This window comes from Psychrobacter sp. TWR1-1-1, assembly GCF_049895865.1.
GTDB lineage: Bacteria > Pseudomonadota > Gammaproteobacteria > Pseudomonadales > Moraxellaceae > Psychrobacter > Psychrobacter immobilis_A.
Genome location: NZ_JAFCTE010000003.1, coordinates 1 through 57,671, shown reverse-complemented (window position 1 = coordinate 57,671; position 57,671 = coordinate 1). Strand labels below are relative to the sequence as shown.

Annotated in this window: 49 protein-coding genes and 4 tRNA genes; 29 read left to right on the top strand and 24 right to left on the bottom strand. The window is 43.2% G+C overall.

What is annotated here, in order from left to right:
- Nucleotides 1–140 precede the first annotated feature (140 nt).
- Nucleotides 141–398, top strand: a complete 258-nt coding sequence (locus ACP69U_RS04020) for a hypothetical protein (protein WP_426137883.1) — start codon at nt 141–143, stop codon at nt 396–398.
- Here ACP69U_RS04020 and ACP69U_RS04015 read toward each other — a convergent pair.
- On the bottom strand, nt 395–1,159 hold the full coding sequence (locus ACP69U_RS04015) for a DpnI domain-containing protein (protein ID WP_426137882.1): 765 nt from the start codon (nt 1,157–1,159) through the stop codon (nt 395–397). The genes ACP69U_RS04020 and ACP69U_RS04015 overlap by 4 nt on opposite strands.
- A gap of 167 nt (nt 1,160–1,326) precedes the next feature.
- On the opposite strand from ACP69U_RS04015, the gene mltG reads away from it, so the two are divergent.
- Together mltG and tmk are read left to right on the top strand one after the other, a co-directional pair.
- The gene (mltG, locus tag ACP69U_RS04010; RefSeq protein ID WP_426137881.1) at nt 1,327–2,619 is read left to right on the top strand and encodes an endolytic transglycosylase MltG; all 1,293 of its coding nucleotides are present in this window, start codon (nt 1,327–1,329) and stop codon (nt 2,617–2,619) included.
- 106 nt (nt 2,620–2,725) lie between these two features.
- The gene (gene tmk / locus ACP69U_RS04005) at nt 2,726–3,466 is read left to right on the top strand and encodes a dTMP kinase (RefSeq protein WP_426137880.1); all 741 of its coding nucleotides are present in this window, start codon (nt 2,726–2,728) and stop codon (nt 3,464–3,466) included.
- A 150-nt stretch (nt 3,467–3,616) separates the two neighbouring features.
- Here the strand turns inward: tmk and ACP69U_RS04000 are convergent, their stop codons facing one another.
- Nucleotides 3,617–6,004: a cation:proton antiporter gene (locus ACP69U_RS04000; protein ID WP_426137879.1), complete on the bottom strand. Its 2,388-nt coding sequence runs from the start codon at nt 6,002–6,004 to the stop codon at nt 3,617–3,619.
- 972 nt (nt 6,005–6,976) lie between these two features.
- Between ACP69U_RS04000 and ACP69U_RS03995 the strand changes: the two genes are divergently transcribed.
- The 7 genes from ACP69U_RS03995 (at nt 6,977) to ACP69U_RS03965 (ending at nt 13,531) form a co-directional block, all read left to right on the top strand.
- Entirely contained in the window at nt 6,977–8,341 is a 1,365-nt protein-coding gene (locus ACP69U_RS03995) for a Do family serine endopeptidase (protein WP_372859934.1), read from the top strand.
- A gap of 259 nt (nt 8,342–8,600) precedes the next feature.
- Nucleotides 8,601–9,809 (top strand): hypothetical protein, encoded by a 1,209-nt coding sequence (locus tag ACP69U_RS03990; protein ID WP_198330898.1) that lies wholly within the window; start codon nt 8,601–8,603, stop codon nt 9,807–9,809.
- 438 nt (nt 9,810–10,247) lie between these two features.
- Complete coding sequence (dapA, locus tag ACP69U_RS03985; protein ID WP_060490249.1) at nt 10,248–11,153, top strand: 4-hydroxy-tetrahydrodipicolinate synthase; 906 nt, start codon at nt 10,248–10,250, stop codon at nt 11,151–11,153.
- Between the two features lie 35 nt (nt 11,154–11,188).
- The gene (locus ACP69U_RS03980) at nt 11,189–11,503 is read left to right on the top strand and encodes a hypothetical protein (RefSeq protein WP_227685480.1); all 315 of its coding nucleotides are present in this window, start codon (nt 11,189–11,191) and stop codon (nt 11,501–11,503) included.
- A 130-nt stretch (nt 11,504–11,633) separates the two neighbouring features.
- Nucleotides 11,634–12,347, top strand: a complete 714-nt coding sequence (gene purC, locus ACP69U_RS03975) for a phosphoribosylaminoimidazolesuccinocarboxamide synthase (protein WP_198330896.1) — start codon at nt 11,634–11,636, stop codon at nt 12,345–12,347.
- Between the two features lie 165 nt (nt 12,348–12,512).
- Nucleotides 12,513–13,166 (top strand): DNA-3-methyladenine glycosylase, encoded by a 654-nt coding sequence (locus tag ACP69U_RS03970; RefSeq protein ID WP_426137878.1) that lies wholly within the window; start codon nt 12,513–12,515, stop codon nt 13,164–13,166.
- 53 nt (nt 13,167–13,219) lie between these two features.
- Entirely contained in the window at nt 13,220–13,531 is a 312-nt protein-coding gene (locus tag ACP69U_RS03965) for a YqfO family protein (protein ID WP_238035622.1), read from the top strand.
- Between the two features lie 9 nt (nt 13,532–13,540).
- Here the strand turns inward: ACP69U_RS03965 and ACP69U_RS03960 are convergent, their stop codons facing one another.
- From ACP69U_RS03960 to ACP69U_RS03950, 3 genes are all read right to left on the bottom strand, one after another.
- Nucleotides 13,541–13,903 (bottom strand): hypothetical protein, encoded by a 363-nt coding sequence (locus tag ACP69U_RS03960; protein WP_426137877.1) that lies wholly within the window; start codon nt 13,901–13,903, stop codon nt 13,541–13,543.
- 295 nt (nt 13,904–14,198) lie between these two features.
- Nucleotides 14,199–14,861 (bottom strand): PepSY domain-containing protein, encoded by a 663-nt coding sequence (locus ACP69U_RS03955; RefSeq protein WP_426137876.1) that lies wholly within the window; start codon nt 14,859–14,861, stop codon nt 14,199–14,201.
- Between the two features lie 758 nt (nt 14,862–15,619).
- Entirely contained in the window at nt 15,620–15,823 is a 204-nt protein-coding gene (locus tag ACP69U_RS03950) for a CsbD family protein (protein ID WP_045443240.1), read from the bottom strand.
- 503 nt (nt 15,824–16,326) lie between these two features.
- Between ACP69U_RS03950 and ACP69U_RS03945 the strand changes: the two genes are divergently transcribed.
- Together ACP69U_RS03945 and ACP69U_RS03940 are read left to right on the top strand one after the other, a co-directional pair.
- Nucleotides 16,327–17,016: a TetR/AcrR family transcriptional regulator gene (locus ACP69U_RS03945; protein ID WP_426137875.1), complete on the top strand. Its 690-nt coding sequence runs from the start codon at nt 16,327–16,329 to the stop codon at nt 17,014–17,016.
- 241 nt (nt 17,017–17,257) lie between these two features.
- Nucleotides 17,258–19,471 carry a molybdopterin oxidoreductase family protein gene (locus ACP69U_RS03940; protein WP_426137874.1) on the top strand — a complete coding sequence of 738 codons (2,214 nt, stop codon included), beginning with the start codon at nt 17,258–17,260 and terminating at the stop codon, nt 19,469–19,471.
- 98 nt (nt 19,472–19,569) lie between these two features.
- On the opposite strand, the gene ACP69U_RS03935 is transcribed toward ACP69U_RS03940, so the two are convergent.
- Nucleotides 19,570–20,895: a D-amino acid dehydrogenase gene (locus tag ACP69U_RS03935; RefSeq protein WP_426137873.1), complete on the bottom strand. Its 1,326-nt coding sequence runs from the start codon at nt 20,893–20,895 to the stop codon at nt 19,570–19,572.
- Between the two features lie 74 nt (nt 20,896–20,969).
- Nucleotides 20,970–21,743 (bottom strand): YgfZ/GcvT domain-containing protein, encoded by a 774-nt coding sequence (locus ACP69U_RS03930; RefSeq protein ID WP_426137872.1) that lies wholly within the window; start codon nt 21,741–21,743, stop codon nt 20,970–20,972.
- A gap of 326 nt (nt 21,744–22,069) precedes the next feature.
- Here ACP69U_RS03930 and ACP69U_RS03925 point away from each other — a divergent pair, with 326 nt between their 5' ends.
- The 3 genes from ACP69U_RS03925 (at nt 22,070) to ACP69U_RS03915 (ending at nt 25,842) form a co-directional block, all read left to right on the top strand.
- Nucleotides 22,070–22,423 carry a zinc ribbon domain-containing protein YjdM gene (locus ACP69U_RS03925; RefSeq protein WP_226914243.1) on the top strand — a complete coding sequence of 118 codons (354 nt, stop codon included), beginning with the start codon at nt 22,070–22,072 and terminating at the stop codon, nt 22,421–22,423.
- 111 nt (nt 22,424–22,534) lie between these two features.
- Nucleotides 22,535–23,836, top strand: coding sequence for a glutamate-1-semialdehyde 2,1-aminomutase (hemL, locus tag ACP69U_RS03920; RefSeq protein WP_426137871.1), 1,302 nt, complete (start codon nt 22,535–22,537; stop codon nt 23,834–23,836).
- A 266-nt stretch (nt 23,837–24,102) separates the two neighbouring features.
- Nucleotides 24,103–25,842: an AMP-binding protein gene (locus tag ACP69U_RS03915; RefSeq protein WP_426137870.1), complete on the top strand. Its 1,740-nt coding sequence runs from the start codon at nt 24,103–24,105 to the stop codon at nt 25,840–25,842.
- A gap of 16 nt (nt 25,843–25,858) precedes the next feature.
- Here the strand turns inward: ACP69U_RS03915 and ACP69U_RS03910 are convergent, their stop codons facing one another.
- Nucleotides 25,859–26,200: a DUF962 domain-containing protein gene (locus tag ACP69U_RS03910; RefSeq protein ID WP_270896729.1), complete on the bottom strand. Its 342-nt coding sequence runs from the start codon at nt 26,198–26,200 to the stop codon at nt 25,859–25,861.
- Between the two features lie 472 nt (nt 26,201–26,672).
- Between ACP69U_RS03910 and ppx the strand changes: the two genes are divergently transcribed.
- From ppx to tilS, 3 genes are all read left to right on the top strand, one after another.
- Nucleotides 26,673–28,199 (top strand): exopolyphosphatase, encoded by a 1,527-nt coding sequence (ppx, locus tag ACP69U_RS03905; RefSeq protein WP_426137869.1) that lies wholly within the window; start codon nt 26,673–26,675, stop codon nt 28,197–28,199.
- 226 nt (nt 28,200–28,425) lie between these two features.
- Nucleotides 28,426–29,229, top strand: coding sequence for an acetyl-CoA carboxylase carboxyltransferase subunit alpha (locus ACP69U_RS03900; protein ID WP_426137868.1), 804 nt, complete (start codon nt 28,426–28,428; stop codon nt 29,227–29,229).
- A gap of 230 nt (nt 29,230–29,459) precedes the next feature.
- On the top strand, nt 29,460–31,019 hold the full coding sequence (gene tilS, locus ACP69U_RS03895) for a tRNA lysidine(34) synthetase TilS (RefSeq protein WP_426137867.1): 1,560 nt from the start codon (nt 29,460–29,462) through the stop codon (nt 31,017–31,019).
- Nucleotides 31,020–31,055: 36 nt separating this feature from the next.
- Here the strand turns inward: tilS and ACP69U_RS03890 are convergent, their stop codons facing one another.
- A complete protein-coding gene (locus tag ACP69U_RS03890) occupies nt 31,056–31,568 on the bottom strand; it encodes a GNAT family N-acetyltransferase (protein WP_198330755.1) in 513 nt (170 codons plus the stop codon).
- Between the two features lie 218 nt (nt 31,569–31,786).
- Between ACP69U_RS03890 and proC the strand changes: the two genes are divergently transcribed.
- Nucleotides 31,787–32,620: a pyrroline-5-carboxylate reductase gene (gene proC / locus ACP69U_RS03885; protein ID WP_426137866.1), complete on the top strand. Its 834-nt coding sequence runs from the start codon at nt 31,787–31,789 to the stop codon at nt 32,618–32,620.
- 139 nt (nt 32,621–32,759) lie between these two features.
- Nucleotides 32,760–33,329 carry a YggT family protein gene (locus ACP69U_RS03880; protein ID WP_060490268.1) on the top strand — a complete coding sequence of 190 codons (570 nt, stop codon included), beginning with the start codon at nt 32,760–32,762 and terminating at the stop codon, nt 33,327–33,329.
- 102 nt (nt 33,330–33,431) lie between these two features.
- On the opposite strand, the gene ACP69U_RS03875 is transcribed toward ACP69U_RS03880, so the two are convergent.
- Nucleotides 33,432–34,238, bottom strand: a complete 807-nt coding sequence (locus ACP69U_RS03875) for a hydroxymethylpyrimidine/phosphomethylpyrimidine kinase (protein ID WP_314885179.1) — start codon at nt 34,236–34,238, stop codon at nt 33,432–33,434.
- A 356-nt stretch (nt 34,239–34,594) separates the two neighbouring features.
- Here ACP69U_RS03875 and ACP69U_RS03870 point away from each other — a divergent pair.
- The 3 genes from ACP69U_RS03870 (at nt 34,595) to ACP69U_RS03860 (ending at nt 35,843) form a co-directional block, all read left to right on the top strand.
- A tRNA-Ser gene (locus tag ACP69U_RS03870) sits at nt 34,595–34,684 on the top strand.
- Between the two features lie 187 nt (nt 34,685–34,871).
- Nucleotides 34,872–34,948, top strand: a tRNA-Arg gene (locus ACP69U_RS03865).
- 241 nt (nt 34,949–35,189) lie between these two features.
- The gene (locus tag ACP69U_RS03860; RefSeq protein WP_314885181.1) at nt 35,190–35,843 is read left to right on the top strand and encodes an RDD family protein; all 654 of its coding nucleotides are present in this window, start codon (nt 35,190–35,192) and stop codon (nt 35,841–35,843) included.
- Nucleotides 35,844–35,905: 62 nt separating this feature from the next.
- On the opposite strand, the gene ACP69U_RS03855 is transcribed toward ACP69U_RS03860, so the two are convergent.
- From ACP69U_RS03855 to ACP69U_RS03810, 10 genes are all read right to left on the bottom strand, one after another.
- Nucleotides 35,906–36,886, bottom strand: a complete 981-nt coding sequence (locus ACP69U_RS03855) for a calcium/sodium antiporter (protein ID WP_060490271.1) — start codon at nt 36,884–36,886, stop codon at nt 35,906–35,908.
- Nucleotides 36,887–37,181: 295 nt separating this feature from the next.
- The gene (gene panD / locus ACP69U_RS03850; protein ID WP_045443274.1) at nt 37,182–37,562 is read right to left on the bottom strand and encodes an aspartate 1-decarboxylase; all 381 of its coding nucleotides are present in this window, start codon (nt 37,560–37,562) and stop codon (nt 37,182–37,184) included.
- A gap of 99 nt (nt 37,563–37,661) precedes the next feature.
- Nucleotides 37,662–38,243: an aminoacyl-tRNA hydrolase gene (pth, locus tag ACP69U_RS03845; RefSeq protein WP_198330760.1), complete on the bottom strand. Its 582-nt coding sequence runs from the start codon at nt 38,241–38,243 to the stop codon at nt 37,662–37,664.
- Nucleotides 38,244–38,439: 196 nt separating this feature from the next.
- Complete coding sequence (locus ACP69U_RS03840; protein ID WP_238049645.1) at nt 38,440–39,114, bottom strand: 50S ribosomal protein L25/general stress protein Ctc; 675 nt, start codon at nt 39,112–39,114, stop codon at nt 38,440–38,442.
- Between the two features lie 422 nt (nt 39,115–39,536).
- On the bottom strand, nt 39,537–40,484 hold the full coding sequence (locus ACP69U_RS03835; protein ID WP_045452669.1) for a ribose-phosphate pyrophosphokinase: 948 nt from the start codon (nt 40,482–40,484) through the stop codon (nt 39,537–39,539).
- A gap of 110 nt (nt 40,485–40,594) precedes the next feature.
- A tRNA-Gln gene (locus tag ACP69U_RS03830) sits at nt 40,595–40,670 on the bottom strand.
- Nucleotides 40,671–40,914: 244 nt separating this feature from the next.
- Nucleotides 40,915–40,990: transfer RNA gene (locus tag ACP69U_RS03825), tRNA-Gln, on the bottom strand.
- Between the two features lie 165 nt (nt 40,991–41,155).
- Complete coding sequence (gene ispE / locus ACP69U_RS03820) at nt 41,156–42,112, bottom strand: 4-(cytidine 5'-diphospho)-2-C-methyl-D-erythritol kinase (RefSeq protein ID WP_426137865.1); 957 nt, start codon at nt 42,110–42,112, stop codon at nt 41,156–41,158.
- A gap of 66 nt (nt 42,113–42,178) precedes the next feature.
- Nucleotides 42,179–42,811 (bottom strand): lipoprotein insertase outer membrane protein LolB, encoded by a 633-nt coding sequence (gene lolB, locus ACP69U_RS03815; protein WP_426137864.1) that lies wholly within the window; start codon nt 42,809–42,811, stop codon nt 42,179–42,181.
- A 156-nt stretch (nt 42,812–42,967) separates the two neighbouring features.
- Nucleotides 42,968–44,917 (bottom strand): tetratricopeptide repeat protein, encoded by a 1,950-nt coding sequence (locus ACP69U_RS03810; protein ID WP_426137863.1) that lies wholly within the window; start codon nt 44,915–44,917, stop codon nt 42,968–42,970.
- A 551-nt stretch (nt 44,918–45,468) separates the two neighbouring features.
- Between ACP69U_RS03810 and hemA the strand changes: the two genes are divergently transcribed.
- The 4 genes from hemA (at nt 45,469) to ACP69U_RS03790 (ending at nt 49,716) form a co-directional block, all read left to right on the top strand.
- Nucleotides 45,469–46,824, top strand: a complete 1,356-nt coding sequence (hemA, locus tag ACP69U_RS03805) for a glutamyl-tRNA reductase (RefSeq protein ID WP_201580773.1) — start codon at nt 45,469–45,471, stop codon at nt 46,822–46,824.
- A gap of 665 nt (nt 46,825–47,489) precedes the next feature.
- Complete coding sequence (locus tag ACP69U_RS03800; RefSeq protein ID WP_060490277.1) at nt 47,490–48,623, top strand: aminotransferase class V-fold PLP-dependent enzyme; 1,134 nt, start codon at nt 47,490–47,492, stop codon at nt 48,621–48,623.
- Between the two features lie 161 nt (nt 48,624–48,784).
- A complete protein-coding gene (locus ACP69U_RS03795) occupies nt 48,785–49,222 on the top strand; it encodes a YeeE/YedE family protein (RefSeq protein WP_426137862.1) in 438 nt (145 codons plus the stop codon).
- Between the two features lie 74 nt (nt 49,223–49,296).
- Complete coding sequence (locus ACP69U_RS03790) at nt 49,297–49,716, top strand: DUF6691 family protein (RefSeq protein WP_426137861.1); 420 nt, start codon at nt 49,297–49,299, stop codon at nt 49,714–49,716.
- 151 nt (nt 49,717–49,867) lie between these two features.
- Here ACP69U_RS03790 and ACP69U_RS03785 read toward each other — a convergent pair whose 3' ends face one another.
- On the bottom strand, nt 49,868–51,532 hold the full coding sequence (locus tag ACP69U_RS03785) for an AMP-binding protein (protein ID WP_426137860.1): 1,665 nt from the start codon (nt 51,530–51,532) through the stop codon (nt 49,868–49,870).
- A gap of 433 nt (nt 51,533–51,965) precedes the next feature.
- On the opposite strand from ACP69U_RS03785, the gene ACP69U_RS03780 reads away from it, so the two are divergent.
- On the top strand, nt 51,966–54,101 hold the full coding sequence (locus ACP69U_RS03780; protein ID WP_426137859.1) for an FAD-dependent oxidoreductase: 2,136 nt from the start codon (nt 51,966–51,968) through the stop codon (nt 54,099–54,101).
- 144 nt (nt 54,102–54,245) lie between these two features.
- Entirely contained in the window at nt 54,246–54,956 is a 711-nt protein-coding gene (locus tag ACP69U_RS03775; RefSeq protein WP_426137858.1) for a hypothetical protein, read from the top strand.
- Between the two features lie 268 nt (nt 54,957–55,224).
- Here the strand turns inward: ACP69U_RS03775 and ACP69U_RS03770 are convergent, their stop codons facing one another.
- The 3 genes from ACP69U_RS03770 to ACP69U_RS03760 form a co-directional block, all read right to left on the bottom strand.
- Entirely contained in the window at nt 55,225–56,127 is a 903-nt protein-coding gene (locus tag ACP69U_RS03770) for a tetratricopeptide repeat protein (protein WP_426137857.1), read from the bottom strand.
- Nucleotides 56,128–56,232: 105 nt separating this feature from the next.
- The gene (locus tag ACP69U_RS03765) at nt 56,233–56,910 is read right to left on the bottom strand and encodes a hypothetical protein (RefSeq protein WP_198330768.1); all 678 of its coding nucleotides are present in this window, start codon (nt 56,908–56,910) and stop codon (nt 56,233–56,235) included.
- A 220-nt stretch (nt 56,911–57,130) separates the two neighbouring features.
- Nucleotides 57,131–57,412: a hypothetical protein gene (locus ACP69U_RS03760; protein WP_426137856.1), complete on the bottom strand. Its 282-nt coding sequence runs from the start codon at nt 57,410–57,412 to the stop codon at nt 57,131–57,133.
- Between the last annotated feature and the right edge of the window lie 259 nt (nt 57,413–57,671).

Genomic DNA, 57,671 nt, shown 5'->3' with positions numbered 1-57,671 from the left:
GTCGTTCACTTAGCGGGTTATTCGAAGATAGCATTCACAATATTGTTTATTCTAAGAAAGATAAAAAATATACAGCGTTTGGTGGGGTATTTAAGTATGCGCATATACGCCAAGAAGTCATAGAACAAGGCGTGGATAAAATGCCTCATGATGAACCTGTCATGTGTGCGCTCACAGTAGAAAGACAAGCTTTTACCAAGGCTTCTCGTACGCCACTAGGATTATTAATAGGCTGGAATAAGCACGTAAGAAATAAGTCTTCTAAATGTATTAAAGACAATATGGACACTTTCTTTAAAGTAAATGATGAGTTGGAGATGGATTATCCTCCGCACAAATTTTATGAAAGATTGGTGGCAAGCGCCTATTTGCCACTTTGGGATGATAATCAAACTTAGTATAATTTTCGATAGTGACCACGACCCAAAAACTCAATAATGCCTTTATCACGCAACACTTGTAATTGCTGACGGATTTTATCTTTAATGTGATTATTTTCAGGATGTTTACGCTGTAATTCATCAGCAAAAGCATAAACCTGATTGAGAGAAAAATTAACGTTCAGTTTATCAATACATTGCCAAACATCTAACGTCCAACCACGTGAAGTCGTAGATTGCTCGCGTAAAAACAAGGTTTTTTGAAATTGCTCGGTGACATTATTGCGTGGTATGACTTGCTGGTTTTTAACCAAAAATACTTTCCCTGATTCGGGCACTTGTCGCAAATCAATATTGCAACCAACCCAACCGGCACGTTTAGCAGTGACTGATAAAGGCTTACGTTTGACAATCATATCAGGCTTAAAAAAATGCTTAGGAATAATCAGGAAGTTGTTAACGCTATATTCTTGAGAATAGGTCAAAAAGAAAAAGCTTGGATTATTGTCGCTATTGATACGCTCAATCATGGTGTCATAAGCGCCATCATTGATAATGTTGCTTAACTTTGCTTGCTTACTTTTTAGCTCATATTGCTCATTACAATTTGTACAATAAAAGTCAGCGACAGGCTGATTGTTAGTAAATTCCGCCAATGGTTGAGCATCGCAATTAGGGCAGTAACTTTGCTTAGCAACCCAATCCTCACTGAGTACTCTGATGATTTGACTAGGCGACTTGTAATTTTTGGCAAGGTTTTGATTAAAATGTAGGTTCATAACCAGTTTTCTTTATTAGAGAAAAGGAAAAATACCAAAAGAAGGTAGAAATATTAGCCCATATCAGCAGGCGTAAATACCAAGATAATTGATAAGCTAAGCAAATACCATTGAAAATCGCACGGTTCAGTGCTAAATTCTAGCAAACTTCTGCCTCGCGAGTTGCCATGAGCAAGCCTACATCTGAAACGCCTCCTGAACGTCCTAATGAAACACCATCGAATAAACCAGATAGCAGTGTTGAGGAGCGTGTCGATACCACACCACCGGACACGCAACCAGCAGTCGATGGGATAGAGGAAACGCCAGCGACAGATGTGTCACTCATCAGTGGAGCGGCTAAGCCACGCGAATATAAAGCGGATAATCAATCGTTCTTTATGCAGCGTGGTTATCAAGTGTTGCTAGTGTTGGGGCTTATCGCTGCGTTTTTCTTAGTGATGGTCTATCAGACATTGTTTGGGCGGATTGAGCAGCCAAAGCAAATGGTCACCATTGAGCAGGGTCAGAGCTATTATGGCTTACTGCCGCAGTGGCAACAGCAAATCCCGCTGTTTTCTGCCACGATTGCCAAGCTCTATATGAAAACACAAGTCGATGGCCCCTTGCATGCTGGTATTTATCAATTACCAGAAAACCCTACCTTTGCTGAAACGCTACATATACTTGGGCAAGGGGTAAAAGCATCAATGGTAAAAGTGCAAATCATCGAAGGCAAAACCTCTAAAGATTTATATCAAACATTAAGGGACAATAAAGGCATCAAAAAAGAGGTGCTGACTGACGATAGTGGCAATGATAGAGACAATGCTGGTATTGCTCAAGCGTTGGATTTGGTCGGTATATTGCCAAATGAAGTGATCAATAGTAGCGATCCTATCGTCAATCACAATCTTGAAGGTTGGTTTGCCCCTGACACTTATTATTATGGGGAAGGTAGCACTGATAAGCAGGTACTGACCGATTTATATAAGCGTCAACAGCAAGTATTGACTGAAGCGTGGGAAAATCGTGCGCCCAATTTACCTTATAAGACGCCTTATGAGGCGTTAGTGATGGCCTCTATTATCGAAAAAGAAACCAGTGTGGCAGAAGAGCGTCCTTTGGTCTCTGCGGTGTTTAGAAATCGCTTAGATAAAGGCATGCGAATGCAGACCGATCCGACCATCATCTATGGTATGGGCAGTCGCTATGAAGGCAACATTCGCCGTAAAGACATTGATGAAAAAACGGCTTATAACACCTATCAAATTGATGGCCTACCGCCAACACCTATCGCGCTACCATCTGCTGCCTCTATCGAAGCGACCTTGCACCCAGCAGATAGTGACGCATTGTACTTTGTAGCGACAGGTAATGGCGGGCACAAATTTACCAATAGCTTGGCGGCGCACAATCAAGCGGTAAAAGAATATCTCGGCGTCATGCGTGAGAAAAAATCACAAACCCCGCCGCAGTAATTCAATCCTCTATCTTTTCTCAAAACCTATCGTGAACTGAGCGTTATGCAACTGTCTACATAACGACATAACGACATAACGCTCATCAATGACATAAGGTCATATCATGTCAGTATCTATACAAGACCATGTATCTCAAACAGTCCAGTCGCAAGCAAAGCAGCTCAAAACAAGTCAGCCCAAAACAAGCAATGACATCAATGATATCGCACTCAATCAAGGGCGCTTTATCAGTTTTGAAGGTACTGAGGGCGTAGGCAAAACGACTGCCATTGAGCAGCTGTGCACACGCTTAGACGATAACAATATTGCGTATCTGCGTACCCGTGAGCCGGGTGGTAGCCCGTTTGCAGAACGTTTGCGCGCTATATTATTGGACCCTGCGACCGACATCAATGATGATACAGAGCTATTGCTACTATTTGCGGCGCGCTGCGATCATATGCAGCAAGTGATTCTGCCAGCGCTACAACGTGGGACGTGGGTAATATGCGATCGTTTTACCGATTCTACTATTGCTTATCAAGGCTTTGGGCGCGCACATGGCGATGCGGTGGTACGAGCCAAAATTGAATCGCTTATTGAGCAGTTTGTGCCGCAACTACCTGAGCTGACATTGTGGCTGGATTTGCCCGTATTAGAAGGCATGGCACGCGCTAATAAGCGTAGCGCCGCTGATAGATTTGAGCAGCAAGCGACCGAGTTTTTTACTTGGGTGCATAAAGGCTTTAACACGCTGGCGACTCAGCACCCCGAACGGATACAGCGCATTGACGCATCAGGCACAGCCGATGAGGTGAGCGCGCGAGTATGGCAGGCGGTACAAGGCAGATTTGATGTTTCGTAACGGATTTTATAAAGCCATCACCTAGCCAAATAAAAAGCCCCAACATTGCGTTGGGGCTTTTGTGATTTATAAACTATGATATTTTATAAAGTATTAAAACAGTCATCAAGGTATTGTCAAAACTTTGTTAAATCAAAGCTGTGGCAAGAATTATTTATCCTGTTTATTCACAGCTTTATTATCTGAAATTTCTTGAATATTGCCTTTGTTAATATTGTCTTTAGTGATATCGCCTTTAGTAATATCGCCATCAGAGCTTGCATTGGTTGTATTATCTTGACCAGAGTCGGGTAGACGATTTGGATCAAGCGCGCCCTTCTTAGTTTTAGGTGCGTTGCCATTACCATTCGTACTACTATTGTTAGACACCTTATTTTTAGGCATTGCCTTCGAAGTCGCTGTCGAGTTGGCTGACATGACGCCTTTATTAACGACGTCAATAGACTTATCTTTTGACGTTATTACTTTGTCATTCAAGGTGTCTGGCGTGGTTTTAGTTCCAGCACTGCTGCTTGAATGGTTTGATACCTCAGTATCTGCATTTTGCTCAGCGACTCTCTGCTCAGTGATTTTCTGCTCAGCAATTATTTCTTTAGCGCTGTCGCTATCAGTGGCAGTGGATTGTTCTGTTGCATCAACATTATCATCGCTCAGCTCTTTTTCTTTACGCTTTTCAGGTGCTTTTGAGCTGGACTCAAAGTTAGCATCAGCTGCCAGTCGCGCCTGCTCTTGTTTAGGTGTCACGTCGACAGGTTTTGGCTGTACTTCATCTTCCACTACCAGTGAGATGAGCTTGCGATCGCGTGGCACGATGCCATCAAACTTATCGGTAATGACGTGTAGCTTGCCTTCTTTGTCGATTGTATACAGCGGCACGAATTGCTTATTGTCGGCTTTGTATTGCTCAAAGCTGTAGCTGTCAGTGATGTTGGTAATCTTGATACGGGCTTTTTTCGACAGCATACTGGCAAGCTTGGTATAAGTGACATCTTTGCCAAACAGCCACTGCGAGTGGAAGTTGCCTTGCTTATCATCGCGCTCGCTTTTGACCTTTTCGTCGCTGAACTTGAGACGGTACAATTTGCGCTCACCAAATTCATGACGATAATGAATCTCAGACAAGGTATTCATCTCTTTGTCCATACTCATGGCAAACAGCCGACCGATACCGATCAGGTCAAGATGATGATCGGCATGATCAGAGATAGGATTGCCAAAATAAGTACGCAGACCACTCATGCGTGCGCGGGCAATATTGGTATAGTTGTTGTGTGCGACGATGACATCAAAGCCCTGATCTTTTAGAGAAGTTGCTACCAAAAGGGCAATGGGATTTGAGCCGACGATAAGAATGCCATTGGTCTCAGGCTCACGGACACCCAGCAAGTTGCCGACTATTTTTGCCCCCAAGCCCTGAATCATAACCGTGCCAATAATGACCATAAATACTAAGGGCACAAGCAGCTCAACACCTTGGATATCATACTCTTGCAGACGAATAGCAAACAGTGATGAGATAGCTGCAGCGACGATACCACGTGGCCCAATCCAACTGATCATCAGCTTTTCATTGGTCTTTAAGTTTGAGCCAATAGACGATGCCCAAACGGATAAGGGTCGCGCCACAAACATGACGATAGCAAGTAACACCAGACCTGCGAAACCAACGCTAAGTAAGCTTTCCAGCTCTACACGTGCTGCAAGGATAATAAACAGCACAGAGATAAGAAGGATGGTTAAAGATTCATTAAACTCTAAAATCGTATCGCGTGGGAATTTTGGCCAATTCGCCAATGCTACGCCCAATACGGTGACTGTCAATAGCCCAGACTCATGCTCTAAATGGTTCGATACTGAAAATAACACCAAGACAAAGGCGAGCGTAAAGACATTGCGTAAAAATTCAGGAATCATATGCCGACGCATCAAGAAGGCAAGCAGCCAAGCGCCTGCCATACCCATCGCTGTCGCTAATACCACGATTTTGGCAAACAATAAGATACTGCTGGCTTCGCCGCCTGAGATGATGTATTCATAGACCAAAACCACGGCAATAGCACCGATTGGGTCAATGATGATACCTTCCCATTTGAGGATATTAGAGATGGTCTTATTGGGACGCACACTACGTAATAGCGGCATAATCACCGTTGGACCCGTGACGCACACGAGCGCACCGAACAGCAAAGCAATCAGTGGATCGACATCGAATAAGAGATAAGTCGATAACGCAACGATAGCAATGGTGATAAGTACACCGACCGACACCAGCATTTGCACCACGGTGCCATGCTGTTTAATCTCGTCAAACTCTAACGTCAGCGAGCCTTCAAATAGGATAATCGCCACGCCCAAAGAGATGAAGGGGAACATCAGCTCCCCCAGCACCAAGTCAGGATCGAAGACTCCCAGCACTGGGCCCACGATAATGCCAATCAGTAATAAAAATAAAATGGACGGTTGCTTTAAATACCAAGCCAACCATTGGGCAGCAATGCCAATCCCAACCACGCCAGATAATAATAGGGCGGTATCCATAAATTGATCCTTTTATAATCTTGTCGTATTTTATAGCTATCAACCGCTTTTTTAGAGTCGCGGCTGCCAGTAGTATAGTAATAAGTTGACGCTACTCGCTATAGAGACACATCTCTATAAAACGTAAGCGACGACAATGGTATCCATCATGAATCACAACATGAGCCAGATATGATATAACTACTATAGAGTAGTAAAGACAAAAGCATTGCTAGAAAAAATCGTCAATCTCATATAAATCGTATATGGCATCACGCTTGCTCAGTCTATTATTGATAGTACTGTCACGCGACTTTTTTTATCCATTTATCTTGAATTGACCATCGCATTATTCTAGTGATGCAAAAGATGAAAAATAAGGGTGATAATAGCCAGCTTTATAAAACAATAGTCAATAATGATTATTTATAGACTTTAGTTTGCTTAAATATTTATTTGGCTTGCTATCATAACATGCTTTTATTTCATGCTGAGCAAGGCCGTATCTAGCACGATATCAGTAGGCAGCGGTAAAAATATACAATAACTGAGTCAAATAATCGCGCCTTGGGTTATCCTACATGATCGGAATAATGACAAAATAGCACGATGACTTATCATACAGTAGCCGTCTTTATCATGCACCTAGCGAGGATTATCATTGTTTTGGGGTGTTTATATAAGGAAAGGTGAATGGTCGATGGCATAAGGGTATAAAAAACAGTAATCTAATAAACGACTAGATGGCGACTAAAAAGGTTGGCCGCCATAACATTCAGTGCCGATGCAACGTTTGTCATATACGGACTTGGTTAAAATTAAAACATCGTATACACGTCACTAGCGATAGTAGCCTAAACATAACCATTAAAAATAACAACGATTACTTATATGGAGGACAACATGCCTATCAATACGCTTACATCGCAATCTAAGTTTTATGTGCCGCATTGGTTAAAACGTAGTGCGCTGGTGCTTGCTGTCAGTACCTCGATGGTTGCTGGCGTCACTGCCACCGCCATGGCGAGCGCTCAAGCTGTCGTCACCACGGCGGATTTTTCTGAATTAGTACAGCAAGTTACCCCAGCCGTTGCCCGCGTAAATGTCACCAAGACCGTCAGCGAGGCTGAGCTTGCCCAAGCCCAAACAGCCGAATTGTTGCGGCAGTTCTTTGGTGATCGTTTACGTATTCCTGATCAGGCTGCCACGCCAGCAATTGAGCATGCTTATGGCACGGCCTTTTTTGTCACCGCCGATGGTTATATGCTAACCAACCATCATGTGGTGGAGGGCGCTGATAAAATCACTGTTACTCTTAACGATAGAACGGAGCTTGATGCAACCTTGGTTGGTAGTGATGAGCGCTCTGATGTGGCTGTACTAAAAGTCTCGGGCAACCAATTTCCCGCTTTGCCTATCGGCGACTCAAATGCTCTGAAAGTAGGGGAACCAGTGCTAGCCATTGGTTCGCCATTTGGTTTTGATTACTCAGCATCGGCGGGCATTGTCAGTGCTAAATCACGCAGTTTTTCACGCGATACCAGCGTGCCATTTATCCAAACAGACGTGGCATTGAACCCTGGTAACTCAGGCGGTCCACTATTTAATCAGCGCGGTGAAGTGATTGGTATTAATTCGCGTATCTTTAGTGGTACAGGTGGTTACATGGGTCTGTCGTTTTCCATTCCGATTGATGCGGCGATGGATATTTACGAGCAGCTAAAAACCGATGGCGAAGTGGTACGTGCTTATTTAGGTATTTATCCGCAAGACATCGATCGCAATTTAGCAGAAGCTTATAACCTAGATCGTCCTCAAGGTGCACTACTGACAAGAGTATCACCAGACTCACCTGCACAAAAAGCTGGTCTAAAACCTGGCGATATCATTTTGCAATATAATGAAGTGCAAATTATGCGCGCCTCAGATTTATTAAACTTGCTCAATCGTGCCAAACCGAGCGATAGCTTCCGCGCACAGATTCAGCGTAACGGTAAGCAGATGACCATCAGCGGCAAACTCACTTATGCGCCCAATGATGTGAGAGCACAAGGCGGCGATCAGCAGAATGATGAGGTGCAGTTAGGCTTGCGTTTACGTAACTTGACCGCTGATGAGCAAGCAGAAATCGCAGTGGATAATAAGACGGGCATTTTGGTTACCACAGTTGACCCAACGGGATTGGCGGCGCGCTCAGGTCTATTGGCAGGTGATGTGATTACCAATTTCCACCAAAAGCCAATTAAAAAGGTCACGGATTTTTCAAGCGCCATCTCATCATTGCCCAAAAAAGGCGTAGTGACCATTGAAATTATCCGCCAAGGTATTCCCGCGATTATTGGTTTACGTATTGAGTAAGCCTTGATAGCTTAGTAGGGGTAATGGGTAATGGGTGTTCGGGGCAGCAATTGAGCATGGCATAACAGACGCGTCAATAATTCTACTTGTCTATGATAGAGCTCGACCCCTATAATGGCTGATTTTTTTACCCATGATTCAAAAAGCTCCAACACTGTCACTAACTTATTCATTGAGCGATTTATTTATCGCTCTATACGTTCTAATATAGGGTAAGCCAGTTGCTAGGCTCATACCCTTCCGTAACCATCAGGTAATTATGACTGACCATGCTCTTTATATCCTAAGTATCTCTACGACAGCAGTATTGCTTGCGTATATTGTACTGTGGTCAGGATTACAAACGTTCAATGCCAATCCTACCAAACGTTTTATGCGTATTTGGTTGAAGTTGGCACTATATTATGCTGCCTATACTATGCCCGTTTGGGCTTTGCTGTTGGTGATAGGTTGGTCGCAAGAAATGTTGCCGATACTGCCGCAGCTATCACTGACACTCGTGCTAGTGGCCGTATTTGCAATGGGGTTCTATTTTTATACCGTGGTGATACAACCCAATCGTTTACGTTTAGATCATCATGCAATCGACTTAGATTTATCCACACCGCTGACGGTTGCCGTATTGGCTGATTTACGCATAGGCTTGTATAGCGGCAAGCCGCGTCATATTCGTAAACTGGTTGCTACCATCAATGCGTTACCAGCAGATGCGGTGCTGATTACAGGCGACTGGTTATATTATCCAAGTGCTGATTTAGTGGGTCAGCTCATGTTGTTTAAAGGGGTTAATAAGCCTATTTATACAGTGATGAGTACCTCAGACTTGCGTTATCAATCGATTAATACGACTAAGCAAGGACAGCCGTTATTAGAAGATACGTTGTCCAGTGCCTTTGATGTGCTTGATATCAGCTATATTGGTCAACAGTGTACCTCGCTGCCACTTAAATGTACTAGGGCTACTAATGCGCTTCCAGTAATGCCCAGTGCGAGTTATTCTAAAAATAATAAAGAGGGTTTTAGACAGCAAAATTTGGAAAATAGCCCAACCGTCGCCGTGCTTTGCGGCTGGCAAGATGTTCCTAAACAGTTTGCTGATATTGAAGAGGCAAATGCGTCTGATAAAGCCGCGCTTGGTGCTGAAATTGCTAATACCACGAAGCCCGTCATCATCTTGGCTTCACGATTTGATAGTATTAGCGATTTGCCAAAATCCTTACAGCCACGACCACTATTGATTACTGGTGCAGCAAAGGCGATTCAAAAAAATATATGGTTGGCACAAAAACAAAAAAATATCGCACGTAGTAGCGAGCAGTCAACCCTGTTGAATAATAGCCGCATGGGTAAGCAGCGGGGTTTATACCAACATGGCAGTGCGCAGATATTTGTCAGTAGCGGTATTGGTACACGAGGGTTGCCTTTTCGCTTGTATCGCCCCACTATCGATGTGTTGACGATTCGTTAACATGACTCAAAAGACTTATCAGCGCTGATTCATTGCGCTAAACTGAGAGTTGAATAATAAGGCTGTTGGTTTGTAGGTTGTAACGGCATGTCAGCAATTCAATTGATTGAACGTTAATTGATTGATAGCGGTCAAATCAAAATATGCTACACTAGCAGGCGTTTTTATTATTCTATTTTTAGTATTAAATAAGCGTTGTCGGTCATTGGCAAAAATAAGGCCAAGACGATTTTTAGCATCTATATTGCGAACGCTTTTATCATAGAAAAAGATTGATCATAAAAAATACTCAGCATTAATATCAAGCAAGATATTGCCAATGGCGCCTATGAATGTACACAATATGAGTACAGGCGTAGACGTAATCATTGACACTTGCCAACGACCTATCATGTGACAGCTTTGAAAAAAGCTAGGATAATACAGTAAGGCACGGTTATGAGCACAGCATACGACGAGATCAAAACCCGACTACAAGGCTCAATGGTAGCCTTGGTAACGCCCATGCATCCTGACGGCACGGTCGATTATAAACGTCTGGCGGATCTCATAGATTGGCAGATTGAGCAAGGCACACATTGCCTCGTTGCCGTTGGTACTACTGGCGAGTCAGCGACCCTATCTATGCAAGAGCACAGCGATGTTATTCGCTACTTTGTTCAGCATGTCAAAGGTCGTGTACCAGTGATTGCTGGCACAGGTGCCAATAATACGATGGAAGCCATTAAGCTGACCCAAGATGCTGCCGACGCTGGTGCAGATTGTGCGCTATTGGTTGCGCCTTATTATAACAAGCCGCCACAAGAAGGCTTATACCAACATTATAAGGCTATCGCGCGCGCGGTGAATATCCCGCAGATGCTTTATAATGTGCCAGGACGTACGGTCGTTGATATTGCACAAGAGACCGTAGAACGTCTGGCTGATATCGATAATATCGTTGCGATTAAAGATGCCACAGGCTCTATCGCTCGCGGTGAGCAATTGATCAAAGCAGTGGGCGATAGAATCGTCGTGCTCTCTGGCGATGACGGTACGGCGCTTGATTTGATGCAATTCGGTGGTAAAGGTAATATCTCAGTCACTGCCAACGTCGCCCCAAAAGCGATGAGCGAGACTTTTACAGCGGCGCTTCGTGGTGATTTTGATGCGGCTCATAAAGTCCATGATGTGGTCAAGCATTTACACCGTGACTTATTTATTGAGTCAAGTCCTATCCCAGCAAAATATGCGCTTCATAAAATGGGCATGATAGATACTGGTATTCGTCTGCCTTTGGTATGGTTGGCTGAACAACATCATGCCACTATTGATGAAGCCTTGGTGCGTGCGAACTTATTATAAAATGATGCGTGTAAATGCTAACTCAGAGAGATAATATGATGAAAACATCATCACCGACTGCAAAAATATTTCCTGCGCTGCTGACCTTAATATTGGGAAGCACCTTAGTATTGAGCGGTTGCCAAAGTGCTAAAAACTTACTTGGTAAGCGTGACAATGGTAGCTTAGAATATCAGCAAAGCAAGAAGCTTGTGCCAATAGAGCTGCCTGCTAACAAAGAACCAGCGCCTTTTGTACCTTTGTACGCAACTCCTAATGCTGGTGCAAATACGCTGAAATTACAGAACGAATCAGGTAATCAGTACCAGCTACCGAAGCCTGAGCGCGCTGTCAGTAGTCCTTCGAATTAAAGCTATTCCCTTATTTATACCGCTGACATTTTACAGTGATTAATGTAAATATTATTCATTCTGTCATACAAAAATCAGCGGTCGCTGCGCGTTTTTACCACATAAGCTTGAACGAACAGGAACTCCCATAATGCAAAAGCAACAACTGCTGTATAAAGGCAAAGCCAAATCTGTCTATGAAACTGAAGATAATGATCTTTTGATTCTACATTTCCGTGATGATACTTCAGCGCTTGATGGTAAGCGTATTGAACAGTTAGCACGCAAAGGTGTCGTTAATAATCGTTTTAATGCATTCATCATGCAAAAGCTGGCTGATGCTGGTATCGAAACGCATTTTGAAAAGCAATTGTCTGAAGATGAAGTATTGGTCAAGCGTTTAGAGATGATTCCAGTTGAGTGCGTGGTTCGTAACTTTGCTGCTGGCAGCTTGGTTCGTCGTTTGGGCTTAGAAGAAGGGCAAGCATTGACGCCGCCTACTTATGAATTGTTTTATAAAGATGATGCACTGGGTGATCCAATGGTCAATGAGTCACTTGCTGTGTCTCTTGGCTGGGCAACCGAAGCACAACTGGCAAGAATGGAAGAGTTGACTCATCAAGTAAATGAAGTGTTAAAGGCGTTATTTGAAGCAGGTGATTTGATACTAGTTGATTTCAAACTAGAATTTGGTGTGTTCCATGACCGTATCGTCTTAGGGGATGAGTTTTCACCAGATGGCTGCCGTATTTGGGATAAGACGACTAAGAAGAAGCTGGATAAAGACCGCTTCCGTCAATCATTAGGCGATGTCATTGAAGCTTATGAAGAAGTGGCTAGACGTATTGGTGTGCCATTAAGCTAGATGTTTGATTGGCACTGCATTGCAGATCAATCTTTAGCGTAAAAAAAACTGAGCCATGTGCTCAGTTTTTTTATGCAAAAAATTACTGAAACCTTATACAATTTGCACGACTTGTGAGATTACTGTTCTTATAATAAAGATACATACAAAAATAAGGCTTATGGTATGCCGTCTTCAAAACCATCTACTACTGACACTGAGCCTACTATTTTAGCGCCATCATGGTTCACTCGACCAACCTGTGTGGTCGCTGCTGACTTAATAGGTAAAGTGCTGTGTAGAAAGCTGTTAGATACGGATGGCACGACTAAAATATTGCGTATGCGCATCTCAGAAACCGAAGCTTACATCGGTGCGTGCGATCCCGCTTGTCACTCACATGCTGGCAGCCGAACGCCGCGCACTGAAATCATGTATGAGCAAGGTGGCGTTTTTTATGTGTATTTGACTTATGGTGTCCATCATATGCTCAATTTAATCAGCGGTGCTATCGACTCCCCTGAGTCGGTGCTGATACGCGCGGGGTTTTTAGCAAAAGATAGTGACCGCCTACGAGATGAGCAATTATTGAGCTTAGATCAACAACTGATTCATCCCAAGCAATTTGCTGGTCCTGGTAAGCTGACCAATCGTTTACAAATCGACCGTGACTTGTATGGCAAATTTATTCATCCAGCATCAGCCGTTTGGATAGAAGAAGACGGTTGCAATCCGCCAGTATCGCTGCGTCCACGGATTGGCATTGATTATGCGGGCGAGGCAAAAGAGTGGTTATTACGCTACATTTGGACGGACCATCCTTCGTTATCCAAAAAATAGTAAGATTGATAGTTGATGGCTGTTTTTCTAAATCGACTGGAAGGAAGTAATACATGTATAAACTGACGGTTTTTATTCCAGATACAGCATTAGAGCAGGTAAAGTCCGCTTTATTTTCGGCGGGCGCTGGGACGATTGGCAATTATGAACAGTGCTGTTGGCAAGTGCAAGGGACAGGGCAATTTAGACCACTGGCAGGCAGTAATCCAAATATTGGAGCACATGATCGACTGGAAACCGTTGAGGAATGGCGAGTAGAAATGGTAGTGGCTGATGCTGATATTAAAGAGGTCGTCGAGGCGTTAAAGCAGGCGCATCCTTATGAAACGCCTGCCTATGATGTGATTGAGGTATTAGACTTTTAGGGTTAGCTATCAGTCCTCTTTGATCTTAATCACGTTATAACTCGGATAGCCAAGCTCGATTTTGTAATCTTCACTGCCGCGTTTGGCTTTTACTTTTATTTTACTGTCACCTTTTTTGTATTTGACTCGATAACCCATATTGCTGACTTTATTCGCAGCCCTTTGTTCGATAGCAGGCTGATAAAGCTCTTTATCAATGGAGTTGATGGTCTTCTTGTGCTTTTTGTAGACCTTACTGTCTTTATAAATGTCTTCGTAAAGGTCGCCGTAAGCATTATAACCAGGTGCGGTGACACAGCCAGTCGTTATCGTCAGCAACACTGCAATCATACTAGTGTTAGTAGTGGTTTTTAATAAAGTATGGTGGTTCATCAAATCCTCTTATGATGTCAAAGATGTTTTTGCGTCTCTTATAAAAAAGGGTCAAATAAACCAAGGGCTGGCTTATTTGACCAAAGGCATCAAGTAATCAATGATGCCAAAACTTTATTTAATAGCTTTATTTCACTAATTTCATCTTTAGCGCACTTAGATATAGTCGATTCAATATAATTTAGATTCAAGGAAGGCAAGCGAAAATACTATAAATAGCAGACTAAGCGAGCCTGATACCGTATCTGATTTATATAGGATTGACTATAACTATCAATTGAATGGAGGACATGCCCTAGTCTTTTTCAATCTTAATCACATTTAAATTTGGGTAACCAAGTCGTATTTCATATTCTTGCGAGCCGCGCTTGGCTTCAATCTCGAACACGCCGCGTCCGTTCTTTTCTTCCAACTCAATGTCGTTGACCCGATAGCCCATGCCTTGTATTTTATTGATTGCACGTTGCTTAATTGCTGGATAACGCGAGTCTCTTTTAATGCTATCTTCGATATCCTCATTTTTATAGTGCTTATTATTCTTATGCTTGCCATTATTTTTATATTTGTCTTTGTTGTAATGGTCTTTGTCATATCTATCGTCTTGCCAAACATTAGACCAAGCTTTTTTATTTGAGCTAATAAGTTTTAGATCAGGATACGTGTATTTTAGCTCGTATGCTTGGTTGTTCTTTTTGGCATAAGCGGTCATTATGCGGTTGCCACGGTAGTTATCGGATTTGATATCCATAACCTGATAGCCTTTACGGCGCAGATCAGCGCGTAGCTTTTGACTAATACGGTTGTAGTCAGCGTTACCATAATCATCATTACCACCATATACTGGGTAATTATCATACCCTGGACCGACGACGGCACACCCAACTGTAGTGCCTAATAATGCAACCGTAAGACCAGTAGATATAATGGTCTTAAATGAGAAAGGCTTTAGAATTTTCATGATCCAATATCCTATAATATTTTTAAATTACCCGTCGCATCATTGCTGGTGATAGCCGAGCACGTACGCACTCTATAAATTTTTCATATAATCGTATTCATAACTTACTGGCAAATTAATTATTACCATCGTCATTACCATTATGTGCTTTGAAATATTTTCTTACATTATCTATCATAATGGACAAAGCTTGATGATTAGTGTCTTTTGCGTTAATAAGTTGTAATCAGGGTAACGAATATGAATCATGTAAGCATATGCTTACACGTAATGACGCTTACGCGACTTAACATCAGGTTAGGAATTAGGCATTATAGTCACACAGCATTAGGGAATGTGACTCAAGGATTGAGTTGACCGCATTAAGGATAATGATTCACTTATTAGCATCAGGATGATAATGATAAGTGGAGTAAGGACACATACCCTTTGCTGCTATCAGTAGTTAATGCTGGTAGTTGTAGTAAAAAGGGCAGGATGCCCAGTATCACAATATGCTGAATATTATGCAAGGATGCATGGGAAACAGTGGTGATAGGTAACATGGATAGTTAACAATAAAACCGCATAACAGTTAATTGCTATGCGGTTTTATCGTGTCTGGACTTTGAGTTTTATCTCTTAAAATTATGTGATATAAATCAAGTTAGTGATAAGTCCAGCATAAAAAAACCGCATTAGAAACTAATACGGTTTTTGTTTAAATAATCTGCTTATAAAATTTTTATCTTCATGCTTCTTACAAGCATGATTATCTACTAGTATTTATGTTCAGTACGCCATGCGTCTACTTCACGTTCAGCATCATCTTTGCTATGACCATAACGTTCTTGAACTTTTCCGACCAATTTATCACGGCTACCTTCAACGTGTAATAAATCATCATCAGTAAGATCAGCCCATTTTTGCTTTACTGAGCCTTTTATTTGGTTCCATTCACCTTTTAGAGTATGTTCGTTCATTTTTATGTTCCTTCTTTTATTATAAAGTTGGTTATTGAGACAATTATTCCATCTGTCTTTAATCGACATTTTACTCAGCTGCTATCAGTACTTATGAATCAGCTAACTGGTGATATCTAATATAAGTGCTCACCATCGCCATGTCTGTATATGCAATGTTGAGAGTGTTGCTCCATTATTGAAATCTGCACAGCTATGTTATGCAGCGTCCATTTGTGTAATGAATGAAGTGTTTTATCAGTGACATACGTAAAGAGAAACAACAAGTCTGGCAATGATTTATAAAAAATGACGTCATCACACGCTGTAAATATAGGAATAAAAAAAGTAGCTGTCATCATAAATATGGCGGCTATTTTTTATGATTGTTTTAGGATGGGTTAAAACGAATCATCAAGAATGAGTAAGGTTAAATATTTAGTGATAGACTTCTTGTTTAAATGACTATAGCCTTATAGTTGAAATAACAATTGTTTTATAGATTAAGTTGGGGCAGATTGATAGTGAATGTACTTGATAGTGTAAGTGCTACAAAACCGGAAACAAAACGAGAGCTGGCAAAGGCGAAAACGCGTCATACGTTACTCAAAAGTGCCTTGCAGCTGTATAGCGTAGAGGGCGCTCTTGGTATGAGCATGAATAAAATCGCGAAAGGCGCAGGTATTGCTCAGCCAAGTTTTTATAATCATTTTGATAGTTTAGATGCGTTGCAGCAGGTGTTAGGCGAGCAGCTTAAAGACAATTATTTATCGCCAATGCGCATGGCGTGGGTAGATATGCTTAAAGACTATCCAACGCTGTCTAAAGAGGATTTCAATGAGCGTTGTCAGGAATGCCTAACATTGATTTTTGATGCCGCCTTTCAAAACATCACTTTATTTCAACGTTTGCTCGAAGACAGTCTGCGCTTTGATTCAAACATAGAACGTAACGGGTTGGGAAGTCTAATCATAGAGATAAGAGACGAGTGGACCAAAATGTTTATAGAGGGATTGCAGTCAGCCGAGTGCTCTTTTGACCAATCTGACGTTCATCTCTGTGTCGATATCGCTGCCGCCCAAGTACATGAGTTGATATTGGGATGTCATCAACAGCGTTATTCACGGCAGCAAGCCATTGAGATGTTGTGCAAAAACTTTGATGGCGTTTTTAGCCATTTTTTCACCAAAGACAAGCGCAGAGTAGATGGCTAATCATCCAGCTTATCAATATTGCATTTTGACTAATGCTCAAGATTTTTAAGATGAGCAAATTTAGCAACCATATTAAACTTATAAAACGGAATTTATATAGTGAAAGCGATATAGTCGATTCAATTTAAAAGTAGTACAAGGCAACCGAGTGTAGATGTCTATTTAATACTTCAAACGAGATTAACGCAGTAATACCTTTGTAGTGGAATGACTATAGTAAAAAATAACAGGGAGCGCGACCATGGCTATTGAACAGAGTCACACGGATGAACAAACACATTTTAGAACCTGCAACTTATGTGAAGCGATGTGCGGTATTGTCATCAAGCACGATGGTAAAAAGGTATTATCGATTAAAGGCGATAAAGACGATCCATTTTCTAAAGGGTATATTTGTCCAAAAGCGACTGCTTTGCAAGACTTGCATGAAGACAGTGATCGCCTGCGTCATCCCGTTGAGAGAACGGCTAACGGTTGGAAAGAGATTGGCTGGCCTGAGGCATTAGATAAGGTGGCAGCTGGTATTCAGTCGGTACAGAAAAAACATGGTCAAAACGCCTTCGGTATTTATTTAGGCAATCCTAATGTCCATAATTTGGGCGGCATGTTAACCATTAAGCATCTATTAACCAGTATAAAGACGCGTAGTCGTTTTTCTGCGACCTCTATCGACCAACTGCCGCACCATATCGTCTGCATGCATCTCTTCGGTCATATGTTGCGCATCCCAGTACCTGACGTCAATCGTACCCAATATATGCTTATCATTGGCGGCAATCCGCTGGCGTCTAACGGTAGTATTATGACCGCACCAAACATGCGTCAAAAACTAAAAGATATCAAAGCGCGTGATGGTAAAGTGGTGGTGATTGATCCACGCCGCACCGAAACCGCCGACATTGCTAGCGAGCACCACTTTATTCGTCCAGCGACCGATGTTTTGCTCTTGCTTGCCATGCTCAATGAAATCTATTTACAAGGGTATGCGGATAAGGCACGTGTTAAAAATAATAGAGCGGCGGCGCTCGCGCCAGAGATTGCACGCCTTGCAGACTTTGCAAAAGACTATAGCGCCGAGTCCGTTGCTGAGATTACTGGCATTGCGGCAAAAGAGATTAAGCGACTGGTCAAAGAATTTTGTGAAGCCGAAAGCTCGGTTTGTTATGGGCGCATGGGCGTCTCGGTGCAAGAGTTTGGCTTATTAAGCCAGTATCTAATCATGCTGATTAATATTGTCACAGGTCGTTTGGATGAAGTGGGTGGTCTGATGTTCCCCAATCCTGCGGTCGACGTGGTCAATAACTCAGGCCCAGGTTATTTAGGTAAGCGCCATAGCCGCGTGAGTAACTTGCCTGACTTTAATGGTGATTATCCCGTCGTGGCAATGGCGGATGAGATGTTGGTAGAAGGGGCGGGGCAGTTAAAAGGCTTTATGACTGTCGCGGGCAACCCTGTACTCAGTACGCCGAATGGTGAAAAGTTAGATACGGCTTTTGCCAACTTAGACTTTATGGTCGCTATTGACTACTTTGTCACAGAAACCAGCCGTCATGCGCATATCATTTTGCCGCCGGTATCGCCACTAGAGCGTGACCATTATGATGTTACCTTTAACAATTTTGCCGTCCATAACGTCGCCAAATATTCAAAGGCATTGTTTGCTAAGCAAAGAAGTGCCAAACATGACTGGCAAATCTACTTAGAGTTAGCAAAACGCTTGGATAAAAAAGCCGTACTTGCAACCAAAGTCGAACGCCTAATAATAAAAGTTTTGGGTCCGAAGTTTGTGCTTAATCAAGGTCTAAAACGTGGGCCTTATAAGGGTCTAAATCTAAAGCAATTGAAGAAAAATCCGCATGGTATTGATTTGGGATCGCTCAAAACCATGCTGCCACAAGCGTTAAAACACAAAGACAAGCAGATTCATCTTAATGTTGATTTTTATCAAGCAGATTTAGAGCGCGTACAGGAGGTGATGCAGGACTATGATGACAAGCAAATTCTATTGATTGGTCGTCGTCATGTACGCAGCAATAATTCGTGGCTACACAACAGCTATCGCTTGGTAAAAGGTAAGCCGCGCTGTACTTTGATGCTGCATCCTGAAACGGCGAAACAGTACGGTATTGAGGATGGTCAAAACGTAAAAGTAACGTCGCGTGTGGGTAGTGTGACGATCGTAGCAGAAGTGACGGATGAGCTGATGCCAAATGTCGTGAGTATCCCTCATGGGTGGGGTCATGGCCGTAAAGGGGTAAAACAAAAAATCGCTCAAGCGCATGCGGGCGTCAGTGTCAATGATTTGACAGACGATACCTTAATTGATCAGCTAAGTGGCAATGCGGCAGTCAATGGTGTACCAGTACAATTGGAAGCAATCGCGCCAGAAGTGGTTGATTTGGAGATGGCTGATTCTGACGTTGATTTCGATATGGAATCAGGGAGCGCTGCATAAAATAGTTCTAGAATAAAAGTCTTTCATATAAAGAAAAAAGGCGCTGACTTATATTGGTAGCGCCTTTTTTACGTTTCCTATTCTTACGTTTCTTATTTTTACGATCCTAAGCCAACAAAATCAAAATCGACTGGCGGTGTCTCACCCTGTATTAATAAACTAATCGCCTTTGCCGAACCGCAAGCATGGGTCCAACCAAGCGTACCATGACCAGTATTAAGCCATAAATTATCAAAACTAGCATCCACGTTATGACTACCATGACGGACTTGACCCCTATGCGCACGCCCAATTAACGGCACATTAGAAGGTGTCATCGGACGTAGCCCTGTCCAATATTGCACAGAATTGGCAATGATACCTTTGGGAAACAACTGCTGCACCCGGCGCGTGATGGCTGCACAGCGCGTGCTATTTAAATCCAAATTATAGCCATTAAATTCTGCCGTTCCAGCGACGCGTAATTTGTCGCCAAGGCGTGAGGTCACCAGCTTAAACTCATCATCAATGAGACTGACAAAGGGTGCCAGATGCGGGGCGCGAGGATTGATTTGATAAGTAGCCGAGTAACCTTTGGCTGGGAAAATAGGTAAATGAATATGCAGCGGCTTCATGAGTGATACGCTATAGCTGCCCAATGCCAGTACATGGCTGTCTGCACTAAAGGTTTGCGCGTTTTCGCCCTTGGGTTTAATGGTAATACTATGGATATGCGGGCGAGCAGAATGGGCGTCAGTGTTTAACGCCAGAATCTCGGTATCGTATAAAAACTTAACGCCAGCCTCGATGCAGCGCTCGGCTAAGCGCTGGGTAAATAAATGGGCATTACCCGATTCATCACGGCTGGTATAAGTCGCACCTTTTAGCTTATGAGCAATAGGGTAAAGCGCAGGCTCTAGGTTAACGGCATTATTGATATCGATGACATGACGCTCACAGCCTAACGCTTGCATGCGCTCCGTTGGCGCAATCGCGGCATCAAATTCTGCTTGATTGGTATAAAAATGCATAATACCACGCGTTTGCTGCTCGTAATCAATACCAATATCAGCACGCAGCTGTTGTAGTGCGTCCCGTGAATACAAGCCCAAACGTACCATTTGTACCAGATTGGCATCGGCTCTATCTGCACGGCATTCTTGCAAAAACTGCATCGCCCACTTAAGCTGTGCCTTATCAGCACGCAAGCGATACAGCAGCGGCGCATCCTCGCGAAACAGCCATTTAAGCGCTTTCATAGGAGCCGCAGGATTAGCCCAAGGGGTTGCGTGCGAGACAGATATTTGCCCACCATTGGCAAATGAGGTCTGCATACCGGCCGCTGGCTCACGCTCAATGACGGTCACATCGTAGCCTGCTTGGCGAAGGTACCATGCGGTGGTCACGCCCACCACGCCCGCTCCGAGTACCGCAATATGGGTCATAGATTACTCTGCTGCTTTTTTAGTAAAAATGTTTTGAAGAGTGCTGCTTATTACGCGTCACTCATCATGTCGTACTATTTTTGACGCGCAACATCGGCTTGCATCGCTGGCGGTAAGTCTAATATCGTAAGCTCACTATCGGCTAAATGCTCTGGACGGGCAACGACCAATGCTTTAAAACCATTACCATTAATAGTGTCATCGGCAATCGCATTAACCACATGGATTTTTTCTAGCTTGTCACCGGCTGCTGGCACGTCACCTGCGCCGCTGACATAATGTAAAAACGCTTTTGGCGCTGCCTTAAAATAAATACGGGCAATCACTTCTTGACCAAGATAGCAGCCTTTATCATAGTCCATACCGCCGCGCTGATGCAGACGCAGCTCTTGTGGCTGAAACAGACCTTGCGTGGCAGCAACTATCCAATAGTTGCCAATGGCAAGACTCGCTTGCATCCACGCTTGGGTATCGGCTGGCGTATTGTGGTCTTCTTGATGGCTAAAGGTTGGCACCTCATCAAGCACGCAAGGATAAATGGGCGCGGGCGCACTGGTGTCAAACTTTGAAAAGGCACCGAACTTTTTTAAATGGGCTTGAAAAGCCTCAGCACAATCGGCACTGATAACCACATCATAATGCTTTTCGGCTTGTTTTTTTATCCACAAACCAAAATCAATGCGACCTTTTAGATTGCTAAGCGCCGTTGCTTGATAACTGAGTCCGAGCTTGGTGACATCAGAGGTTAGCTGACCCTGCAAGAATTTTTCTGCATCTTCACCTTGAATCGTTAGTTGAACAAAGTGTGGCAATGTTGATGGGAGGGTCGATACGTTTGATTGAGTCATTATTATTATCCTATTCATAAGTCGCTATCGTTATCAGTAGCCATAGCCTCAGATATTGTGGTGAATACTGAGTTGTTAAAGTAATTGATAAAGTAAATACTGAGGTTTTTACCATCTAAAGATACATGGCCATCAAACCAAATTTAGTTAAAGGAGAGTACCACAAAACACTGTGTGATAAAAAATGTCCGCTGTAAGACATGAGCGAATCTATCAATTAGTCACAGCACCGCATTTACGAGCGAAGCGATTGGTTAAAGCTGGCAAGTTACGGTACAATGTTAGCTCTAGAATACACCCAATTTATCACGGCTGACGAGGAAATTATGAGCTTACCCAATTGCCCAAAATGCGATGCTGAATATACGTACGAAGATGGTGCGTTACTGGTATGTCCCATGTGTGCTCATGAATGGACTGCGGCTGAAACCGATGCGGCACAAGCTGAAGAGCAAGACGCGGTCATTCGTGATGCGGTCGGTAATGAGCTGCAAGATGGCGATACCGTCACCGTGATTAAAGACTTAAAAGTCAAAGGTTCATCGACCGTTATTAAAGTCGGTACCAAAGCAAAAGGTATTCGCCTGCTGCCCGATGCCTCTGATGGTCATGATATTGATTGTAAACTTGATGGTTTTGGCCCAATGAAGCTTAAATCATCTGTTGTTAAAAAAGCATAAATTATTAAATGTGCTTTAAAAATCTGCTAAGCATTAACAACAAGCCGCAAAGTTATTGTTAATAAAATAAGACAGAACCAATATTAAAGAAATAATAAGTAGAGAATAATGATGAGCACTAAAAACGAACAGCTATTTGCGCAAGCCCGCAAACATATTCCTGGCGGTGTAAACTCGCCCGTCCGTGCCTTTGCTGGTGTTGGTGGCACGCCTATTTTTATGCACCGTGCTAACGGTAGTAAAATTTATGATACCGAAGACAATGCTTACATCGATTATGTCGGCTCTTGGGGTCCAATGATTTTGGGACACGCACACCCTAAGGTGATTGATGCGGTCAAAAAAGCAGCTGATGATGGTTTAAGTTTTGGTACACCAACGCCGTTTGAAACGACTGTTGCCGATAAAATTTGCGAAATTGTCCCAAGCGTTGAGATGATTCGCATGACCAGCTCAGGTACAGAAGCGACCATGAGTGCGATTCGTTTGGCTCGTGGCTATACGCAACGTGACAAAATCATTAAATTTGAAGGCTGTTATCATGGTCATTCAGATAGCCTGTTAGTAAAAGCAGGTTCGGGCATGCTTGATATTGGTGAGCCAACCTCAAAAGGTGTGCCAGCGGATTTTGCTAAGCACACGATTACCATTCCTTATAATGATCCGCAAGCGATTAAAGATTGCTTTGAGAAATGGGGCGAAGAAGTCGCCTGCGTTATCTTAGAGCCGATCGCTGGCAACATGAATATGGTCATTCCAACCCAAGAATTCCATGATACCTTGCGTGCAGAATGTACCGCCAACGGTTCAGTGCTGATCTTTGATGAAGTGATGACGGGCTTCCGTGTTGGTCTGGGCGGCGCCCAAGCTCACTTCGGTATTGATCCTGATTTGACGTGCTTTGGTAAAATCATCGGTGCAGGTCTGCCAGTTGGTGCTTTCGGTGGTAAAAAAGAAGTGATGTCTTGCATTGCGCCACTCGGCGGCGTCTACCAAGCCGGCACATTATCAGGTAATCCACTGGCAATGCGTGCGGGTATTGCGATGTTTGAAGACTTAACCGTAGACGGCTTTTATGCTGAGTTAGCAGCGAAAGTTGATCGTCTAGTAGACGGTTTTCAAGCGGCAGCTGACAAACATGGCATCAACATGCGTACCAATAAATTGGGCGGTATGTTTGGCATGTTCTTTGTCAAAGACAATGAAACTGACACGCCAAAGAACTTCGATGACGTGACAGAGTGCGATATGACGGTGTTTAATACGTTCTTCCATGGTATGTTGGATCGCGGTATTTATCTGGCACCCTCTGCTTATGAAGCAGGCTTTATGTCAATTAAACACAGCAATGAAGATATTGATATCTCTATCAAAGCCGCTGACGAGATTTTTGCAGAAATGGCAAAAGCGTAACTGTTTATTCAGGACCTTGTTTATTTAAGACCTGTTTAAAATGTATGTACTTACAAGAACCAGTATGAGAGATCATGCTGGTTTTTTTTGTGTCCAATATTTATCCTTTTGTGATTTTTACTATAAAAGATAAAGATTTTCTGACGATGACTGCATAAATGAAAAAACCAAGGCTAAGACAAATCCTTCTTTGGGTGATTGCAAAATAAACGATAAATTATGCTATTCTGAGATGAATCAAGACAATTGAGCAAGGATGCCAACTGATGACTACAAGCACTAATGCTATGCCTAGCAGTAATACGCCACCGTTATGGCAAGCCTCATATGAGAAATATGGAATAAGAAATAATTTAGATGTATTAGAGGGCAAGCACAACCTGCTGGATTTATTGCAACCCAAGATAGATCAGCATGGTAATTCTGTGGCTTTTAGTATGGGGCCCGCCACCCTTACCTTTGCACAATTGGATATTGCCAGCCGCCGTTTTGCTGCTTTTTTGCAAGCACAAGGAATCAATAAAGGCGACCGTGTCGCTGTGCAATTACCCAATATATTGCAGTATGCCGTGGTGTTACTTGGTTGTCTGCGAGCAGGCGCGGTATTGGTGAATGTCAATCCGATGTATACCCATTATGAATTGGCGCATCAGCTGACGGATGCTCAAGCTAGTGTGCTGATTGTCCTCGATGGTATGACCTCTGCTTACGATCAGTTAGATGATGCAGTCAAAGCGCAACTGTCATTCGTCGTACATTGTTCCGTCAATCCGAATGCTGCACCTGCTGATAACGATATTGCCTTGCTTACCCAACTTGAACCGTCAGCCGATACTACTCGTCAATTCAATCAAACCACAGCCGATAATGCTGCAAAAAATATCTTAGAGCAGAGTGTAAGCTTTGCCCATATTATGAGTGCATACCACGCTGAGCAATATCAGCCTGTTACTATCGAGCGTGAAGATTTAGCTTTATTGCAATATACGGGTGGCACGACCGGCAAGCCAAAAGGCGCGATGCTCACGCACTACAATGTCATGGCCAATGTCTGTCAGTGTTATGCGATGTTTGGTCATGCGATTGAAGCGGGTCGTAGCGAGCAGATCAAAATACTCAATCCGTTGCCGCTCTATCATATCTTCTCATTTACCGTTTGCGGCTTACTAGGCATTTATGGCGGCTGGGAAGATATATTGGTCACCAATCCGCGTGATATCGATGGATTAGTCAATACCATCGAGCAGCATCGTCCGCATGTCATTCCTTCGGTCAATACCTTATTTATTGGTATGCTGCATCATCCAAAGTTTGCCAACCTTGATTTTAGTCGCTTGGCACTATCTATCGGTAGCGGCACCGCAATTATCAAAGCCGTATCTGATCAGTGGCAACAAGTCACTGGTATGATTATCAATGAAGGTTACGGCATGTCCGAAACTGCACCAGTTATCTCTTTTAATCCACCTGGTATAGATCGTTTTAATGGTAGCGTTGGTCTGCCACTTGCGATGATGAATATTAAAATCATTGATGAACAGGGTGCAACTTGTGCAATAGGTACACGGGGCGAGGTTTGTATTAAAGGCCCGCAGGTCATGTGTGGTTATTGGCAACGAGACAATGCAGATACTTTTACAAAGGATGGCTACTTTAAATCGGGTGATATTGGTGTGCTAGATGAGCATGGATTTTTGACGCTGGTGGATCGCAAAAAAGACATGATATTGGTTTCAGGATTTAACGTCTATCCAAACGAAGTGGAAGCGGCATTGACAGAGCATCCGAAAGTACTTGAAGTCGCGGTGGTTGGTATTGCAGATGAGCACAGCGGTGAAGTACCCAAAGCGTTTGTGGTTAAAAAGGATTTGAGCCTAACGCTAGAAGAGCTACAAAGCTTCGCAAGCGAACGTTTGACAGGTTATAAACGCCCGCAGTCATACGAGTTTATCGATGAATTGCCCAAAACTGCGGTAGGAAAAATATTACGTAAGTCTTTACGTTAGTTGGGCTAGTGGCGAGTTATGATCGTCCAATTTTATCAAATTTACGGTCTTTTAAGCTGAGTCTACCGCGTAGGACATCACTGTACATACGAAAGTCGCTAGCAAAGCTTTTTAGCGGGAATTTGAACGAGGCAGGTTTGTTTTTTTCAAAGAAAAAATGACCGACCCAAGCGCAAGCATATCCAGCAGCGATGCCTTTGAGTAATGGTTTTGGCGAAGCAGTTTTGACCGACTTTGCGAGTCCCCATAAGCCAAAGCTACTACCGGCGAAATGTAAGCGGCGGCAAGCCATGTTTTGATGTTCAGCTAAATAGAAGTCATAAAATTTTTGCTTTGTTGGACTGACGGTTGTCATCATGTTTTTTTTAGCATTGCTGACCGCTTGAGTATCGGCGTCTTTGGTAGTGTTTTGTGTGGTCGTTTGATTCATTTGTTTAGCTTCCTTGCTAATCGTTTCTTGAGTATAGATATTAGGGCGAGTCATTAGAGTGCTTTCTGTTTTAATAAAGCGGCTAGGAGGTCATTAAGTAACTGTTATTTATTATAATATTGGTCGTTTTTAATGTAGCAAAACGCTATCCTTAACACAAGCAATGGATGTTTATGGCGCATTCGTTATTTTGTTAATGATACGCTTGCTGCTTAATTAGCATTTGGGTCACTTGCCAGTGTTTGGCATAAATGCTTTAATGGCGAAAATTGCATCAAATACGTGAGGCGCTTTGCGTAAATGGCTCTATTTGGTGCAGCTATGATGTTTATATGACTTAATCATCTGATTTTTAGCCCATATCCTCTCCCTTTTATCCAACACGGTAACGATTCCTCTTATGCCTATTGACTACCTTACAAATCCGCCGCTTGCTGATGATGAAATGATGGCAGCCATTGATATCGGTTCCAATAGTTTTCATCTGGCCATTGCGCGTCTTGACCATGGTGAGGTGCGAAAAGTCGTTTCTATGTCTGAAAAAGTCCAGCTCGCCGCAGGCTTGGATGAAAATAATATCTTAAGTGCGGCAGCTGCACAGCGAGGTCTTGACTGTTTGAGCCGATTTGTGGCGCGTTTGGATTCGGTACCACCCGAACGCATTCGCGTGGTTGCGACCAACGCTTTACGCCAAGCCAAAAATGCCAATGACTTTATTGCCCGTGCCAATAAAATATTGCCGAAACCTATTGAGATTATCGCGGGACGAGAAGAGGCGCGCTTGATTTATTTGGGCGTCTCACACACCAATGCCAGTAGTGACAAGCGTTTGGTCATCGATATTGGTGGCGGTTCGACAGAGTTTATCATTGGTCAAGAGTTCGATCCGCTATTGACCGAGAGTTTGCAGATGGGCTGTGTCGCCTTTACCCAGAAGTACTTTGCCGATGGTCAAATCACGAAAGAAGCCTTTAATAATGCGATATCAGCCGCTCGCAAAGAAGTGTTAGCGATTCAGGGTCGTTATCAAAAATTGGGTTGGAGTAGTGTGGTTGGCTCGAGTGGGACGATTAAAGCGGTACGTAATGTGCTGGTATCTAAGGGCTGGGCTGATGAGCAAGAGCGCATCACTTATAAAGGTGTCAAAAAGTTAGAGAAACTGTTGCTTAAAATTGGCAATGTCGATGACATCGATTTAGAAGGCGTTAAGGAACATCGCAAAGCCGTCTTCCCAGCAGGCGTTGCGGTACTGCGTGCAGTCATGAAAGTGCTGGGTGTCGATACCATTACTTACTCAGATGGTGCATTACGTGAAGGTGTGATGTACGACATGCTTGGACGCTTTGCCAGCGAAGATGTTCGTGACCGCAGTGTGCTGGCGCTGATTAAGCGTTATTCAGGGGACAAAAAACAAGCCAAACAAGTGGTAAAAACCAGTCGTCATTTATTTGAGCAAGTGAAGAGTCAGCTTGCCCTTACCAACGATGATTGTGATTTACTCAGACGTGCGGCTTTCTTGCATGAGATAGGATTGGCAATCAGTCATAGTAGTTATCATAAGCACAGCGCGTATTTGCTTGAGTATTCTGATATTCCAGGATTTTCGCAAGTCGATCAAAAGCGCATGGCACAGCTGATGCTCAATCATCGTCGTAAGCTCAAGGCTGATATGTTAGAGCAGACTTGTACTATCGGTGGTAATCAGCTTGTTTATCTTTGTCTGCTGCTACGTTTGGCTGTACTGGCGCATCACAGCCGCAGCGATTATGAATTACCAGAATTACAGTTACAAGCCATGGATGATCATTGCTGGCAAATCACCGTTGCCGATAACAGTGAGCATTATGCTTTCTTATTGCCCGATTTGCATACTGAGATTGAGCAGTTTGCCAAATGGGGCGTGACGCTAAGCGTAGTTGAGGGCTAGGCAGCGCTGCTTTGCACTGACGATCAACATGATGCCGTTACTATTGTAATGAGTATGCTATAGATTAACGTAACAAAAGCGGCTTTGTCAGTAATGTCATGCCATTTAAGATGTGCTACTATAGCCTCTATTGAGTTTACAACTGTACTTTCATTATCTAAAAATCGATAACGATATTATTCTTAAACATAAATACATTAAGTATAATTATTAAAGGGAAGCGTCTATGAGCACTGTCTGGGATAGTGTGCAGCTTGCACGGCACGCCAAGCGTCCATTATTTATGGACTATGTTAATCAGCTGTTTACCGAATTCGATGAGTTGCATGGCGACCGTGCTTTTGCCGATGACAAGGCCATTCTTGGTGGTCTGGCGCGTTTTGATGGTCAGCCTGTGATGGTAATTGGTCAACATCGCGGTCGCAGCACCCGTGAGCGTATTGCTCATAACTTTGGCATGGCCAATCCTGAAGGTTACCGCAAAGTGATTCGTTTGGTCAAAATGGCTGAGCGTTTTAATATCCCTGTGATGACCTTTGTCGATACCCAAGGCGCTTATCCGGGTATTGGCGCGGAAGAGCGCGGACAAGCGCAAGCCATTGCCGAAAGTATCGCCGTTTTTTCTAGCCTAAAAGTGCCTATTATCGTGACTATCATCGGTGAAGGCGGCTCAGGTGGTGCGTTGGCTATTGGCGTTGGTGACAAAGTCAATATGCTACAAAATAGTATTTATTCGGTTATCTCTCCTGAAGGCTGTGCTTCTATTCTGTGGAAAACAGCTGAAAAAGCACAAGATGCTAGTGAAGCCTTGAAATTAAATGCGATTAATCTATATCAAATGGGGCTGATTGATGCCGTCATTGAAGAAGGTGAAGGCGCACATATCAAGCCGCAACCAGTCATGATCGCCTTGAAAGCACTGATTGCTGAGCAGTTAGATGAGCTTAAAGATTTAGAGGCACACGCGCGTTGTGAGCTGCGTTATGAGAAGCTAAAAACCTTTAACTCAGAAGTGATGTTGCCTGCTTAATTGGTCGCTATGACACCTCTGTTACTAAGCCTCTATTCATGAACACAGAGCTTTTCATATTAGAGACTGAGTCTTAATGCTAAAATAAAAACGTGTCATTTTATGGCGCGTTTTTTTGTGGCTGTTAATATAAGTACTAACTGACACTATAACTGATGCAGTAGCTGACGTATAAGCAGATTCATTTATATGTCAATTCATGTATGTATGCTAAATAAATAAGGCTGATTATGACCAGCAGTGCAATCCTCCCGCATTCTATGAAGCCAATCGCAGACCTGCCTGTCGATGCCGATCTGGCACAAGCATTATTGAGCAGTATGGTTGAATATGGTGAACAGCTGCACGGTCGACGGCTTTGGCTGGCGTGTAGTGGTGGTCGTGATTCATTAGCATTGGCTGCGCTGTGTGTGCAGCTCTATCGCCAAGGTAAGTTGCCATTTTTGCCGCAATTGCTGCATGTGAATCATGGTTTGCAAGCAGATAGTGACACTTGGGCGATGCATGTTGCTAACTGGGCAGCAGTGCAGCAGATACCGTGTCGGATTTTACGTGCGCAAGTGAATGGTCATGATGAGCAAGCCGCAAGGCAAGCTCGTTATGATGTCATGCGAGCGCAACTCAATCAAGATGATGTATTGCTCTTAGCACATCATGCCGATGACCAAGCAGAAACGGTGCTGATGCGGCTGATACAAGGCGCTGGGGTGAATGGTCTGTCGGGTATGCAGCCGTGGCGTATCCAAACGCAGGGCGCACAGCGTATGGTATTATGGCGACCTTGGCTGACGGTCAAACGCGCCAATATCAGCAATTATGCTCAGCGCCTAAAGCTCCCTTATATCGATGATCCAACCAATGATGCTGGCGATAATGTACGTAGTGGGTTACGCCTTGACATCATGCCAGTATTGGCGACCTATAATTCCAATGTCATTGACAATATCGCCCGTAGCGCACAGCTATTGCGTGATGCCCAATTGATAATCAATGCACAAGCGGCAGAAGATTTACAGCAGATAGAGGTAGCATCATTACAGCTATCGTCTGCCCAGCGTGTGCTAAATATAGGCAAGCTACAAGCATTACCCATTTACCGTCAGCGCCAACTATTGCATCATTGGCTCGGTCAAGAAGAACCGTTACCGCCTGCTAAGCAGCTGGTCGATGATGTATTTATGCTAAGCCAACGTGAAGATCTTGATCACCAAACGGCGCTTTTTTGGCAAGCTCGCAAGCAGTCCTATACGATTTGCCGCTACCGTCAGCAGCTTTATCGTCTCAGCAGCGATTGGTTGACATGGCTTGAGTTGCCGCTTACCAAACAGATTCAACCCTTATCTGATTTTGTTGTGGCTGATGCTGATTCAGCGGCTGCCCAGCCTGTGTCAGTTACCTTACGCATGGATAATAAATTTACTTGGCAAGTGCAAATGATGCCAGATGCCTTGGCAGAGCTATTGGACAGCGATCAGGATGATGATGACAGTCTTGAGATTACCTTTGCACCATTAGGTCGTCAGCAGCGTGTGCAAACTGCATTGGCATCACGTCCACAAGCGGGCAAGAAACTATACCAAACGCTTGGTGTACCTGTATGGTTGCGCGAGAGTTTGGTGGTGGTCAGTGCCGTATCCGTACAGCAGGATAAAGAGTGGCCATTATTGCTGGTTTCACCTTTTGAGCGCTGGATACTAGGGACGAGTAGATCGCTAATAGACACGATAGACAATACTGGTGTTTTAGATAGTGTTATTAGAAACAGTCTAAGCATCAATAACGCTTTTTAATATTGGCGATCTAAATCTTTGGGAAGGTCAGGTTATCTAGGACATTAGGTCAACAAGTTTTCTAACCATTTTGATATCTATTATTTGCGTGCTTTTGTAGCATTCTTCACTCTTTTCGCCATTAGCTACAAAGCCAAATTTTTGATAGAAATCAATAGCAGCCACATTATTTTCTAATACCCATAAATAAAAATGGGCATGGATATGAGATTCTAAGAGAGCTTTCAATGATACTGTCATTAATTGAGTGCCTATACCCAATCCTTGGTAGTCGGGCAAAACATACAACGTGGTAATTTCATAATTTTTATTATTAACGAAGTAGCCAATAAACCCCAAATTATGATGATGAGCATCATATGCTATCCAGACAATAACATCAGGATGCGCCATTAACTCCTGCCACATTTTTGTCTTATTACATAAGTTGTTTTTATCATTGATATAGGACACTGGTAGCAAATCTAAATAGGCTACATGCCAACTTTTGAAGTGAATGTTAGCAATGTCTGCATAATCCTCTGGGTTAGCTTTACGAATGAAAAACATATTACTCTCCGTCACTGATTTTATATAATGCCCTTGTTAATTTAACCGTTTGGTTGTGCAATAGTCCATGGTAATTAAGTGGTTCAACGGAGCTTACAGCCGGGCTAGATGCCGTCAATCTATCAAACGATGCCAGTAGCAGTATGGTAAACTGAGTGTCATTTTACCTATCATTATGTTAGTTTGAGTACCTTTGGATTGTTGAATAGGAGACATGTATGTCAGTATTAGATAATAAGAAAATCAGCTTTATCGGTGGCGGTAATATGGCGCAGGCTTTGATTAGCGGGCTTGTCAGCTGCGGTGTCAAACCGAGTTTAATTACCGTTGCTGATCCTAGTAGTGAGGCGCGTGAGCAATTGGCTGCTAAAGGATTGAACACGGTTGATCCAACTGCTGATGCAAAAGCTGCCGTTATCGATGCTGACATTGTGGTGCTGGCGGTCAAACCGCAAGTGATGAAAGCAGTGGTCAGTAGCTTTGCCGATGTCTTAGACAAGCAGCTGGTAATTTCAGTGGCAGCAGGTTTGTCAACTGAGCTTCTATCTGACATGTTGCATGGCTATGACAATATCGTCCGTGCGATGCCAAATACACCTGCAATGATTCAAATGGGCGCAACGGGTCTGTACGGTACTGATAATATTTCTGCTGAACAAAAGCAGTTAGCAACGGCGGTGATGGAAGCATCAGGATTGGTCATGTGGGTCGATAATGAAGAACACATGCATGCGGTAACCGCCGTATCAGGGTCAGCACCAGCGTATATGTTTTACTTCATTGAATCCATGATTGACGGGGCAGTGGCTTTAGGTTTGGATAAAGAGCAGGCTTCAGCGCTCGCTATGCAAACCATGCTAGGCGCGGCAAAAATGGCGATGAATAGTGAGGATGCACCTGCTGAATTGCGTTGCAAGGTTACCTCTCCAAATGGGACAACCCAAGCCGCCGTTGAGTCAATGCAAGCCAATGATATCGGTGGTCAAATCGTTGAGGCTATGCAGGCTTGCTATGACCGTAGCCAAGCCTTGAGTGAAGAGATGAGTAAATAATCATCCCTATATCAGGCGCGTTATTTGCTACAAGCGCATGACGCGCCTGAGCGTTAATACTAAGCACCAATACCAAGTACCTAGTAATGACAGTCGTCATCCCAAAACCTGTTAATAATGTCACATTGAGTAGCACTTCATGAACAACATGTTATTTCAAATCTTTGATTTGGTCACCACCTTCGCCATGATGTTGGTGTTTATTCGCTTTATGCTGCAATTTGCAGGGATGGATGCCAGCAACCCCATGATTGCGCCTGCTTATAAAGCGACGCACATTGTCGACGTGTTTGGGCGTATTTTTCCAACCGTTGGGCAAGGGCGTATCAGTATTGCGGCTATCGTCCTGATGTTTTTGATTCGTTTGATCGATATCTCTGGAAAAGCAGCACTGACACATAAAGGTATCGCTCCTGTACCGTTATTTTTTACTGGTACTATCAGCTTGGTATTAGACTTTTTACGTATGTGTCGCTATCTCGTCATTGGTTCCATCATTGTCAGCTGGATTGTGGTATTTACCCAATCTCAGCATCCGATTATTGGTATCATTGTCAATCTAGCGGAGCCAATCTTGGCACCATTTCGTCGAATCACACCAAACTTGGGTATGATTGATTTATCACCAATGGTCGCCTTCATTGCTTTTATTTTGCTTGAGATGTTTATTGGTGGCTTTGCCGCGAGCTTCATGCCGATGTTGGGTTGAGCTGGATTAATGGTCACTTGAAAGCCGCTATCTAAAATTACCAATAGCTATCTAAAAAAGGGCGTTCTATGAGATATAGAGCGCCCTTTTTTTATTAATTATTTAGAGGTTATGCTGAAAGTCTATAAAACGATTGGGTATCAATTGGGCTTGGTCATTATTAGGGTGCGGTGCATCAGCGGCACGCAGCGTCTGGGTAATCCAGCTGTCTGCTGCCTTTACTGCATCGATAAGCGCATCACCCATTGCTAAGCGCCCAGCGATAAAGCTGGCAAGCGAACAGCCAGATCCATGAAATTCGCCCGTTAAGCGCGGCAAGGTGCTTTTATGTACCATCTCACCATTTATGTATAAATACTGCTCTATATCGCCGCTATCAAAGTCATGTGAGGTCTTTACCAATACGGCATAGGTGCCTTGGGCGCATAGTTTTTGCGCGCCAATATGTAAGTCTTGCTCACCGCTTAATGCGCGTAGCTCATGAGTATTCGGTGTGATAAGGGTCGCGTATGGTAACAGCTCTCTAAATGCGCTAACGAGCGTCTTTTCATCGCCCAAACTGCCACCACTATTGGCAACCAATACGGGATCTAATACAAATGGCGTATCAGTGGTGATAAGGCGCTCGGCAAACAATTGAGTCAGCATAGCGATATTATCAGTCGTACCCAACATACCTGACTTAATAGCTGCAACAGGCAAATCATCGAGCACTGCGGTGGCCTGATCCTTTACCAAATTTGCTGCACAAGCTTCAAAACCAAAGACTTGCTGCGAGTTTTGTATGGTAATAGCTGTACAAGCAATGGCAGCATGCGCACCTGCTTGACCGATGGCTTCTATATCCGCTTGTAATCCAGCGCCGCCTGAGGGGTCTAATCCTGAAAAACACAGTACCACTGGTCGCATAAAAATTCCTTTGACATAATCTAAAATGAGTAACAAATACTATAGACACCCACTGCTAAAAAAGCCATAGTAGGTGAGAGATGGTATATAAACAATCCATCCATCAATTAATCAATTAACAACAACCCAGAGCGTGCTGACCAACTTAAACATCGTTTTTACTGGTTTTTATTGATATTTGAGCTGCTTAAGAGGCTATGAAACCATATAAACAAATACATATGATAAAAACTGCATTAAATTTGTAGACAGTGCTTGCAATTCGTTTTGGCTTTGCTATAATACTCGCCCACGGGATAAGACGTATTATCAGCAATAATACTATTTTTTAGAACTTAAAAAGTCTTACGTCGTTTGGTGAAGTGGGTGAGTGGCTGAAACCAGTTCCCTGCTAAGGAACCATACGTTTGCGCGTATCGAGGGTTCGAATCCCTCCTTCACCTCCATTTATTCGGTTTTTAGTAGAGTAGTGACGCGATATAAAAGCGTTAATAATCTTCTGTTTTATTAAAGCAAAAAATAATTTGATTTTAATAAAAAAAGATATTGACACAAGCGAAATTATCTATATAATAACCAACCTAATTTGCTGCAATTGTTTCTTAACAACGCAGTAAATGATGTGCAAAGTACGCGCTTGTAGCTCAGTTGGATAGAGCACTTGGCTACGAACTAAGGGGTCGGGAGTTCGAATCTCTCCAAGCGCACCATTTGCATCATCACTTCTTTAACCCAGTTAAAGAAACCTTAAAATAATCGCCTGTCTTATGACAATTTGGCGATTTTTTTATGTCTGCAATTTCTGTGTGATAGTTTTATGAGCTGATGAGTCATACGACCTGGTTATACCACATTGTTATATGACTTACGGCATCTCAGGATAATGTACGATAAGACCGTGAATTACGGTACAATAGAGCCACTATTCACTGCTTGCTATGAGCTTGTACCATGTCAAAGAGTTTACCTAAACGACCTACCAAATCTGCTGCTAAAACTAAAGCATCAGCACACCATGTCTCTGAAAGTGAAGAGCTAACGATTGCCAAAGCTGGTACCCGTATGGCAGCCATTCTCTATGATGGCATGTTGATTTTAGCGTTGTTGTTTTTGGTCGGTACCCTGCTAACCGTGATTGGTACATTGCTGACAATGAATACCGGTACAGACTCTTCTCAAGCGCAGTCGCTGCCAACGTGGTATCAAAACGTGATTATGACGCCGTCTTTTATACTGACGTTAGTCGGATTCTATGGGATATTTTGGCGTCGCGGTGGGCAGACATTAGGTATGCAGACTTGGCGGTTAAAGACGGTCAATAGTAATGGTCATTTGCTAACGTGGGGACAGTCATTTAAGCGGATTTTAGCGGCCAGTATCATGCCACTTATATTTGGTATCATTGGTAGTGTCATCGATGGCTCGCGTGCTGTTTTATTGACCAGTGCCTTTCTGGGCTTTGTCTTTAACTATGCTTTTTGCCTCTTTAACCCACGTGGTCTCGCAGTGCAAGATATGCTATCGAATACCATTACCTTAAAAATGCCAAAAACAGAGAATGAAGGACTATGGCGGGTGATTAGAAATCGCAAGCAAGGAAAATAAACCACATTATCTTCGCCATAGTCTGTTCATACATTTTTAGGTCTGTTAATACACTCTAAGCGTTACAGGTTGACGGTTTGTATCAGCCATAAAGTATAGCCGACAAAGAATAAGACCAAAGTCGACCCAGAAGTGCGACCGAATGGACGCTTACTCATAAAGGCAAACCCGCACAATACCAAGAGTAACAAGGTGACCAATCCCATAGCCACTATATCGCGCGATAAGATGATTGGACTGACTGTGATTGGCGCTATAAGCGCTGCGAGACCAACGACGCCCAAGGTGTTAAATATATTAGAGCCAATAATATTACCCAGTGCCATGTCGTGTTCGCCTTTACGGGCGGCTGATAGGCTCGATACCAGCTCAGGTAACGATGTCCCCACAGCAACAATCGTCAATCCAATCACCAGTTCGCTCACGCCCCACAGCGTTGCCAATTCTACTGCACCCCAAACTATAGCCCGCGAGCTAATGACCAGTAAAAGCATGCCGATAACTAAGCTGATGAGTCCCCGTGTTAGGGTTTGCTCGATATGTTCAGCATCGACGCTTTCTGCTATGGGTTCTCCTTCGTGCTCATGGTTGCCTTCACGTAAGCTTAGTACAATCTGAATGCCTAAAGTCACGACCAGCAGTGCTATCAACACAATCGCATCTGCTTGGTCTAATTGCCCATCACGCAGCTGCCATGCGGCGACCATAGTAATCAATACCAATAGAGGTAAATCACGCTTGATGATGCCCTTACGAATGATAATAGGGCTAATCAATACGGTTGCACCCAATACCAGCGCAATATTGATGATGTTTGAGCCATAAGCGTTGCCTAATGCCAAATCAGGGCTGCCTTCTAGTGCCGCCAATACCGACACGACCATCTCAGGGGCGGATGTACCGACACCCAAAATCAACACACCGATTAAGAAACTGGGAACGTTGAATTTTTTTGCTAAGGCAGTGGCGCCATCAACAAAAAGGTCTGCACTCCAAACAAGAATAGCTAGTCCGATCAATACTGCAATAACTGCCAACCACATCAGTTTGTTTCCTTATTAGTATTAATACCAAACCTAAAAATACGCTTAGCCGTGTCAAACTCATTTAGCCTAAAAACATGGCGCTGACATTTATTTTTCTGACGACTTCATCTTTTAAGAGTGGTATAAAATGTGAATTTGCCATATAAAAATGGCATAAAAAAAAGCTGAATCAGAATGGAGATTCAGCTCTCATATTAGCATAGCGGTTTTGGTTGGATAATAAGAATAACTTCAACAGCTTAGTCGATTATTTATCCTTGCTTTATCCAAAAATCTTCGGTGTTCCGGTGCTTTAAGCCACTTGTACCGGAATGATGTTTGCCGTGTCTTTTACGGTGTTGTCTTCGTTGCAATACACCAGTTTTGGCTGGTAGGTTGCCGCTTCTACTTCATCAAAATGAGCATAGGCACAGATGATAACGATATCGCCTAAATCTGCCATGTGAGCCGCCGCACCATTTAGCGAGATGATACCAGAACCCGCTTCAGCGCGGATAGCGTAAGTGCGAAAGCGCTTGCCATTGGTCACATTGTAGATATCGATAGACTCATTTTCGCGCAGACCAGCAAGATCCAATAAATCACCATCGATACCGCATGAGCCTTCGTAATGAAGTTCGGCATGGGTGACGCGAGCACGGTGTAATTTGCATTTAAGCATATTAAGTAGCATAGGTTGCTTCCTTAGCGTAACTGAGATTAATGATTCAAATCAAAAGGTTAATGGGGATAACTTGCTAAAATAAAAGGCTATTATGGTTAAAGCATGATTTTATTCCGGCAGCTTGAAGCCATTAATTTGTGAACGTGCTTTTTCAATATCGCCATTTAGTAATAATGGTAGCGCTTCAAATGCTGCTGTCAGAGCGCTATCAATGGCAATCTGTTCATCGGGCGCAGCTTTTGAGAGCACATGACCACTAACTTTAGACTTATGACCAGGATGACCAATACCAATACGCAAACGATGGAAGTCGTTGCCGATATGAGGGGTGATATCACGCAGACCATTATGACCGCCATGACCACCATTCGTCTTAAGTTTGATACTGCCAGCTGGAATATCGAGCTCATCATGAGCAATCAGTAACTCATCATTTTCAATGCCATAAAACTTCACCATCGGCACGACCGACTGACCAGACTTATTCATAAAGGTGAGCGGCATCAATAGACGTACGTCATGCCCATGAATCTGCCCACGTCCTGTTACTCCATGAAATTTTTTATCATGAGAGAGGGTAATGTTGAACTGCTGAGCCAAGTGATGGACAAACCAAAACCCTGCATTATGACGTGTAAACATATACTGCTGACCAGGATTACCAAGACCGACAATAAGCTTTATGGCCATAAAAACACCCTGCTTAAATTGAATAAATGAGGCATAAGGTTTGCGATTATGCTATTTATTCATAGCATATCTGTTATTTTTCAAACCTTACTTACAAAAACAGCAGGAGATATTTATCACCTGCTGTTTTTTGACTAAACAAACCTTGTATTACATAGCAGACGCTAGATTGCGTGCTCTATGTAACGGTGGTTTATTATTCGCCGTCTTTGTCTTCAGTACCTTGCTCAGTAGCAGGTACGTCAGCAGCATCAACTTCTTCAGCGTCTGCGTCAACTTCTTCAACCGTTGGTGGCTGCATGTTAACGATAGTACGGTCGTGAGCATCTTCCATGTCAAGATCAAAGATGATAACGCCTTCAGGTAGTTTGATGTCTGATAGACGGAATAGATCACCGATTTCCATGCCTGATACGTCAATTTCTAGGTATTCAGGTAATTGTGATGGTAGGCAAACGATTTCGATATCAGATACTAGCGTTGATAGAACACCACCAGCTTTAGTACCAGGCGCTTCTTCACGACCAGAAAAATGCACAGGAACGTTCATGTTGATTTTCTGACCTTTCACAACGCGCTGGAAATCAGCATGCATTGGGAAGCCTTTAGCTGGATGGCGTTGCAAGTCTTTGATAACCGCTTGATGCTCTACGCCATCAACATTGATTGTCAAAATGTGTGAGAAGAACGCTTCGAATTCAAGTGACTTTACTAGCTCGTTGATCTTGATTGAGATAGACGTTGGCTCTTCGTTACCACCATAGATGATAGCAGGAACTAGATTCTGCTTACGTAGGCGGCGGCTCGCACCTTTACCTTGTTGCTCAGCAGAACGATCAACAGCGTTTAGTTCAAAATGATTAATGCTCATGGATATAATCCTATAAAAAGAATGATGAAGTGTCTGGTCATAAAAAAGTGGATTTGCGACCAATCCACTAATACGTGATGATAGCTAACATTTATGATTACTAATAAAATTCACAATTGATAAATGTAGCCATTTGCTCATCATAACGATTTTTTGGATAGTCATTATCATGACAATCGTTACTTTTGGGCATGATCAGCACTTTTGAGAATGCCAACCTAATTAAATCGAACAAATGGTTGGCACAGGCGCGCATTATACGTGATTTTGTAGTAATAATAAAGACCTACGCAAAATGACTGTGCAACACCAATAGGCAAAAAAAGCGTCAAGTAAGAGTACTTGACGCTTTTTTTTAAACTTAAGCAGTGTTTTATAACGAGCATTGCCAACAGAAAGTAGAGCGAGTGCTCATTAAAAATCTAAGCGTCAAACATGGCGCTGATAGATTCTTCGTTATTGATACGGCGTAAGCTTTCAGCAAGCATCGGTGCGATACTCACTTGGCGGATTTTGCTACAGGCTTTTGCCGCTTCAGACAATGGAATCGTATCGGTAACAACGACTTCGTCTAGCGCAGATTCGCTGATATTTTGTAGTGCGTTGCCTGATAGGACAGGGTGCGTAATATAAGCCAATACGCGACGTGCACCGTTTGCTTTTAATGCTTCAGCTGCTTTACATAGCGTACCTGCGGTATCAACCATGTCATCAACGATGACGCAATCACGGTCACGAACATCGCCGATGATGTGCATGACTTGCGACTCATTGGCACGGGCACGGCGTTTATCGATAATCGCCATGTCAGTATCGCCCAACTGTTTAGCCATAGCACGCGCACGCACCACGCCGCCGACATCAGGTGAAACAACCATGATGTTGTCATAATCTTGTTTTTGTAGGTCATTCAATAGCACAGGCGTGCCGTAGATATTGTCTACAGGAATGTCGAAGAAGCCTTGAATCTGATCTGAGTGCAAATCAACCGTCATCACGCGATCGATACTCACGATATTTAGCATGTCAGCGACGACTTTAGCAGAGATAGGCACACGAGCTGAACGAGGGCGACGGTCTTGACGGGCATAACCGAAGTAGGGCATGACTGCTGTGATGCGACCCGCACTAGAGCGACGCAAAGCGTCCGCCATCATCATGATTTCCATCAAATTGTCATTGGTTGGTGCACAAGTTGGCTGCATGATAAACACGTCTTTACCGCGCACGTGTTCTTTGATTTCTACGGCGATTTCGCCATCAGAAAAACGCGTGATGTCAGCTTTACCAAGAGGTATATGGAGATGATCGGCTACGGTTTTTGCTAATTCAGGGTGGGCATTACCCGTAAAAATCGCCAAATAAGGCATGACAGAAGTCCTATTGATTGACTCAAGCAGCGACCGCTAAGCAGTGTCAAACTGCTCAAATTCAGAAAAGAGTGGTGAAAAGTTTTGATGACTACTATTACAGTAAAAAATGGCAGGGGTAGCTGGACTCGAACCAACGGATGTCAGGATCAAAACCTGATGCCTTACCAACTTGGCTATACCCCTGTAATGTCTAGGCTGTGTACGTCGATATCTAATAGCAACTTTTAATAAAAGTCATTGTTAGAATAGCGTCACGACCTGTTCGCTATATTATAAACGGATAAACCATTTAAAACATAACTGTTCCCTAGCGGTGTCCATTGCGAACTATACCGAAACTGGGATAACGTTGTCAATGTCAATAAGATAAGCGGCTATTTATAAACCACCTATGATTATTGCATATCAAACGCTTCGTACTAAAAAATGGCAGGGGTAGCTGGACTCGAACCAACGGATGTCAGGATCAAAACCTGATGCCTTACCAACTTGGCTATACCCCTATTGAGGCGACCTATTATAATTAAATTTTCAGATTTTGCAAGTCATTTGCGCCTTTTTATGGCTTTTATTAAAAAATAGGTCAAAAAAAACGAATATCGGGTCAACAAAGCGCTTTACGCTGTATTTATAATCATTTTATCTTCGCACTACGGCTCAAATCTAACTCATAGATTACGAACTAAATAGGCAGAACAAGGCGCCTCTTCAATCCACTTTGCTAAAAGTGCTTTGTCAGTAGCCACGCTTGCATCCAAAGGCAAGAACACCGCGCTACCAGAGCCCGTCATTCGTGCTGTGCCGAGTGCTTGCGCCTCTAACCCTTGTAAGTAACGTAATGCTTCGCTGACGGCAGGAGCAAGACTGGTTACCACTGGCGTAAAGACATTTTGATAGGGCGTGGTCAGAGTTTGTACATAGTCGGCTTGTTTATTTTTAATTGTCTCAACCGATAGCACAGCGATATCACGTTGTAATTTAGGATGCGCGAACAGCTGGGCAGTATTAACGTGAGCATTGGGCGTCAATACTAAATATTGCTGGTCGGGCAACTTGATTGCGGTCAGTTTCTCGCCAATACCCATCGCAATCGCATCTTGCCCAAAGATAAAAATCGGCACATCTGCGCCAATAGCGGCAGCAATTTTTATCAGCTTATCTTGCGTCAATTTAAGCTGCCATATTTCATTAAGCGTCATCAATGTCGTCGCGGCATTGGATGAGCCGCCACCCAAGCCTGCACCCATCGGTAAATGCTTATCTAAAGCGATATGCACTTGTGCTAACTGCTCAGGTAGAGTGTTTGACTGTATGGCAGCCGCTATCAATACATGTGCTGCTTTAAAAATTAAGTTGTCTTCTATATCGACAGTTATAGTCTCTGCACCAGCCAATATTATAAGTTGATGACAGCACTTATTCGCATCTAGTTCACTATCTACTGTAAAAATTACGGCTTCATCTATGACTGAGAAATGCAAATAATCTCCCCAATCAAGCAGGCGAAACACGGTTTGCAAATTATGATAACCATTAGCACGCTTACCTGTGATATGCAAAAACAGATTAATCTTTGCCGGTGATAAGCGGGTGATGGTGGAAAGTGTGGCTATGTTTTTAATCATAATATTTGGTTGTAGACGGCTATGGTAATAAGTAATCAGCAATTTTCATCGTATTTGCGTGACGTCTTAATGATTGATCGTCATTACTACCTTATTGCTTTGTGGCAGCACGGCACTGATTTTATTTGGTAACTTATCAGACCCTTTATAGGTAAAGCTTGCGGTCCATTCACCATTGACTGAGCTGATTAAACGATTTTGATCATCGAGCTGTGGTGCGCTATCGGAAGGCGCTGGGCGACCAGATATCCAATAGGGCATTTGTGAAATAGGCGCTTGCCACCCTGTGGCCTTTTTGAGCAAAGTCTCAGGATCATCAGCAGTTAAGGTACCTGTTTTTTCGCTGACTAAAGTGGCGGTTTGACCATTATACTCGATGTTGGTTTTACCAATGCCGAGCGCGCCGATCAGCTCAATGGCAAAGCGATCATTCTGCTGCCCCCATGCATAGAATGCACTACCACCTTGAGTGCCTATGGTGTCATTGGCGGGCATCGTTACACCGATTTTGCCAGTGATATTAAAGTTCTCAAGCTTTTGCGGTGGCTCAGCGTTTTGACCTTGTAAAGTCGTGCTGGGTTGGTTAGTAGCGTTGGCTGTTTTTAGTGATTGACAACCAGACGTGATGACGAGCGCGGTTGTCACGGCAGCGAATAGCGCCAATTTATTAGGCTTATTAGCATGGACCAATACTGACATGATGTTTCCTCAAAGATAGACAAATTTACGAAATCATTGTTTCGAAAATAGATTAGCTTAATGGTTGTATGTTACTCAGTTATGCGTGGCTGTTAGTATCTTATGAGTGCCTTGTAATCATAGCACGCAACGATTTGTCCACTGTAAAACGGCGGGTCAGTAAAGCTGTATGCGGTCATTGATATTGTGTTGCCCAAATGAGAAGCGCTGCTGCAAGTCTGCGAGTAATGCCTCGACTTTTTCATTGTTACCTAAACCTTGATAAGCGCGCAGCAGTAAGCTGCCAGAGCGCAAGGTAGGAAACACATCGTAAGGGGTTTGCAGGTAGTCGATGACTTGTTGGTAGTTTTCATTGGCCAATGCATTGCCAGCCAGCACATTCAGCGCTTGCAGGTGCAGCTCATTGTCATAACGTGGGTCATCATAGCGAATTTGAATGATGGCGGTAGCCAATGCCAATCCTTGTTCAGAGCTGCGTTCATTGGCTAGCAATAACTGCGCGTAACTGAGCTGGTAGGAGAGGTTGGTTGGGTCAAGTGCTTGCAGATGATTGAGCAAGGTACGCTTAACGATATAGTCGTCTTTGTCGTCAAGGAGCTGGGCGCGTGCAAACAAGAGCATCTCATTATCAGGATACTTGCGAGCAGCTTTGGTTAGTAGGCGCAGGGCTTCTTCGGACTCATTTTGCTGCCATAAAATATCGGCTTGTAGCACAAAGGTATCTGGCGCAAAGACGTTAAAGTCTTTACGCAATTTTTCTAAAGTAGCAATCGCCGCATCTACATCGCCGTTGAGCAATTCAAAAGCCACTACTTTTCTACGAGCCTCTAATACCAAGTCTTCTTGCATGACACCGTTGAGATAGTATTTGGCTTGGTCAAAGTGCTGCTGACGCTCGGCACTGATACCAAGATAATAATAAGCTTGATCGAGGTAAGCGGGGTTTTTTGCGAGCATGTTGAGTAGCTCATCGGCACTGTTATATTCTTCGATGTCTAAGCTCACCAACGCAGCCAACAGAGTAATCTCGGCATCATCAGCAAAGCGACTATGGGCATCCAGCAATAACTGCCACGCTTCTTGGCTTTGCTTTAAGTCAAGTAAGTAGCGAATCTCGTACAGATAGAGACTTTTACTATCGGGATTACGCAGGCGTGCTTGGCTCACATAATTGACGACGGTTTCAGCCGTGACGATTTTGCGCAGTATGTCTGCCTTTAGCGTAATAAAAGGTACATAGTCAGGCTGGCGTTCTAGCGCCCGATTGATATGGACAATGGCAATCTCAGGCTCGTTAAATTGGTAAAGCAACCCTGCTTTCAATACCGACAATGAGGCATTCTGCTCGCTATCTAGTGGTTGCAAAGCGGCAAGTAATTCACGTTTGTCTTCATCATTGTTTGGATAGATACCGATAAGGATTTCGCTTAAGTCCGCTCTAGGGTCATAAAGCAAAATACGATTCAATGTTTCACCAGCTAACAGATAATCGTGTGCTCTCAGGGCCAAATGCGCCACATAGAACCAAGCAGGCACGTGATCTGGATTTTGGTCTTGCCATGACTTGGCAAATTGTAACGATTTCTCAACCCTTTCAGTGCGTAAAGAAAGGCTGAGCGCTCTTTCAAACACGGCAGTTGCATCTTCTTTAAATGCTTGCTGCTTATAGATAGTAATTGCTCGTTGTCTATCACCGCGATCTGCTGCGAATTCTGCATCAAGCAGCGCATACAGGCTAGGCTCTTTGAGCTCAGGTTGCCATAAGGTAGTTGGTGCTAACCCATTAATATTGGCGACATTTTCTATTGGTTGTGTGTTGGTAGGAGCAATTGCTGGTAGCGTTGAGTGGCTATTATCAGTGCCGTCGCTACTGACAGCCTTGTCGTTCTTATCAGCAATGGATATGTTGGGTACATGGGCTTCGAGCGAGATATCAGGATGACTGGCATGAACGGAAGACGATCCTAAGCATAGGCAAAAGGCCAACGACAAGGTTAGCTTATAACGCTGGCACAGACGTTCGATAACCGCATGCAATAGAGCACGCAGATTAGATTGGTCGTCATGCGCAAGTTGTGATCGAAATAATGACCCAAAAAAAATCATAGATAACCGTATTCGCCCATTATTCATCTATATCGATAAGACAATTTTATTTTAATCATTTCAAACTAACTATTGGTAACGAGTACCCATGCCTGACATTATAAAAGCAGACTGATGGGATAAACAATAGTGCCCGTGTTACTCCGTTATTAATAGCAGCCGCTCTACCAAATCTTTGCTAACAAAGTAGGATTGGCTGATAACCTGTATCAACGGGGTCTTTCATTGGTTGTAAATCTTAGCTTAAATATTGTGAAAATATAACAAGTTAACGTCAAGTAAGCGAATGATTTCTATCCATTTCTATAAGCACTCGCTAAAACATAGATATTGGTTTTAACAATCGTATCGGTAGTTGATTTGTTACTCATGTGCCCAGATACAAGCAAATAGCTATCATCGATAGCTGAGTGTTAATTAAAGCTGGCAATAATGATATAATAAGCGGCTTTTAGAGTCTTCCTTTCAGCGCTGTCGTCTACAACTGTCTTTTAAAAATAATGAGATAGCGTGGGCTGGCAGGTGAGCGTCATGTTTATGGTCTATCAATAATGAGATTAGTGGTCATTGGGGTCAATCACAAAACTGCACCAGTCGCTCTAAGAGAGCGCTTGGCGCTTGTGGGTGACGATGTGAATATCGCTCTCAAACAATTAGAGGCCTTTACTGATGGCAGTGTGATTGTTTCTACTTGCAATCGTACTGAAATCTATGCGCTTGTGCCTCAGCTAGCAGAGCCGCAAGATGTTCCCTCTATGTCTGCTAATGGCGCGGTCGGTGCTCAGACATCTTCGGCGGCCATTAGTGCTCATATCTTAAAAATTAAAGCGTGGCTTGCTGACTTTAAGCAGTTGTCACTGTCTGAGATTGATCCCTATCTTTATGTACACCGTGATACTCATGCGCTGACCCATTGGCTTAGGGTCGCCGCAGGGCTTGACTCTATGATATTGGGTGAGCCGCAGATACTCGGTCAAATCAAGCGCTCAGTACAGCTCGCGCAAGAACAAAAAGCCCTGAGTAATCAGCTTGGTTGGATTATTGATCAAGTATTTGCTGCCGCCAAACGCGTACGTAACGAGACCCAAGTGGGTGCTCAAGCGGTATCGCTTAGCTATGCAGCCGCCAAATTAGTGACGCAAATATTTGATGATTTGCCCAGTCGCACATTGCTGGTGGTCGCGGCAGGTGAGATGAACCGTTTGGTTGCCACCCACATTGCTGGGCTTGGTGTAGGTCGCGTGATTATTTGCAACCGCAACCCTGAGCGCGCTGAAGCGCTGGCAGTGGAGCTGCGCCGCGCAGGTCACTTGGTAGAAGTCAGACCTTTGCAAGAGTTACCACAAGTTTTAGCAGAAGCCGATATCGTTAGTAGCTGTAGCGGTAGTATGGATGTGTTGATCGATAAAACCATGACTTTGCGGGCGCTGAAACATCGTCGTTATCAGCCCATGTTGATGATTGACTTAGCCGTGCCGCGCGATATTGACTCGACCATTAGTCGTATTGATGATGTTTATCTCTACTCTGTCGATGATTTACAACACGTGATCGCTGGCAATATCGAACAGCGTAGGCAAGCGGCAGTCGATGCTGAACTGCTTGTTAGCCAATTAGTCGTTGAGATGGATCGCAGCTTTCAAGTGCGCCAAGTCGGTAAAGACATTCAGCAGTATCGCACGCATACGCAGGACCAAGTAGATAAACTCCTGCATGAATCCATTGCCAAGCTACAACAGGATAATGCCAGTCCTGAAGACATCATCATTGAGCTGTCACGCCGGCTGACGCAGACGCTAACCCACGCACCATCGAAGCTTATGCGCAAGGCTGCCCGTGAAGGGGATAGTGAGTTGCTAGACTTTGTAGTGTCTGGGCTGCAAGAGGCTCATCGCGGACGTCGATAGTTATTATTGACTAATCAAAAAAACATAAGTGGCGCAAACCTTATTATTGCGCAAACATATCGTTGTCAACCTGCATTATCAGTGCTAATATCAAGCTGTTATGAGTATATTAAGCGATGATAATCTTTTGTTATACGCGAGCGGTTATTCTCCAAAACCTTAGTGTATATGTTCTCGCTTGATGCCTATTCATCTCATCAGTTGTTAGTGACCATTATTAGCCTACCACCGCGTAGCCCCTATAGTGGCGCACCTGTTCTGTACGACTTTGTCTAAAATCAATAAAAACACGGCGTGCAAAACACAACCACCAACGGCAATAGCGCTAGGATAAAGTGCTATATCGTCAACCCTGCGTCATGCTCTCGACTATTACCCCATATTAATATTCAGTTAATACTACCCATAGTAGTATCTAGCTGCTATGCAATCTAACGACTATGCTATTGGTCAGCAATGCTATTTGATAGCCAGATTATTTAACAAAAACGTTATTTCACACCCATGTTATCTAATTAGAAGCATTATTTGGCTAAGTTGGCGAACAGTAGGTGTCTAGATTGGTTAGCGTTATTAAGGCAGGTTGGTTTAAGAGAGTATCTGGATTTTGCTATAGCCAATGCTTGAGAAAATTAAACTATCTAACTATAAACTAGGAGCTTCCTATGACTGCATTACGTCAAGATATTGATCCAAACGGCTTATTAGAATACTCAGTGGTCTATACTGACCGCGCCTTAAACCACATGTCAAAAGTCTTTCAGCAAGTGATGAATGACTTATCTAGCGACCTAAAATCCGTGTATAACGCCGAAGCAGTGGTCATTGTACCCGGTGCTGGTACTTATGGAATGGAAGCCGTTGCGCGCCAATTGGCCAATGATGAAGATTGCCTCATTATTCGTAACGGTTGGTTTAGCTATCGCTGGACGCAAATTTTAGAAAAAGGCAAAATCGCCAAGTCGTCTACGGTATTGACGGCACATCGTGAAGAGGGTGAGTCACCAAAACCATTTGCCCCCGTTGATATCGATGAAGCCGTTGCTAAAATTAAAGCAGAGAAACCAGCAGTGGTTTTTGCGCCGCACGTCGAAACCTCATCGGGTATTATTTTATCATCAGACTATATCAAAGCGCTAAGCGCGGCTGTACATAGCGTTGGCGGTTTATTGGTCATTGATTGTATCGCTTCAGGTTGTGTGTGGTTGGATATGAAAGACTTGGGTATTGATGTTCTCATCAGCGCCCCGCAAAAAGGGTGGAGCAGCACTCCGTGTGCAGGCTTAGTCATGCTAAGCGCTGCGGCAATCGAAAAAGTAGACAATACAGAATCAGATAGCTTTAGCTTAGACTTAAAGCAGTGGTTAAATGTCATGCGCGCCTATGAAAATGGCGGTCACGCTTATCATGCCACCATGCCAACCGATAGCTTACGTCAATTCCGCGATACTATTTTAGAGTCAAAAGAGATTGGCTTTGATAAATTGCGTGATGCGCAGTGGCAGTTGGGCAACCGTATTCGTGAAGTATTAGCCGCTAAAGGCATTGAAAGCGTTGCGGCGAAAGGTTTTGAAGCGCCAGGCGTCGTGGTTGCTTACACCGATCGCGATGATATGCATAAAGGCAGTGCGTTTGCCGAAACAGGCATGCAAATCGCTGCTGGTGTACCGCTAAAAGTTGGTGAGCCGGATAACTTTAAAACGTTCCGCTTAGGTTTATTTGGTCTAGATAAATTGACTGATGTAGACGGAGCGGTACAGCGTTTTGAAACTGCACTTGATGAAGTATTGGCAAAATAATATCTTTATCTCGTAAGATGTTCTTTAAGTAAAAAGAATACTGAGCCCTTGTAACGAGGGTTCAGTATTTTTTTACCTATTTATTATATTTTATAATATAATGTATTTATATAAAACGAAATTCAAAACTGTTTTGATAAAAATTGGCTTAGGTAAATATTATGAGTATACAAATAGATTGGCAGGCCTTTACGCCAATTTCCTTGGTAGGCGGGCTGATGCTGGGCGTTGCAACGGTCATCTTGCTATTGGGCATTGGTCGTATTGCGGGTATTAGTGGTATTTTCTCAAGTCTTCTTAAACCCAAGCGCGTCGAGATGTGGCAGGTGTTATTCATACTTGGTCTTGTTATCTCGCCATTACTTTATGGTCTGGTAAAACCGTTGCCCGATATAGAGGTTAGTCGCTCTTTGCCACTGCTTATTGGGGCAGGATTGCTAGTTGGTTTTGGGACACGTTTGGGTTCAGGTTGCACCAGTGGACATGGTATCTGCGGTAATGCGCGACTGTCGCCACGTTCGATGGCGGCGACGGTGACCTTTATGTTATTTGGTATTGTGACCGTTTATATTGGTCGTCATGTCTTGGGTTTGATTTAAAAACCACATAGACAGTACGTTGCGAAGAAAGATTTTAGTACTATTATGAAAAAATAAAGACAGCGAGAAAAAACATGCTAAAAAATATAATTGGATTACTGGCAGGGTTATTATTTGGCTTTGGACTGCTGATATCAGGCATGACCGATCCTGTTAAAGTACAAGGCTTTTTGGACGTCTTTGGTGCATGGGATATTTCTCTGGCACTGGTAATGGGCGGCGGTCTAATGGTGGCGATAGTCGGTGTACAATTGGCTAAGCATCAAAAGACCAGCTGGATTGGGTCATCAATTGAGATGCCAACCAAAACTACTATTAATAAAAAACTACTGATTGGCGCGATGCTATTCGGTATCGGTTGGGGCTTAGTTGGTATTTGCCCGGGTCCCGGTATTGTGCTGCTTGGTACAGGACAGTGGCAGGCTTATGTCTTTATCCTAGCGATGATAGTCGGGATGTTGGTGTATCAGTGGCTAGAACCTAAGCTTAATTGATATTGGCTTTACGAATGGCAGATGCAAAAAAACAAGCATTGCAATAAAAGAAAGGGTCAGCCTAAATGTATTAAACTGACCCTTTTTTTATCAATGATGCTTCATTAATATTAACGATACTTCCGTATTATTAAGGCTTGATGATAAAGTCTTACTTGGCACTAGCCGTTACTTTTGGCGTCTCATGTGCTAATGACTTGGCCGCTTGTCGGAGCTCAAATTTCTGCACTTTACCGGTGCTGGTCTTTGGAATTTCAGCAAAGATAATATATTTGGGCACTTTAAAACCCGCCAAATGCTGCTTGCAATGTTCCATCACATGGTCGCGCTGCAAGGTGCTGCCTTCATGAATCTCGATAAAGGCGACAGGTACTTCGCCCCATTTATCATGCGGCGCGGCGACGACCGCACAGCTTTGGATTTCTGGCATTTTATATAAGACGTTTTCGACTTCGATACTAGAGATGTTTTCGCCACCTGAAATGATGATGTCTTTGAGCCTGTCCATGATTTTTATATAACCATCAGGATATTTAATGCCCAAATCACCAGTACGGAACCAACCATCAGCAAAGGCTTCTTCGGTGGCTTTACGGCTTTTTAGATAACCTTTCATCACCATATTGCCGCGTAGTGCTAGCTCGCCCATTTCTTCGCCATTTGCGGCAACCGGCTCAGTGGTGCCTTGTTTAAATAGCTCAAAGCCAGTCATTAAATGTGACGTTACGCCCTGACGTGATTTCTTTTGCGCACGAGTAGCGACATCCAGTTCATCCCATTCTGCTTGTTCCGCGCAGACGGTGACTGGACCATAGACTTCGGTAAGACCGTAAACGTGCGAGATATGAAAGCCCATTGCTTCCATGGCGGCGAGCATGGTTTCAGACGGCGGCGCACCAGCGACCCAACCTTTGACTTCATGATTAATCGCTTTTTTATATTCAGGTTTGCCGCCAGCAATCATATTATGCACCACAGGCGCTGAGCAATAATGCGTGACTTTATGCTTGGCAATCAGCTGCAAAATCAAATCAGCATCAATCTTACGCAAGCAGACATTGACGCCCGCACGTTCGGCAATCGTCCAGGGAAAGCACCAACCATTACAGTGAAATAATGGCAGTGTCCATAAATACATCGGGTGCTTGGGCATATCCCAATCTAAAATATTGGAGACAGCGTTGAGTGTCGCGCCGCGATGATGATAGACCACGCCTTTTGGCTTACCCGTCGTACCAGAGGTATAATTGAGCGCGATAGCATCCCATTCATCGAGTGGCTTTTCCCAATTATCCAAACTGTCTGAGCTGGTGATTAATGCTTCGTAGCTCATTTGCCCAAAACGTTCAATATCGAGCGCCGCATCGGTCGTATGAATCACGATGAGATTAGGAAAGGTTTCATCGATAATTTCAGCATGTTCAGCAAACTCGCTGTCTAGAATCAACACTTTGGCTTCTGAGTGTTGCAGACAAAAGGTCAGGGCATTGATATCGAGGCGGGTGTTCAGTGTACAAAGTACGCCACCTGACATCGGTACACCAAAAGCGCACTCGATCATCGCTGGGGTGTTTGGCATCATGACTGCAACTGTGTCGTTCTTATCGATGCCTAATTTGCGTAGCCCATCCGCCAATTGACGACAGCGATCGTAAGTCTGTTGCCACGTTTGCGTCAGATTATTATGTGTTAAATCGTCATAAATGATGGCAGTTTTGTCGGGATAGACTTGAGCGCTGCGGATAATGAAGTCAATAGGGGTAAGCGGTTGATGGTTGGCAGCATTTTTGCCGAGACCTGTGTGGAAGTCTGTCATGGGGATAGTCCTTTATCTTGCTGTTATAATTCGGTGAATACGCTACAAACTTGCTATAAAGTTGGCTTCGTTATTTATCACTGCTTGCTAAGCTATTAATATTTTTGCTGACCTTCCTTGTAGCAACTCGCCGATAGGTGACTCACGGTAAATATTTGTTCGTCCATTATAGACAATGCTCTGTGAAAAGCGAGTATGTTTTTAGCGCTTTCTTATATTGAATCACATGATCAATTACCCTAATTCACATAGTGTTCACTCATCAGTCGCTTGTCTGCATAGCTGATGATAATGGCGGTGTGTTACGATACCAGTGATGTTAAATCCTATCGCTTAACTATTTCTAAAAGCCTCATTTTTAAAAATCTTAACTTTTAAAAAGCCCAGCCAGCTTTAACAAGCATTTCCACAAACCATTCATAAGGAAAATGATATGTCCGCCAGCCGCACTCCCAATACGATTGAAACTGCTAGCACCAATGAACACTATCCGCATTTATTTGAGCCATTAGACTTGGGCTTTACGACGCTTAAAAACCGACTGGTGATGGGCTCAATGCATACGGGGCTTGAAGACCGTTTTTATAATTACGGCAAACTAGCGGCGTATTTTGCTGAACGTGCCAAAGGCGGCGTGGCGATGATGATTACGGGCGGTATTTCGCCCAATCGCGAAGGGTGGTTACTCCCTGCTGGTGGTACCATGAATACGCGCGCTGACGTGATTAATCATCAACGAGTGACCCGTGCGGCGCATAAATATGACAGCAAAATCATCATGCAAATCTTACACAGTGGTCGTTACGGCTATCATCCGTTTGTCGTATCCTCTAGTCCAATAAAATCACCAATTTCACCCTTTAAGCCGCGTAAGATGAGTATTAAAAACATCGAACAAACGGTAAAAGATTATGCCCGTTCAGCTAAACTTGCCAAGCAAGCGGGTTATGACGGTGTGGAAATCATGGGCTCAGAAGGTTATTTGCTCAATCAGTTTTTATCGCGTCATGTGAATCAACGTACCGACGAATACGGCGGTGATATTCAAGGTCGTATGAAGCTGGCGGTTGATGTCGTCAAAGCCGTACGCGAAGCTGCTGGTGAAGATTTTATCATTTTATTCCGCTTGTCAGTGATTGATCTGGTCAAAGACGGTAATGTGATGGATGAAGTCATCACCGTTGCCAAAGCGCTAGAAGAAGCGGGCGTGACCATCATGAATACCGGTATCGGCTGGCATGAAGCGCGTGTACCGACGATTGTAACCAGCGTACCGCGTGCCGCTTTTGTAGATTTCACTGCTGAAATTAAAAAGCATATCAATATCCCAATGATGGCAGCTAACCGTATCAATATGCCAGAAACCGCAGAAGAAATCTTGGCTAGTGGTCAGGCGGATATGATTCAAATGGCGCGTCCATTTTTAGCCGATGCGCATTGGGTCAATAAAGCCAAAGATGGTCAAGCCGATCGCATTAATACCTGTATCGCTTGTAACCAAGCTTGTCTCGATCATACCTTTGAAAATAAACGCTCGACTTGTCTGGTCAATCCACAAGCGTGTTATGAGACAGAATTGGTTTATAAGAAAACCAAAAAACCTAAAAAAGTTGCCGTCATCGGTGGCGGTGTCGCTGGCATGTCAGCCGCTCATGTCGCCGCACTACGTGGTCATGACGTCACGTTATTTGAAGCAAAAGACATCTTAGGCGGGCAGTTTAATTACGCCAAAGTCATCCCTGGTAAAGAAGAATTCTTTGAGACCATTCGCTACTATATCAATGAGCTTGAGCACTTAGGCGTTGAGATTAAACTCAATACCAAAGTCGATAAAGCCATGCTTGAGAAAGCCAAATTCCACCATGTCATCGTCGCAACGGGTGTTGTCCCTAGAAGCCTAGCTGGCAAGCTGGAAGGCGCGGATTTGCCACAAGTAATGAGCTATGCTGAATTACTCTCTGGTGAAAAATCAGTTGGTGATACGGTTGCCGTCATCGGTGCTGGCGGTATTGGCTTTGACGTCAGTGAATATCTGACCACCAAACATGGTCAGCCGCTTGATGAGCTAGGCCCTGAATTACTAAAAGATCCAAGCTATCGTCCAAAAGCGCAGTCAGTTAGTGAATGGCGTGAAGAGTGGGGCGTGACTAATGATACCAACTATCAAACTGAGGGTGGACTGATTAAGCCTGAAGCCATCAAACCTATACGTCAAGTGTATCTGATGCAGCGTACCAAAGGTCGCTTGGGCAGTGGGCTGAATAAAACCTCGGGCTGGGTACATCGTGCCCATGTCAAATCACACGGCGTCATCCAAGTATCAGGTGCGCAGTACGATAAGATCACCAATGAAGGTATTTGGATTACCAACAATCAAGGTCAAAGCCAGCTATTGCGTGTCGATAGCGTTGTGGTCTGTGCTGGTCAAGAGTCGGTCGTAGAGCTGATGCCAAATGTCGGTGATGCACCAGATGCGCAATACCATCTAATCGGTGGCGCAAAACTGGCGGCTGAGCTAGATGCTAAGCGTGCCATAAGAGATGGGGCAGAGGTTGCGGCAGCGATTTAAGGTTTAGTTCAGAAGTAATGAGAGCGGCAAGATAGATTATCTTGCCGCTTTTTTTGTTAGATAATATAGACTTGCTCAGTGTATAGATGATCGTAAAAAGCTATAAGTATCTTTAAATTACTATTTGGATAAAGGCTAAGAGGTATGAGAAAGGAACACTTTCAATTTGGTGACGTAAATTTTAAATGGGGTGATAAGGTATCTGATATAAAAGCTCAGCTTCCTGAAAAAGATACGGTAACGCATTCTTATGAAGAAAACTATATGCCTGAAACAGTCACTATAAAATTGTCTGAAATGTGGTCTCTTAAAGTTGCTTACTGTCATTTTAGTGCAGCAGATGATGACCGATTGATAGATTCAATATGGATCAGCATCCCAGCACAACTATTTAATAGACAACCAGTGATTAAAAAGCTAATAGCATATTTAGGATCAGAGTCAAACTACTCCTCCGATAGCCATTACTGTAGTGGCAACGTAGTAGAACACTGTGAATGGATATTTGATAATTGTGTCATTGGCGTTAGCATGTATGGTGGCGTACGAGAGGAAGACGACGAAAGAATTATTGGCTGTTTATCTATATCATTAAGTGATGTAGAGCTTTTAGATTCATTGTATTCAAAGCCTATACGTGATGTAGAGTATAAAATGGCTGACGAGGTTGATATCAGCACTATCCAATCTTTTCAGACACAGCAAGCACAGAGTATGCGACGGTCAAAGGAAAGAGAAGAGTTTCCGAACCATCCTGCTGCTTTCGTCATCCGAGCATTCGATGGATTTCACAAAGAGGCACTGTTTCAAACGCCATTAGCGGTTCAATCAATCATAACTGAATCTGAAGTTTAATCTATGACAGGAGATTATTATTTATCGAACTATTGGCAAACTGTAAAACTAGAGAATAATATTTCATCTAAGTGGACTAATCTATTACCCACTAAATCTTTTGGTGTCTGCTATGTTTCGATAGGAGGTCTGCTAATTATTGACGAAGATAGTAGACCTGAGACAAAAGTATTTGTTGAGCATATTGAAAAAATAATTAAGTCTAAGATAGCGTATCACGAAACATATGACTGTTAGGTTACCTAAGTTAATATCTGGCTCATCATTATCATTGGCTCATGTTTTCAATATCACCTAATGTGAGACCAGTTTCTTGGGTGCTATAAATAACGATACCTTCATCGTCAATTTTACCATTCATGACCAATCTACCGATGCGATTGCTGGCTTCTTGATTGCCTTGGTCGGCGGCCTTTTTGTACCATTCAAAAGCTGTGTCATAGTCTTGAGGGACGCCATAGCCGTTTTCGTAGAGACCACCAATATTAAGTTGTGCCACATCTAACCCTTGGTCAGCCGCTTTGGCATACCACTCAAAAGCTTTGTCATAGTCTTGCGTCACACCATAACCGTATTCGTAAAAATTACCAATATTATTTTGAGCGTCAAAAGATCCATTGTTAGCTGCTAGTAGATACCACTGCATTGCTTTTTGATAATCTTGCTCAATACCAATACTCTCATGATACATAATTCCGAGATTGAATTGAGCATCAGTGTATCCTTGGTTAGCAGCTTGTTGAAACCATTCAAGTTTTTTTATCTCATCTTGTTCAACAGCAATACCTTCATGATACATAACTCCAAGATCGAATTGAGCATTAGCATATCCTTGGTTGGCGGCTTGTTCAATCCACTCAAATGCTTTTTGATAGTTTTGCTCTACGCCCAAACCTTCATAATACATAATACCTAGATAATGTTTAGCAGGTGCGTAGCCTTGATCAGTAGCTTTTTCAAATAGTTCAAAAGCTTTGTTGTCATCTTCAGGGACTGAGTCACCCTCATAATAGGCAAGGCCAAGATCATAGGTCTCAGCAGGAGTGCTTTGATTTGATAGTACTGGTGCGTTTGATGATTCAGCTGAACAAGCGGAAACGATTAATATATTTGATAATAAAGTAGCTAATAGTAAAGACTGAATGAGAGTAGTATTTTTTCTTTGATGCATTAAAACCTCGTTAGAAAATGCTATTGAACAGGCTGATTCGGACTCACTTGCTCATAAGTTTTACCTTCTGCTACAGGTATACAATCGACCTCTTTTTGCGATTGGTCAATCAAGACATGGTTTTAAAATTGAAACATCGGCTGAATCACCTTCAAAATCAAGTTTCTCATTTAGACATTTAATTTTTTGGATTAATTGTTGCTCTTGTTCTTTATTTAGACTCTGTTCATTGTTGTAGTTTTTCTTAGGGTAGCGGTTGAAATCAAGTGCTAAACCATATTCTCTTCTAATAATATACTGCAAGTAATCTAACTGAAAATTTTTTCTTCTTATTTCTTCTGGTAAATCATTACTATCACAATCACATATAGTTTCAAAGTGATTTAAAATATGACTCATCTGTGCGTCACCAGCTTTCACTAGTACTTTAGGCGACGGATAATGAATAGAAGCCATACTATACCTATTCCATGCCGTACCATAGTTCTGCTGAGCAAACTCTATATCTCCCTTTTTTTCAAGATTGAGTAAAGATTGATAGTTCTTTTCTTTTTTAGCAGGGCTTATAGGGGTCTCCCATCTATCAGTAACATGACGTAAAATGGTTTTAGAATCTTCATATTCGTAAACTGTCGAATTTTCTGATGATGAAAGTTCGCTGTCTATTATGGACTTGTCATGGTCTTGAGAAACAATACGTGTCTGCTCATGATCAATATCATCGTTAGAGGTACATGAGGCAAGCGTTGTTAGTACGCATAGAGTAAAGGCGACTCTTATCATTATATTTTCCTAATTATCAGCTTGCCTACGTATCTTAGATCAGTTTGACGATGACTTATCAAGTAATCAGATAGTGTAATACCATAATCAATATCAAACTTCTCTTGATTTATTAATACAAGTATCACCGTGATATAGCATATAGAATTCAACATGAGAATTATAATACTCAGCATATAAGTGTGCTAGCGTGTTGAATTTCGCTTCTTCGTAGGATTGTCTAGTATCTGATGTGTCTTGCACTTGGATGTCTTAAAATAGAGTTGTCATCAAGCTCTCTCATAATTGTATTTTCATAGTTTATAGCTTTATGTTTATAATCTGTTTTGCCTGTATCTACATAATTTTTTATATGTCCTAATTCATGAGCCATTATCCTTGTTAAAGTAGGTTTAAAAACACCTGTAGTCTTACTGTCTATACTTTTACTATCTGCGCGAACAAAGTAAGGGTCATAAACGTTCATGTTGATTTTCACAGTAATCATATCTTTATCAACCATTTCATCCGACTCCCACAGTTTCCAAGACTCATGCTGATTAAGAATCATAGGCTCTTTTTTTATTGTTGTTAATCCTAAGCCTCGAGAATTTACTGTTTCGATGGAAACTCTATAAATACTACTATCGTTCTGAATAACAGTGAACCGCCCCGGGATTGTCGGAGACCTAATATTCTGAGAGAATACGACAATGAAAAGACAAACCTATACTCCTGAGATTAAAGAACGCGCCGTTCGCATGCTGATTGAAGCGGCAGGC

Excerpts from the sequence above, each read along its gene's own strand:
- ACP69U_RS04020 (WP_426137883.1), top strand. The coding sequence starts at position 141 with ATGCCTCATGATGAACCTGTCATGTGTGCGCTCACAGTAGAAAGACAA.
- ACP69U_RS04015 (WP_426137882.1), bottom strand. The coding sequence starts at position 1,159 with ATGAACCTACATTTTAATCAAAACCTTGCCAAAAATTACAAGTCGCCT.
- mltG (WP_426137881.1), top strand. The coding sequence starts at position 1,327 with ATGAGCAAGCCTACATCTGAAACGCCTCCTGAACGTCCTAATGAAACA.
- tmk (WP_426137880.1), top strand. The coding sequence starts at position 2,726 with ATGTCAGTATCTATACAAGACCATGTATCTCAAACAGTCCAGTCGCAA.
- ACP69U_RS04000 (WP_426137879.1), bottom strand. The coding sequence starts at position 6,004 with ATGGATACCGCCCTATTATTATCTGGCGTGGTTGGGATTGGCATTGCT.
- ACP69U_RS03995 (WP_372859934.1), top strand. The coding sequence starts at position 6,977 with ATGGTTGCTGGCGTCACTGCCACCGCCATGGCGAGCGCTCAAGCTGTC.
- ACP69U_RS03990 (WP_198330898.1), top strand. The coding sequence starts at position 8,601 with ATGACTGACCATGCTCTTTATATCCTAAGTATCTCTACGACAGCAGTA.
- dapA (WP_060490249.1), top strand. The coding sequence starts at position 10,248 with ATGAGCACAGCATACGACGAGATCAAAACCCGACTACAAGGCTCAATG.
- ACP69U_RS03980 (WP_227685480.1), top strand. The coding sequence starts at position 11,189 with ATGATGAAAACATCATCACCGACTGCAAAAATATTTCCTGCGCTGCTG.
- purC (WP_198330896.1), top strand. The coding sequence starts at position 11,634 with ATGCAAAAGCAACAACTGCTGTATAAAGGCAAAGCCAAATCTGTCTAT.
- ACP69U_RS03970 (WP_426137878.1), top strand. The coding sequence starts at position 12,513 with ATGCCGTCTTCAAAACCATCTACTACTGACACTGAGCCTACTATTTTA.
- ACP69U_RS03965 (WP_238035622.1), top strand. The coding sequence starts at position 13,220 with ATGTATAAACTGACGGTTTTTATTCCAGATACAGCATTAGAGCAGGTA.
- ACP69U_RS03960 (WP_426137877.1), bottom strand. The coding sequence starts at position 13,903 with ATGAACCACCATACTTTATTAAAAACCACTACTAACACTAGTATGATT.
- ACP69U_RS03955 (WP_426137876.1), bottom strand. The coding sequence starts at position 14,861 with ATGAAAATTCTAAAGCCTTTCTCATTTAAGACCATTATATCTACTGGT.
- ACP69U_RS03950 (WP_045443240.1), bottom strand. The coding sequence starts at position 15,823 with ATGAACGAACATACTCTAAAAGGTGAATGGAACCAAATAAAAGGCTCA.
- ACP69U_RS03940 (WP_426137874.1), top strand. The coding sequence starts at position 17,258 with ATGGCTATTGAACAGAGTCACACGGATGAACAAACACATTTTAGAACC.
- ACP69U_RS03935 (WP_426137873.1), bottom strand. The coding sequence starts at position 20,895 with ATGACCCATATTGCGGTACTCGGAGCGGGCGTGGTGGGCGTGACCACC.
- ACP69U_RS03930 (WP_426137872.1), bottom strand. The coding sequence starts at position 21,743 with ATGACTCAATCAAACGTATCGACCCTCCCATCAACATTGCCACACTTT.
- ACP69U_RS03925 (WP_226914243.1), top strand. The coding sequence starts at position 22,070 with ATGAGCTTACCCAATTGCCCAAAATGCGATGCTGAATATACGTACGAA.
- hemL (WP_426137871.1), top strand. The coding sequence starts at position 22,535 with ATGAGCACTAAAAACGAACAGCTATTTGCGCAAGCCCGCAAACATATT.
- ACP69U_RS03915 (WP_426137870.1), top strand. The coding sequence starts at position 24,103 with ATGACTACAAGCACTAATGCTATGCCTAGCAGTAATACGCCACCGTTA.
- ACP69U_RS03910 (WP_270896729.1), bottom strand. The coding sequence starts at position 26,200 with ATGATGACAACCGTCAGTCCAACAAAGCAAAAATTTTATGACTTCTAT.
- ppx (WP_426137869.1), top strand. The coding sequence starts at position 26,673 with ATGCCTATTGACTACCTTACAAATCCGCCGCTTGCTGATGATGAAATG.
- ACP69U_RS03900 (WP_426137868.1), top strand. The coding sequence starts at position 28,426 with ATGAGCACTGTCTGGGATAGTGTGCAGCTTGCACGGCACGCCAAGCGT.
- tilS (WP_426137867.1), top strand. The coding sequence starts at position 29,460 with ATGACCAGCAGTGCAATCCTCCCGCATTCTATGAAGCCAATCGCAGAC.
- ACP69U_RS03890 (WP_198330755.1), bottom strand. The coding sequence starts at position 31,568 with ATGTTTTTCATTCGTAAAGCTAACCCAGAGGATTATGCAGACATTGCT.
- proC (WP_426137866.1), top strand. The coding sequence starts at position 31,787 with ATGTCAGTATTAGATAATAAGAAAATCAGCTTTATCGGTGGCGGTAAT.
- ACP69U_RS03880 (WP_060490268.1), top strand. The coding sequence starts at position 32,760 with ATGAACAACATGTTATTTCAAATCTTTGATTTGGTCACCACCTTCGCC.
- ACP69U_RS03875 (WP_314885179.1), bottom strand. The coding sequence starts at position 34,238 with ATGCGACCAGTGGTACTGTGTTTTTCAGGATTAGACCCCTCAGGCGGC.
- ACP69U_RS03860 (WP_314885181.1), top strand. The coding sequence starts at position 35,190 with ATGTCAAAGAGTTTACCTAAACGACCTACCAAATCTGCTGCTAAAACT.
- ACP69U_RS03855 (WP_060490271.1), bottom strand. The coding sequence starts at position 36,886 with ATGTGGTTGGCAGTTATTGCAGTATTGATCGGACTAGCTATTCTTGTT.
- panD (WP_045443274.1), bottom strand. The coding sequence starts at position 37,562 with ATGCTACTTAATATGCTTAAATGCAAATTACACCGTGCTCGCGTCACC.
- pth (WP_198330760.1), bottom strand. The coding sequence starts at position 38,243 with ATGGCCATAAAGCTTATTGTCGGTCTTGGTAATCCTGGTCAGCAGTAT.
- ACP69U_RS03840 (WP_238049645.1), bottom strand. The coding sequence starts at position 39,114 with ATGAGCATTAATCATTTTGAACTAAACGCTGTTGATCGTTCTGCTGAG.
- ACP69U_RS03835 (WP_045452669.1), bottom strand. The coding sequence starts at position 40,484 with ATGCCTTATTTGGCGATTTTTACGGGTAATGCCCACCCTGAATTAGCA.
- ispE (WP_426137865.1), bottom strand. The coding sequence starts at position 42,112 with ATGATTAAAAACATAGCCACACTTTCCACCATCACCCGCTTATCACCG.
- lolB (WP_426137864.1), bottom strand. The coding sequence starts at position 42,811 with ATGTCAGTATTGGTCCATGCTAATAAGCCTAATAAATTGGCGCTATTC.
- ACP69U_RS03810 (WP_426137863.1), bottom strand. The coding sequence starts at position 44,917 with ATGATTTTTTTTGGGTCATTATTTCGATCACAACTTGCGCATGACGAC.
- hemA (WP_201580773.1), top strand. The coding sequence starts at position 45,469 with ATGAGATTAGTGGTCATTGGGGTCAATCACAAAACTGCACCAGTCGCT.
- ACP69U_RS03800 (WP_060490277.1), top strand. The coding sequence starts at position 47,490 with ATGACTGCATTACGTCAAGATATTGATCCAAACGGCTTATTAGAATAC.
- ACP69U_RS03795 (WP_426137862.1), top strand. The coding sequence starts at position 48,785 with ATGAGTATACAAATAGATTGGCAGGCCTTTACGCCAATTTCCTTGGTA.
- ACP69U_RS03790 (WP_426137861.1), top strand. The coding sequence starts at position 49,297 with ATGCTAAAAAATATAATTGGATTACTGGCAGGGTTATTATTTGGCTTT.
- ACP69U_RS03785 (WP_426137860.1), bottom strand. The coding sequence starts at position 51,532 with ATGACAGACTTCCACACAGGTCTCGGCAAAAATGCTGCCAACCATCAA.
- ACP69U_RS03780 (WP_426137859.1), top strand. The coding sequence starts at position 51,966 with ATGTCCGCCAGCCGCACTCCCAATACGATTGAAACTGCTAGCACCAAT.
- ACP69U_RS03775 (WP_426137858.1), top strand. The coding sequence starts at position 54,246 with ATGAGAAAGGAACACTTTCAATTTGGTGACGTAAATTTTAAATGGGGT.
- ACP69U_RS03770 (WP_426137857.1), bottom strand. The coding sequence starts at position 56,127 with ATGCATCAAAGAAAAAATACTACTCTCATTCAGTCTTTACTATTAGCT.
- ACP69U_RS03765 (WP_198330768.1), bottom strand. The coding sequence starts at position 56,910 with ATGATAAGAGTCGCCTTTACTCTATGCGTACTAACAACGCTTGCCTCA.
- ACP69U_RS03760 (WP_426137856.1), bottom strand. The coding sequence starts at position 57,412 with ATGGTTGATAAAGATATGATTACTGTGAAAATCAACATGAACGTTTAT.